Origin of the sequence: Sphingobium sp. ZW T5_29, from assembly GCF_044987515.1 — a bacterium.
Lineage (GTDB): Bacteria > Pseudomonadota > Alphaproteobacteria > Sphingomonadales > Sphingomonadaceae > Sphingobium.
The window spans coordinates 54,308-107,934 of sequence record NZ_JBJDRM010000004.1 but is presented as its reverse complement, the minus strand read 5'-3'; the positions used below and the strand labels follow the sequence as shown (position 1 = coordinate 107,934).

Sequence of the window (53,627 nt, the reverse complement as noted above, 5' to 3'; positions counted from 1 at the left end):
TTCGAAGCGCAGGTCGGCTATTCCCGCGCCGTCGTCCAGGGCGACTGGTGCTTCGTGGCTGGCACGACCGGCACCGACCCGGAAACCAAGGCGATGCCCGAAAGCGTCGTCGATCAGACCGCCAACGCGCTGAAGGTCATTGGCAAGGCGCTGGACGAAGCGGGCTTTTCCTTCGCCGATGTGGTGCGCGTGACCTATTATATCACCGACCCTGCTTATTGGGACGATCTGGGCCAGGCGACCGCTCCGGTCTTTGGCGACATCCGCCCCGCGGCCAGTTGCATCGTCACCGGCCTTATCAAGCCGGAGATGAAGGTCGAAGTCGAAGTCACCGCGTTCAAAGGCTGACCCCATGATCACCATGTACGGCATCAAAAATTGCGACACGATCAAGAAAGCGCGCAATTTCCTGGATAATGAGCGCGTCGCCTACAGCTTCCATGACTATAAGGTGTCCGGCGTCGACAAGGGCAAGCTGGAAGAATGGGTGATGGAACATGGGTGGGAAACCATCCTCAACCGTTCCGGCACCACCTTCAAGGCGCTGGACGCAGGCGATAAGGCGCATATCGACGCGGAAAAGGCGATCCTGCTGATGACGACCAATCCGTCGATGATCAAACGGCCCATATTGGATGTCGGCGGCAGCACCGTGGTGGGCTTCAAGGCGACGACCTATGAAACCGCACTGGCGGGTGTAAAGGCCTGATCGGCGGCGCGGCGGCTTGTAAAATGAGGCCGGGGAGCGAATAACGGGGCCATGCTTTCGCAGAAGACCCGTTATGCCATCCGCGCGCTCCAGCATCTTGCCGACCGCTACCGCCAGGGACCTGTGCCCCTGAACGAAATCGCCACGCGACAGAATATTCCGGCAAAATTCCTGACGGTGATCCTGTCGGAACTGTCCCGCGAAGGGCTGGTAGCGACGCAGCGGGGAAGGGACGGCGGCTATTGGCTGGCGCTGGCGCCCATCGACATCAGCTATGGCGACATCGTCCGGCTGACGCGCGGATCGCTGGCCCTGACGCCCTGCGCCAGCCGTTTCGCGCATGAAAGCTGCACCAACTGCCTGCCCGAATCGGAATGCCGCTTGCACCGTGTCATGTTGCGGGTGCGGGACGAAACCGCAAAGGTGCTGGACGGGATCAGCCTGGCCGAACCGCTCGGCCTTGAGCAGGTAGAGTAGCGCGATTGACGGTGGCTTGTGCAGCCGGGCTCTTGCGCACGCCGCGCAGCTTCGCCACATCGGCGCGATGACCACGCCTTCGCAGACCCCGCCGCTTCAGGCCGCGCTGATCCCGGTGACGCCGCTCCAGCAGAATTGCACCCTGTTCTGGTGCACCGCCACCCGGCGCGGCGCGTTCGTCGATCCCGGCGGCGACCTGCCGCGTTTGAAGGCGGCAGCCGATCAGCAGAGCGTCACCATCGAAAAGATATTGGTGACCCACGGTCATATCGACCATTGCGGAGAGGCGGGCATCCTCGCCAAGGAGCTGGGCGTACCCATCGAAGGCCCCCATGAAGCCGACCGCTTCTGGATCGACCGGTTGGAGGAGGATGGCCGCAGCTATGGCGTGAATGGCCAGATATTCGAACCGGATCGCTGGCTGGCTGACGGCGACCAGGTCACGGTCGGCAATCTGACGCTGGACGTCTACCACTGCCCCGGACACACGCCTGGCCATGTCGTCTTTCACCATGCGCCCAGCAAGCTGGCCATTGTCGGCGATGTGTTGTTCCAGGGGTCAATCGGGCGAACCGACTTCCCGATGGGTAATCATCAGCATCTGATCGACGCGATCACCGGGAAGCTGTGGCCGCTGGGCGGTGACACGGCGTTTGTGCCGGGGCACGGCCCCATGAGCAATTTCGCCCATGAACGCCGCACCAACCCCTTTGTCAGCGACGCTGTGCTGGCCTGAATTGATCAGACCTGGGCGGCGAGCGCAGGCGGCGCGGGGACTTCACGTGTCGCGCTATAGGCTATGTACAGCGCTGCAACGGCCAGGACGACCATGACGGCCCAGGTCAGCATTGCGCCTGTGGCGCGCCAGGGCGTTGGATGATCGGCATCCATGCCCAGCGGGTGAGCGATCCGCGCGATGACATAGGCACATGCGATGATCCACAGCCACAGCGGCGAACCGATCGCCAGTTCCACCAGCACGAAAAGAATGAGGACCAGCGGGGTATATTCGACAAAGTTCGCTTGCGCGCGCATGCGCCGCGCCAGCAACGGGTCGCCACCATCGCCATGCAACGTCTTGTTGGCCATCCGAATCTTCACGCAGCGGATCGCCAGCCACAGGTTCAGAAATGCGCAGGCGGCGGCCAGCGTCAGTGTGATCGGCAGCAGCATGATGTCTTCCTCCCTCATCTTTTTACCGGACGGCAAGGTAGAGGGGTCGGTGCCAACGGCAAGGAAGGACTTGCGCCCCGATTAAAAAAGGCTATAGGCGCATGGCTTCGCGATCACCCGGGCCGCATGGGTCTGCGGCGCCCTGTGGCGTCGCTTCCCGTCGGATACTGGCCGGTTGCACAACCAGATAATTACGGAATAAGGTGCCGACATGGCTGTCCCCAAGAGGAAAACTACCCCGTCCCGTCGTGGCATGCGCCGCAGCCATGATGCGCTGCGCGTCGAAGCGTTCCAGGAATGCTCGAACTGCGGTGAACTCAAGCGGCCGCACAATCTGTGCGACAGCTGCGGCCACTATAATGGCCGTGAAGTCGTTGCTGTCGGGGCGTAACGACACTCTCTCTCCTGTAAAGGTGTCCTGAAGTGTCCAGCCAGCCGCGAATCGCAATCGACGCGATGGGCGGGGATGAAGGCGTGCGCGTGATGATCGCTGGCGTGGCGCTTGCCCGTCATCGTCACGAAGGGCTGCGCTTCACGCTGTTCGGCGATGAGTCGCGGATCAAGTCCGCGCTCGACAATCACCCGAACCTGCGCGCCGCCTCGGAAGTCGTTCATGCCAAGGACGTGGTTGATGCCGGGGACAAGCCCAGCGTCGCCATCCGCAAGAAGGCCAGCTCCATGAGCATGGCCATCGCTGCGGTGAAGGCAGGCGAAGCGGGCGCGGCCGTGTCTGCGGGCAATACCGGCGCGCTGATGGCGATGGCGAAGGTGGCGCTGCGCACCATGCCGGGGATCGATCGCCCGGCGCTGGCGGCGCTGCTGCCCACGCTTGGCGACAATGACGTGGTCATGCTCGACCTGGGCGCCAATACGGAATGCGATGCCCGCAACCTGGTGCAATTCGCTGTGATGGGGGCCGCCTATGCCCGCATCGCGTTCGACCTGGACCGTCCCCGTGTCCGGCTGATGAATATCGGGACGGAGGAGATGAAGGGCACGGAGGAAATCCGCGACGCCGCCGCCATGCTGCGCGCCGCCGCCAGCCTGCCATTATCCTTTGAAGGCTTCACCGAAGGCGACAAGATCGGTCGGGGCGACGCGGACGTCATCGTCAGTGACGGCTTTTCCGGCAATGTCGCGCTCAAGACTGCGGAAGGCACGGCCCGGTTCGTCACGGACCTGCTGCGCACCGCCTTCACCAGTTCTATCCGGTCCAAGATCGGCTTCCTGATTTCCAAGCCTGCGATGCATTTGCTCAAGCACCATCTGGACCCCAACAACCATAATGGCGCGGTCTTTCTGGGCCTCAACGGCGTGGTGGTGAAAAGCCATGGCAGCGCCAATGACAAGGGGGTCGCCAACGCGGTTCACGTCGCGGCGCGCTTGCTGGAAGAAGACATCACCCGGCGCATCGCCGCCGACATGGCAGGCATTGCGTCGCTGTCTGCGGTTGCGTCGAAACAGGAGCTGACCGCAAAGTGATTCGCAGATCCGTTCTTCTGGGCACTGGTTCCGCGCTGCCAGTTCGTGCGGTCAGCAACGCCGAACTGGCGCAGACCGTCGATACGAGCGACGAATGGATTGTCGAACGCACCGGCATCCGCAACCGGCACATAGCTGGCGAAGGTGAAACGACCGCCAGCCTGGCGACCGCAGCTGCCCGCGCTGCCCTGGATATGGCGGGCCTTTCGCCGCAGGACATCGACCTTATCATCCTGGCGACCGCGACGCCGGACCAGACCTTTCCCGCGAGCGCCACGCTGGTGCAGGCGGCGCTGGGCATTGACGATTGCGTCGCCTTCGACGTGGCCGCCGTATGTTCCGGCTTCCTCTATGCCGTGACCGTCGCCGACAGCATGATCCGGTCGGGCGCAGCGCAGCGCGCTCTGGTCATCGGCTCTGAAACATTCAGCCGCATCCTGGACTGGGAAGACCGCACCACCTGCGTCCTGTTCGGCGATGGCGCGGGCGCGATCGTGCTGGGCGCGGAAGAAAGCGTTGATGGCAAGCGCGGCATTTTGTCGTCGAAACTTCATGCCGACGGACGCCACAACCAGCTGCTCTATGTCGATGGTGGCCCTTCGACCACGCAGACGGTCGGCAAGCTGCGGATGAAGGGGCAGGAGGTGTTCCGCCACGCTGTCGTCAACCTGGCCTCGGTGCTGACGGAAGTCATGGAACTGGCGGGCCTTGCCCCCACGGAAATTGACTGGCTGATCCCGCATCAGGCCAATGCACGCATTCTGGACGCGACCGCGCGCAAACTGAAGCTTTCGCCTGAAAAGGTGGTCATGACCGTGGACCGCCACGCCAATACATCGGCCGCTTCGGTGCCTTTGGCGCTTGACCTGGCCACCCGCGACGGGCGCATAAAGCCGGGCGATTTGCTCGTCCTCGAAGCCATGGGTGGCGGCTTTACCTGGGGTGCATGCGTTCTTCGGGTCTGATCGTCCCTATTTGCGGCAATTTCATGGACTTTTCCCCGCAAGTTACCTTGCAGAATCGCTCGGTTTGTCGCAAAATCCATCATTGAAGTCCGCGAATATCAAGCGGATGCAGGTGGGGACGAATCATGACTGTTTCCGGCACATTGACGCGTGCGGATCTCGCTGAAAGCGTGAACCGTCATATCGGCCTGTCGCGCGCGGAGTCCGCCGCCATTATCGAATCCATATTGGACCATATGTCCGCAGCGCTGGAGCGCGGGGAAAATGTGAAAATCTCCAGTTTCGGCACCTTTGTCCTGCGTGACAAAACCCAGCGCATGGGCCGCAATCCCAAGACAGGGGTTGAAGTGCCGATCGAACCGCGCCGGGTGCTGACCTTCCGCGCCAGCCAGACCATGCGGGACCGCGTCGCCGCCTCCTGAGCGGCGGGCTGGGTCAATCTCTGGAATGCGCCCATGGTTGCCTTTAGGCGGCTAACGGTGCAACATCATTGGCATGAACAAGGCAGACGGCGCATTCCTGACCATCAGCGAACTGTCGGCGGAATTGGGCCTTCCCCAGCATATATTGCGTTATTGGGAAACGCGTTTTCCTCAACTCAGGCCGCTGCAGCGATCCGGTAACCGGCGTTACTACCGCCCCGCAGACGTCGCCCTCGTTCGACGTATCAACCAGCTGCTGAATGTCGAAGGGTTCACCGTCCGCGGCGCTCAAAAGGCGCTTGCGCAAGGGGGTGGCGCTGCTGTGCCGACCAACGTTGCTCCTGCGCCGGAAACGTCAATACAGGACTCGCAGCCGCAGGATATTCTTGAACGGCTTCAATCCATTCGCGCTACGTTGGCCCGCGCGGTCAACGGGCGGGACACCCTCTGACGCGGAAAGAGCGGCGGACGATCTCCCATGTTCGGTGAGGTTAATGAGGGCGCGCCCGACTATGCCCCCGCTGCCTGGATTCAGCGTGATCCCGGACCGAGCGCAGGATCGATGTCGCGGGGGCGGATGAAGCTCGCCAGTGTCGCAACCCCCTTGTGCGCGTCGACCCAGCGGTCAATCGCCAGGTCCATCGTCGCCAGGCTGGCGGTCGGAAACTTGACTTCGACTTCTTCCCGCAACCGGCTTGTCCCGTCATCAGGCACAAGCTCCAATATCAATTCCTCCAGCCCCGGATTATGGCCCGCCATCAACACATTGTGAGCGGTTTCGGGCAGGTCGCGGATCACGTCGAACAATGTGGCCGCCGACGCCAGATAAATGCGACGGTCCCAATGCGGCTCTAGCGCATCGCCATAGCCGACCAGGAAAGTGTCCAATGTCTGGGTTACGCGGACGGCGGGTGATGCGACCAACAGGTCGAACGCCATTTTGCGTGACCGTGCGAACTGGCCAACGATCATCGCCGCCTTTTCCCCCCGCCGATTGAGCGGTCGATCGAAATCGCGTGCTACCGGATCGTCCCAGTCGGATTTGGCATGGCGCAAAAGGGTCAGCCGCTTCATCTTTGCTCCAGGTCGTGCATGCCGGATTCGTCGTCCTGATGCCCTAGCGCCGCGCCGCCACCAACGCCAGCGCGGGAATGCGTGTTGACCGCAATGATCGCTTCATCCAGCGTCACGCGCCGGATGGGCGTGCCAGGGGGAAAGGCGCTGAGCAGGCGGCTGGGCATGGCGGCGGACAGGATGACGAAGCTGCCGCTATCCTCCGCCCGGCGGATCAGCCGACCGAAAGCCTGCGCCAGTCGTGCGCGGATCAGCCGGTCGTCATAGGCCGCGCCGCCGCCAGCAAGACGCCGCGCGGCGTGCAATACGGTGGGCTTGGACCAGGGAACCCCCTCCATCACCACCAGCCGCAGCGACTGGCCCGGCACGTCGACGCCATCGCGCAGGGCGTCGGTTCCCAGCAGCGACGCGCGCGGATCGTCACGGAAAATGTCGATCAGCGTGCCCGTGTCCATGGGATCGACATGCTGGGCGTAAAGCGGCAGCCCAGCCCGCGCCAGCCGGTCCGCGATCCGTGCGTGCACCGCCCGCAACCGCCTTATGGCGGTGAACAGGCCCAGCGTGCCACCGCCCGCTGCTTCGATCAGCCGGGCATAGGCGCCGGACAGGGCCGCGATGTCGCCGCGCTTGATATCGGTGACGATCAACACTTCGGCGCGGCTGGGATAGTCGAAGGGGCTGGCCGCTTCGAACCTCTGCGCTCCGCGCGCCAGATGCGTGGCCCCGCTGCGGCTTTCCGCATTGCCCCAGTCGCCGCCACCCTTCAGCGTCGCCGAAGTGACCAGAACGCCATGCGCAGGCTTCAAAACTGTTTCGGCCAGGGGGCGGGTCGGGTCCAGCCAATGGCGGTGGACGCCTATGTCATATTCGCGCCCCTCCACCCGATCGACGGTCAGCCAGTCGACATAGTCCGGGTCGGCGGGGCCACCGATCCGCGCCAGCAAAGCCAGCCACGCCGTGATCAGGTCGCGCCGCCAGCCCAGGGACGCGATCGCGCCTTCGATCCGCGCTCGTGCGGCGCCGTCCAGCCAGTCCGGCGCATCCTCCACCACCGCTTCCAGCCGCTTGGCGAGCCGGGCGAGCGGCCTCAGCAGCGCGTCCAGCGCCAGCGCGGCGTCCTGTGCAGCCTCCACCAATGCGCCGTCGGGTTCGGCAAGCTCCGTTTCCAGCCCATAGCCCGCATCTGCTTCGCCCGTATCCGCGGCGCGCGCATAGACTGTCCCGCGCACGGCGGACAGCAGTTGTTCGACCGGGCCAAAGGGTTCGCCCGCGACAATGCGTTTCAGCCATTCGTCGGCTGGCAAGGCACGCGCCGCGTCCGCCGCTGCGCGGATCGCATCGCCCCCTTCCTCATCATAGCTGGCAAGGTCGGACAGGCGCGCCGCCAGTCCGCGCCGCCGCCCGCGCGAAGACCCTTCCGGTCCCATGATCCAGCGGCGCAATTCGATCGCTTCATGCCCCGACAGCGCCACGGAAAAGGTCGCGTCGGCGGCGTCGAACAGATGATGGCCTTCGTCGAAGACTATGCGTTGTGGCCGCTGTCCGCTTTCCCGTCCGCGTGCGGCGTTGATCATCACCAGCGCATGGTTGGCGATGACGATATCCGCTTCGGCGGACGCGCGCGCCGACCGTTCGATGAAGCATTTGCGATAATGCGGGCAGCCGGCATAGATGCACTCGCCCCGCCGGTCTGTCAGCGCGGTCGATCCATTGCGCCGGAACAGGGTAGGCAGCCAGCCCGGCAGGTCCCCGCCGACCATGTCGCCATCCTTGCTATAAGCCGCCCATCGGGCGACCAGCTGCGCCAATATGGCGGCGCGTCCGGCAAAGCCGCCCTGCAACGCATCCTCCAGATTGAGCAGGCACAGATAATTTTCCCGGCCCTTGCGCACCACGACCCGCCGCGCGGCGGTCGCCGGATCGGGGAAGAGGCGCAGGCTTTCGCGGTCAAGCTGTCGTTGCAAAGCCTTGGTATAGGTGGAAATCCAGACCGTGCCCTGCGCCTGCGTCGCCCATAGGGATGCGGGGGCCAGATAGCCCAGCGTCTTGCCGATGCCTGTCCCTGCTTCGGCGAGCAGCATGTTGGGCTGATCGCGATGCGCGCGCGGCAGGAAAGCCTCCACCGCCGCCGCCGCATAGGCGCGCTGGCCCGGCCGCGCTTCGGCCTGGGCGCCGGTAAGGTCGGACAGGCGTGACAGCACCGCTTCCTCTTGCAGAGCGACGGGTCGGGTCGCAGGCCTGGGTGGCGCTTCGTCCCATTCGGGCAACCGCGAAAACAGCCAGCGTTCTGCTTCGGCTGGGCGGCGGATACGCGGCGCGACCAGGGGGCTCCAGGGCCAGCGAAGCCGATGCAGCGACTGGGCGCTGGTCCAGCCGCCTTCGCGTTCGGTCCAGCCGGACCCCTCCAATATGTTCAGCAAGGCAGCTGTTGCCGCCTGTAGCAGCGCGGGAATATCGGCTTCGGCTGTGGGCCGCTCCAGTCCCAGCGCCTCTGCCAGCCCCTTGGCCGTCGGGACCAGAAAACGGGCAGGATGGACGAACGCCCACAGTTCCAGCAGGTCCAGCCCGTTAAGTTCGGGGTAGCCCAGCCTTTGCCCGGTCAGGGGCGCATTGAGCAGCAGGACCGGCGTTTCCGCCGCGCGCCCGATCGCGCTTCCCTTGGCGACGGCCTGTGTTCTATCCCCTTCGCGCAACCAGATGCCGCCATGGCTGGCATGAAGAGCGGGCAGGGTGGTGGGGTCGATCACATCTTTTCGATTAGGCGAGCCAGAACAAAAGGGAAACCTGAAATTGCCCCAATCACGGCGAACCGACGTTGGTTTTCCTTTAGCCGTTCCCTTTCATTCGCGCCGGGGCTAGGGGCATTTCATCATGACTGTGTCCGAAACCATCCGTACCGCCGCGCAAGCGTCCAAGGCCTGGCCCTATGAGGAAGCCCGCAAGCTTCTGAAGCGTTATCCGCAGGGCGCGCCTGATAAAGGCTATATCCTTTTCGAAACCGGCTATGGTCCGTCTGGCCTGCCGCATATCGGCACGTTCAACGAAGTGCTGCGCACGACGATGGTGCGTAATGCCTATCACGCGCTGTCGGATATTCCGACCCGCCTCATCGCGTTCAGCGACGACATGGACGGGCTGCGCAAGGTGCCGGACAATGTCCCCAACCAGGCGATGCTGACGGAGCATCTGGGCAAGCCGCTGACGCAGGTGCCCGATCCGTTCGAAAAGTTCGAGAGTTTCGCCCACCATAATAACGCGATGCTGCGGGACTTTCTCGACCGCTTCGGGTTCGACTATGAATTTGTTTCGGCGACCGACCGCTACAGGTCCGGGGCGTTCGACGACGCGCTGAAAAATGTCCTGCGCCATTATCAGGACATCATGGACATCATGTTGCCGACGCTGCGCAAGGAACGGCAGGCGACCTATTCCCCGGTCCTGCCGATCAGCGCCAAGAGCGGCATCGTGCTGCAGGTCCCGGTCGAGGTGATCGACGCGGATGCGGGCCTTGTCCGTTTCGAGGATGAAGGCGAAGTCATCGAACAGTCGATCCTGTCGGGCGGGGCCAAACTGCAATGGAAGGTCGACTGGGCCATGCGCTGGGTCGCGCTGGGCGTCGACTATGAAATGGCGGGCAAGGACCTGATCGATTCGGTCACGCAAAGCTCCAGGATTTGCCGTGCGCTCGGCGCCCGCCCGCCCGAAGGTTTCAATTACGAAATGTTCCTGGATGAAAAGGGGGAGAAGATCTCCAAGTCCAAGGGCAATGGCCTCAGCCTGGAACAATGGTTGACCTATGGACCGCAGGAAAGTCTGGCCTTCTACGCCTATCGTGAGCCGAAAAAGGCAAAGCAGCTGCACATGGGCGTCATCCCGCGCGCCGTGGACGAATATTGGCAGTTCCGCGGCAATTACCCCAAGCAGGCGGTCGAACAGCAGCTGGGCAACCCGGTCCATCATATCCATGATGGGCGGCTGCCTGAAGGCGAACTGCCGGTGACCTTCGGCCTGTTGCTGAACCTTGTCGGCGTGATGAGCGATGCAAAGCGCGATCAGGTCTGGGGTTATCTGCAAAATTATGTGCCGGGCGCCAGCGCGGACGCTTATCCCGAACTGGATGCGCTGATCGGTCATGCGCTAGCCTATCACCGGGATTTCGTTGCGCCGACGCTTCAGCGCCGCGCGCCAGAGCCGAACGAAGCCGCCGCGCTTCGCAGGCTGGACGCGGAACTGTCCGCGCTTCCCGCCGACGCCAGCGCGGAAGATGTGCAAAACATCGTCTATGCGATCGGCAAGGATGAAGCGTTCGGATTTGCCGAGCTGAGGGACTGGTTCAAGGCGCTGTATCAGACGCTGCTGGGGGCCGATCAGGGGCCACGGATGGGCAGCTTCATTGCCCTGTACGGCATCCCCAACAGCCGTAAGCTGATTGCCGAGGCGCTGGGGGAATAGGGCGACCCGAACGGAACTTTCCGCGCCTCCGAACGTTGCATTCGGTGGTCCACCCCCCTTTCGGACTGATGGCGCGCCTCGCGCGTGTCATCGGCCGCGCCCGCCCGGAGACGGGCGGCGCGGCCAAGGGGTTCCAGGACCTTCTAAATATCCCCGATACCAAAACGGCCCCGGATCGTAAGGACCCGGAGCCGTTGTTGTTCAAATCCTCGCGATTACCAGAAGAAACCGCGATGGACCTGCATCACCCGTCCGCTACGAACATTGACCAGCAGCACGTCATTATAGTGCCTCACCCAGCGCAGATTGTTGCCGGGACGGGGCAGGCGATAGCGATAGGGATCGCTGATATAATAGCGTGAGCTGTAATAAACGGGGCGGATTCGCGCACCCTCGTTCCAACGTGTGTAGCGGAAAGGCGCGCGCCAGCTTCCGGCGCGATAGACATTGCGGTTTGATCGGCGGTAATCGCGCCAATCCTCCCGCACCTCGCGCCGGGCCTCACGGACGTCGCGGCGCTCTTCGCGCACATCTCGACGGTCGCCATAGCGGCGGGCGTCGCGCAGTTCACGCTGTTCCTGCCGCAATTCCCGCGCGCTGTCGCGGACCTCGCCGCGCGACTGGGCCATGGCGGCGCCCGGCATCGCCGTTGCTGCGATCAGGCCCAGGATGATCAACTTACGCATATCATTTCTCCCATCATCTTTGGCGGTTGACCCTTTGGCAGGGTCCGCCGCCAACATGATGGTTATGCCGGGCGTCCGCTGAACCGGCCGCGAACAGGCCAGTCAGCTACCGGTCATTTATGTCGCAATGTGTATCAGGGATGATGAAGGCGCAGGGCGCTCAGGCTGTCCAGCGCCGTTCGCGAAACCATTTCGTCACCACATATTTCATCCCGCTTGCCACCGGTCGGGCAGCGTGCAGGCTGTTGGGATTGGGCGCTCCGTCGGGGTTCATATTGTTCCAGATCAGGATCATTCCTTCCACCGGCGGCACCATGAATTCGCAATGCGGAAAATGGGTTTCGCCACCGGCGTCGACGGGCGACAGATAGATCATCGCGGTCCAGCTCCTTTGCCCGCCGGTTTTGCGCATGGCGGGCCAGTAACTGGCGCTGACCGGGAAATAGTCGCAATGCGCCTTATATTCCTGGCCTGGGGCATAGCGCTGGCCTTGCAGCGTTTCGCCATGGTCGGCGGTCAGCCCGGTCAGTGCGCAGATACGATCGCTGATCGCCATGACCAGCGGGTTGGCCGGGTCCAGATTGCAGCTGTGGCTGGTCCGGTAGTCGGCATTGGCGCTACCGGAAAACAGGGTGGAAGGCTGTGCATCGGCGTCGATCAGGCCGCGCAGGTCCGCGCACTCGACCTCGCTCAAAAAATCGCGGCGTCCGTAGATTTCCAGTTTAGGGGCGTCGATCCGGCTGACCAGCGGATTTCGGTCCAGCCGGGCACGCACAGCCTGTCCGATCCGCGCACGGACATCGGATGCTGCGCCTCCATCATCGATCTCTACGGCCATGACAGCCTCCTGCCACCGTTGATCCCATGGCTGCAAATGAAAAGGGTCCGAAGCCTGTGACTTCGGACCCCATCTTTCTAAAGGCGATTCAGGAACCGCGATCCCCGCTTATGTTCACCAGAAGAAGTCGTGGATTACATCGACGACATAGCCATCGCGAATGTCGACCAGCAGGGCGTCGTCATAATAGCGGACCCAGCGCAGCGTTCCATAGGCGGGCGGCAGGCGATAGGACCAGGGGTCGTTGATCCAATAGCTGTTGGAAAATAACAGGCTGTTGAGGACGATACCTATCGAATAGCGGCTATAGCCGTAATTCCATCCGCGCGGGGCGTGATAGCGACCGACGCGGTAGCGGTCGCTATAATGTGAGCGATAGCTGCGCCAGTCATAGCGGCGGTCCTGCCGCCAGCCATTGTCCCAGCGCCGCTGGCTGCTCCAGCGGGTGCGATCATCGTACCGCCGACCCACAGCGGCATTGCCGCCCCAGCGCCGATCGCCGTCATTCCAACGGTCATTGCCACGGCGATCGTCTCGGCGATTGTCGCCACGGCGATCATCGCGACGGTCGTCCCGGCGATTTTCACGCCGATCGTCCCGCACTTCACGCCGATTTTCCTGTGATGTCTGCAACACGCGCCAGCCTTCGCGGCGTTCAGGTCGTGCGTCATTGGACCTGCGCCCGTCACCCTGCCACTGCGCCTGGGGCCGCGACTGCACCACTCTGGCGGCAGGCCGATCGTCACGGCGCTGCTGTTGTACCCGCTGGGCCTGGCCCTGTTGACGGGCTTCACCCCCTGATCGACCGCCATCGGCGCGGGCGGCAGGTCGGTCGCTTCTTACGCGCCATCCCCCATCGTCTCCGCGCTGGGCGTAAGCAGGAGCAGTTCCGCCCAATATCGTCGCCGACATCAATCCCATCAGCATGATTTTCTTCAACATGATCTTCGCTTTCCCTTAGGGCATCGCGCCCTCATGCTGCCTTGTTACTTTAGATACCATGTCGAGAGGCTGAACTTGTTTGTCAGCTATTTGAAAGGGTCCTATTGCTAGCGCACGGTCGTGGTAAAACGGATTCGGCATCTTCGTGTGGAAAGAAAAAGCCCACGAACCGAACGGTTAAGCCGAATAAGCTGATTTGCATCAAGGCACGACCAAATAACTGCCATTAGGAACGTCTAGTGAAAAGAACGCCCATTGCTGGCCGTGTGCGACAGGCCCTGCGCGAAGCGACGATGGCTGGGCATCAGCGCGTCGATGATCTGTTTTCCCGATTCGCGCTGGATACGCCGGAAAGCTATGGCGCATTTTTAAAGGCTCATGCCCGTGCCCTTGCCCCGTTGGAGGCCATGGCCCGGCCCGGCGCGGCGCGATTGCCAAAGCTGGCGCAGGATCTAGCGGCGCTGGGTGAACCCATGCCCGAAGGCCTGAGCATCCATGAAACTGACAGTGACGCATTCCGCTGGGGCGCGCTTTATGCGCTGGAAGGGTCCCGGCTGGGCGGATCGGTGCTCGTGCGCCGGGTGCCTGACGGTCTTCCTCGCGCCTATCTCTCGGCGGTGCATGGAAAGGGCGAGTGGCAAGCGTTTCAGCGGTCGCTCGACGCTGCGGCTGAAGGGGAAGGCGATGACTGGATCGGCGAAGCAGTGCAGGGGGCCGAAGCAGCCTTCGCGCTGTTCGCCGCTGCTGCATCCGGTGAGCAGGCAATGACGCATGGCTGATGGCCGGGAACCAGAGGGCGCTGACTTCGCCGTCGACATCAGCAATTGCGACCGCGAACCGATCCACGTTCCAGGCATCATCCAGCCTTTCGGATTTCTGATCGCGCTGACCTCGGACTGGCTCGTGTCGCGCGTATCGGCAAATATCGGCCAGTTCATCCGGCTGACCCCGCAGGACCTGTTGGGCTACGCGATCAGCGACATCTTCTGTCCCGATGCGATCCACACCTTGCGCAACCGCATCACGCTGCTGCGGGGCGGTGATGCGGTCGAACGGATTTTCTCCCTCGTCCTGATCGATGGCTGCCCACCCTTCGACGTGGCCGTGCATTTTTCCGGTTCGCTCGTCGTCATTGAGGCAGAGCCTGCCCGCGCCGATGAGATGGAGGCAACCGGGCTGGTCCGATCGATGGTGGCGCGCCTGGCGCAGACCGACGGCATGTCGGCGTTCCTGCGTGATGGCGCGCGTCAGGTGCGGGCGCTGACAGGCTTTGACCGGGTCATGGTCTACCGCTTTGCGGAAGGTGGAGACGGCGAAGTCGTAGCCGAAGCCTTGCGACCGGGCATCGACAGCTTTTTCGGGCTTCATTATCCTGCGTCGGACATCCCGCAGCAGGCACGGGCGCTGTATCTGCGTAACATCTTCCGCGTCATCGCGGATGTTCAGGCGCAGCCGGTGCCGGTCGTCCCCGTGCTGGACCCGTCCGGTGCGGCGCTCGACATGTCGCTCAGCCTTTTGCGGGCCGTCTCCCCGATCCATATCGAATATCTCGGCAATATGGGCGTTGGCGCGTCGCTTTCCATTTCCATCATCGTAGGGGGCAGGCTGTGGGGCCTGTTCGCCTGCCACCATTATGGCCCGCGCCTGCCCAGTTTCGCGCAACGCAGCGCCGCCGAACTGTTCGGCCAGATATTCTCCATGATGTTGGAAAGCCGCGAGCGTGCCGAGACCGCGGATTATGAGGGCAAGGCACGGCAGGTGGCTGACAGGCTGATGTCGGCGGTCGCGCAGGATAATGATCTTCTGTCCAATGCGCGGTGGCTGGGCGATGTCATTTTCGATACTATCCCGGCCGAAGGCGTGGGGGTCTATATCGATGGCCAGATAACGCTGTCAGGATTGACGCCTGACGAAACATCCTTCGCGGTGCTGATCAACCTGCTCAACCGCACTGCGGCCAGCCAGGTCTACACCACCGACAACCTGTCCGGCATCATGCCCGAAGCGGCCGCCTTCGCCGATCGCGCCGCCGGGCTGCTCGCCATCCCGCTGTCGCGCCGCCCGCGTGATTATGTGGTCCTGTTCAGGCCCGAACAGCTGCGGTCGGTGCGCTGGGCGGGCAGTCAGGAAAAGCACATCGAATATGGGCCGAACGGTCCCCGGCTGACGCCGCGCAAAAGTTTCGAGGAATGGTCGCAACTTGTGAAGGGCACCGCCGTGTCGTTCACGCCGCCCGAATTGCGCGTCGCCGAAGCATTGCGCACCGCCTTGCTGGAGGTCGTGCTGCGCCTGTCGGATTCAGCCAATGAGGAACGGCACCGGGCACATGAGAAGCAGGAACTTCTCATCGCCGAACTCAATCACCGCGTTCGCAACATCCTTTCGGTCATCCGGGGACTGCTGTCGCAGACGCGCGGCAGCGCCGGATCGGTGGAAGAATTTATCGGCACATTGGAAAGCCGCGTCCACGCCCTGGCGCGGGCGCATGACCAGATCACGGCCGATCGCTGGTCGCCCGCGCGATTATACGACCTGATCGAGGTGGAGGCAGGCGCCTATCTTGGCGAAAGGCGGGATCGGGTGAAACTGACCGGCCCCAACGTCCTGCTGACGCCTTCCGCCTTCACCGTCATGGCGCTTGTCATTCATGAGCTTCTGACCAACGCGGCCAAATATGGCGCATTGTCGGATGGCGGCGTGGTCTCCATCGACTGGCATGTGGATGACGATGGCAGCTTGCTGGTCCACTGGATAGAAAATGGCGGTCCCGCAGTGGTCGCGCCCACCCGCCGGGGTTTCGGATCGACGGTCATAGAACGGTCCATTCCCTATGATCTGGGTGGCAAGGCGGAAGTGGCCTATCGGCTCGCGGGGGTCGAAGCCCATTTCTGCATCCCCTCCACCTATGTGGCGTCGGTGCTGCCTGATATCGTGCATAAGGAACGCGCCCAGGCGCTGCCGGACGCTACGCCTGAATTGCTCAAGGGCCGCACCGTGCTGTTGGTCGAAGATAATATGATCATCGCCATGGATGGAGAGGATGCGCTGCGCGATCTTGGCGCAGAGGTCATGACCGCAGCCAGCATCAACCGCGCGCGCGAAGCGATCGCGCGGCATAAGGTCGATCTCGCCGTGCTCGATTTCAACCTGGGGAATGAGACCAGCCTGCCCATCGCGGACCTGCTGACGGAGCGGGGCATCAGCTTCATTTTCGCGACCGGCTATGGCGACGGGCTGGAACTGCCCGCGCGTTACAGCCACGTCACTCTGCTCAAGAAACCATATTCCGGGGCAACGCTGGCCCAGGTTATCGCTCCGTTGATCGGGGAAAGCCAAGTCGGACACTGAAACGCAAAGTTTCCGCGCGGGCCGTTGCGCATGGCGGCCAGGTGCATGATCTAGGCATCATGAAACAGCCCAGCCTCTTTATCCCGCATGGCGGCGGTCCGTGCTTCTTCATGGACCCTTCAGATGGCGACCGGCTGCACAGCGATCCCATGTGGCATCCGATGCAGGCCTATCTGACCGGATTGATGTCCGACCTGCCCGAACGGCCCAAGGCGATGCTGATCGTATCGGCGCATTGGGAAGAACCGTCATTCACGGTCCATGGCGGCAGCCAGCCTTCGCTGCTGTTCGACTATAGCGGCTTCCCGCCGCACACTTACGCCTTGCGGTGGGACGCGCCGGGCGACCCCGCGCTGGCAGGCCGGGTGGTGTCGCTACTGAGTGACGCTGGTTTCCCGGTGGGGCAAGAAACGGATCGCGGCTGGGACCATGGCGTCTTCATCCCGATGAAGGTGGCACTGCCTGACGCGGGCATTCCCGTCATGCAATTGTCCTTGAGGCGCGATCTTGACCCGGCTGCTCACATCGCGGCGGGACGTGCGCTCGCGGGATTGCGGGACGAAGGTGTCCTGATCATCGGATCGGGGATGAGCTTCCACAACATGCGCGTGCGTGGCCCGGAAGGGACCGATCGAGCGGTCGAATGGGATGACGCGCTGAACAGCGCCGTGACCGATCCCGATCCGCAGCGACGGGCAGCACGCGTCAGCGCCTGGGACCAATTGCCCGAAGCGCGGTTCGCCCATCCGCGTGAAGAACATCTGTTGCCGCTGATGGTGGCGCTGGGCGCGGGCGCGGATGACCCCGCACGGCTGGACCATCGCAGCACCGTGCTGGGCTGGACCGTCTCGGCCTACCGATTCGGCTGAATGTCAGGGCCTGCGCAGCGCCGGGACGGTGCGTGCAGCATCTTCGGGCGTAATGCCGGGGGGAGGCGCTGCGGCGACCTGTTCCTCACCGCGCATGATGCGGCCCGCGCGGCGAATGGCGGCGCGCAGGCGTGGATAGATCCCGCAGCGGCAGATGTTGGTGATGGCCGCGTCCATCTCGTCGTCGCTGGGGTCGTTATTCCGTTTCAGCAGGACGGCGGCGGTCATGATCATGCCGGGGATGCAGTAGCCGCATTGCGACACATTGTCGGCGGCGAACACCTGTTGCAACGGATGGCCGCGGTCAGGCGATAGCCCCTCGATCGTCGTGACGAAGCGCCCTTCCGCATTGCGGATGGTGACCTGGCACGACCGGACTGCTTCGCCGTCAATGTCGACTGTGCACGCGCCGCAATCCCCCGTGCCGCAGCCATATTTGGTTCCGGTAAGGTTGGATGCATCGCGCAGCGCCCATAGCAGAGGCGTGTCGGGATCCATCCGATATTGGACCGGGCGGTCGTTGACGGTGAATTTCGTCATGACGCTTCGTCTACCTCCGCTTCATGATACAGCACTTCGTTGCGGATATGGATGATGCGGGAACCCAGCCGGATTTCCAGGATGAATGTGCCAAAGGCGGCGGCCTGCAACAGCATCGCCAGGCTGAACAATATCGCTATCAGCGTCCCGACATGCGCCCCGAACAGATTGCCCGCGAACAACAGGATGACGACCAGGCAGATCGCGCAGGCCGATACCACGGTCAGGAAAATCGCGCTGTTGACCACGCTCATCCGGCGATCGAGCACCCGGATTTCCGCGACCATGCGGTCATGTTCCTTGCCCCGGCTGGTAAGGATGCGTTCTTCCACCCGTCGCGCGCGGTCGATGATGCGCGCAAGTCGTCCTACGCAGACGTTCAGGAACGCGCCGATCCCCGCCAGCAGGAACACCGGAGCCAGCGCCAGTTGGATCGTCTGCGCGACCTGTGAAACCTGGGACATTTCGGCAAAGTGAGGAAAAGGGTTCATCGCACGCCTGCTTTCAGCTTTTCGGCAAAGCAGCGCATCGCGAAGAAAATGACAAGGGCTGAAGGCGGCGCGATCCAAAGGATTTGACTGGCGTCATTCCGTCGCGCGCAATCCGCCTCGATTGCGCAATCGCCAAACACCGATCCGACAAAAACGACAGCCGATACCATCAGGAATAACGTTGCGGCGATGCAGCCGCACGCGCTCCCCAGCATGTGCGGCTGATAGCCTTGTCCGTCAACCTCGTTCAGGCGGCACCCTTGGCAGGCGTGTTGATGCCCATGGATTTCAGATATTGTTTGATGTTGCGCGCCGCCTGCCGCAGCCGCTGCTCATTTTCGACCATGGCAATGCGGACATAGCCTTCCCCGTCCTCGCCATAACCAACGCCGGGAGCGACGGCGACTTTGGCGTGGGTCAGCAGCTGCTTGGAAAATTCCAGGCTGCCCATGCCCTTCAGTGCGGGCGGCAGGGGGGCCCAGGCGAACATCGACGCCTTGGGGGCGGGGATTTCCCAACCTGCGCGCCCAAAGGCTTCGACCATGACGTCGCGCCGCCGGTGATAAAGTTCGCGATTCTTCTGCACTATGTCCTGCGGCCCGTTGAGCGCAGCGCAGGCCGCCGCCTGGATCGGCGTGAACGCGCCATAGTCCAGGTAGGATTTCACCCGCTTGAGCGCAGCGATCAGTTGCCGGTTGCCCACGGCAAAGCCAATGCGCCAGCCAGCCATGGAATAGGTCTTGCTGAGCGACGTAAATTCGACCGCAACATCCTTTGCCCCCGGCACCTGAAGGATGGAAGGCGTGGGATTGCCGTCATAATAAAGTTCGGAATAGGCAAGGTCGGACAGAATCCAGACGTTGTTCTCCTTCGCCCACGCCACCAGCCGCTCGTAAAAGGCCAGATCGACCGTTTCGGCTGTCGGGTTGCTTGGATAACCCACCACCAGGATGGAGGGCCGCGGCACGGTGAACGCCATCGCCCGTTCCAGCGATTCCCAATAATGTTCGTCCGGCGTTGTTGGCACCGACCGGATCGTCGCACCCGCGATGATGAAGCCGAACATGTGGATGGGGTAGCTGGGGTTCGGGGCAAGCACGACGTCGCCCGGCGCGGTGATCGCGTTGGCCAGGCTGGCCAGCCCCTCCTTCGACCCCATCGTCACGACGACTTCGGTTTCAGGGTCAATGTCGACGCCAAAGCGGCGACCGTAATAATTTGCCTGTGCCTTGCGCAGTCCGGGAATGCCCATCGACTGGGAATAGCCATGCGCGCTGGGCTTCTGCGCCACTTCGCACAGCTTGGCGATGACATGGTCCGGCGGCGGCAGATCGGGATTGCCCATCCCCAGGTCGATAATGTCTTCGCCCGCCGCCCGCGCGGCCGCTCGCATCGCATTGACTTCGGCGATGACATAGGGCGGCAGGCGTTTCATGCGGTAAAATTCTTCGGACATTATAGGCTTTCCTGAAAGGTCTCCGTGGGGAATAATAGTCTGCGCACGCAGGACGTGGCAGGCTTTGGCTATAACGCGCCCGGCAGCCACGCGCTAGCGAAAGCGGCGGACCGGGCGATGCCAGGAAAAGGGATGGTGGCCATGAAAGTGAACGATCTGGGCGAACCCCATCTGCCGACACTCGAACAAATGCAGCAATGGACCCATGTGCTGGGGCGGGCGCAGCAGCTTATGCTCGAACAGGCGGCGGGCGCGGTCGGGCGCACGCTGCCGTTCGACGCCGATGCCGTCGCCCGGATACAGACGAGCTTCGCCGATGAAGGGCTGGCGCTATGGCAACGTTTCCTGGATTCCGGCGGCATGTTGCGCGACCGGCCCGAACCGCCGCCACCGGGCAGCCCGGCCGCTGCCAAGGATCGTCGGTTCGCCGATCCGGCCTGGTCCAATCACCCCTTTTACGATCTGATCCGGCAAAGCTATCTGCTGCTGTCGGACTATCTGCTGAAGCTGACGGATACGGTGGATGGCGACGACCCCAAGCAGAAGGCGAAGCTGCGTTTCGCCACCAATGGCATGATCGACGCCCTGGCCCCCAGCAATTTTGCCTTCACCAATCCGGCAGTGGTGGAAAGAACGCTGCAAAGCGGCGGCGAAAATCTGGTCAAGGGCCTGCAGAACATGCTCGCCGATCTGGAAAAGGGGCAACTGACCCATACCGATGGCAGCAGCTTTGAAGTCGGACGCAATGTCGCCGCGACGCCTGGCAAGGTGATCAAGGAAACGCCGCTCTACCAGCTTATCCATTATACGCCGACGACCGATCGGGTGCTGGAAACGCCGCTGCTCATCTTCCCGCCCTGGATCAATCGCTTTTATATTCTCGACCTGTCGCCCGAAAAAAGCTTCGTCAAATGGGCGCTGGACCAGGGGATCAGTGTTTTCCTGCTGTCGTGGAAATCCGCCGATGCGTCGATGAAGGACCTGCAATGGGACGATTATATCCTGCGCGGGCAGGTGGATGCGATCGACGCCGTCCGGGATTTGCTCAAAGTCCCGGCGGTTCACACCATCGGCTATTGCGTCGCCGGAACGACGCTCGCCGCGACGCTCGCGCTGTTGGCTGCGCGCGGACAGGCGGACAAGGTCGCGAGCGCAACCTTCTTCACGGCGCAGGTGGATTTCAGCGAGGCGGGCGACCTGGGCCTGTTCATCGACGATGATCAGATGAAGCTGTTGGACCAGCTGTCGTCGGGCGGTTTCCTAGACGGTCGGTACATGGCCGCGACCTTCAACCTGCTGCGTGGCCGTGACCTTATCTGGAACTATGTGGTCAACAATTACCTGCTGGGGCAGGATTATCCGCCATTCGACCTGCTATATTGGAACGGCGACACGACAAATCTGCCCGCCCGTTGGCACAAGGATTATCTGACGCAACTTTACCGCGACAATTTGCTGGTCGCGCCAGACGCCCTTAGCATCGACGGCACGCCGTTGGACCTGCGCAAGATTGAGACCCCCGCCTATATTCAGGCGGGACGCGAAGACCATATTGCACCGCCGCAGAGTGTGTGGAAACTGACCCAGCATCTTTCAGGACCGGTCCGGTTCGTCCTGGCGGGGTCGGGACATATTGCGGGGGTCATCAATCCGCCCTCTGCTGGCAAATATCAGTTCTGGACGTCGGAAGAGCCTCAGGCGACGCTGGACGATTTCATGGATCATTCCAGGGAGACCAAGGGCAGCTGGTGGCCCGATTGGCGGGACTGGATCGCCGCCTTGGGTGATTCGACTGTCCCCGTAAAAGGGGCGCGTCAGCCGGGCAAGGGGGCGCTCAAAGCTATAGAGGATGCGCCAGGACGCTACGTCAAGACACGCTGACCCACTGAATAGATTAGTAATTTCCCCGCCATAGCCCCTTCCAAGCGCGGCTTTGCTGCACTGCACAAAATATGCTTGAAACCGTGATGGGTTTCGCTTATTGTGCAATGCAGCAAAGGAGGGTGACTATGGCAATGAAACCCAAGCCAGTTCCTCGGAAACGGACTGCGACGAACAAGGCTTCGTCCACTCTGTCGGCCAGCGAGGCATTGAAGGCTGCGGAAGCGGCGGTGGGTTCTGGCCCGGCGTCCCCGCCAGCGAAGCCCGCACGGCCCGCAAAGGCGCCGCCGACGGCCACGAAACCGGCTCCGACGGCAAAGGCCGATCCCGTGGCAATTGCTGCGGCGACGACTGCGCTGGATGCCGCACCCGAACCAGCAGGCGCTGGCGCAGTTGTAACACCTGCACCCGCCGACCCGATCGTGATCGCCGATGAGGCGCCGGTCGAACTGAAAGAGATTAAGAGCCTGTCATCCCAGGCCGGGCCGGTAAAGCCCGCATTGCTGCCCGCCACAGAAGGAACCAAGATGATGAACGACGTAATGGAAACCGGAAAGAAGTTCGCCCAGGACACCAAGGCCAAGCTGGAATCGGCCTATGCCGACCTGAACGAAAAGGCGAAGGTTGGCGTGGAAAAGTCGACCAAGGCGATTGAAGAAATCAGCGACATCGCCAAGGGCAATGTCGAAGCGCTGGTCGAATCCGGCAAGATCGCTGCGAAGGGCATGGAAAGCCTGGGCCAGGAAGCCGTCGACTACAGCCGCAAGAATTTTGAAAAGGCGACCGCGTCGATCAAGAGCTTTTCGACCGTGAAGACGCCGACCGAATTCTTCCAGCTGCAAAGCCAGCTTTTCTCGGCCAGCTTCGATGAACTGACCAAGGAAGCAGCGAAGAGCAGCGAAGCGCTGATCAAGCTGGCGGGCGACGTTGCCCAGCCGCTGACCGCTCGCGTGACGGTCGTGACGGACAAGGTCAAGTCCTTCGCCGCCTGATCGGCCGAAGCACTTACCGAATGGAATGAAGGACGGCTCTCACCCACGGGTGGGGGCCGTCTCTCTTTTTGGTCACTGCGCGATCACGCTCGCGATCCAGCCTGCCCTTGCCATGAGGGACCGAATCGCCATATTCTGGCTCGACATGAGCAGCATCAGCAAATCGACATATCCCGCTATGATGGCGGGCAAGGATCAGGACGACCAGGGCGAAGGGACGGGCGGTCCCAATGTCGGCGTGGCGACCCGCACGCGCGCACGAACGAAAAAGCCTTCCCTCTACAAGGTGCTGATGCTGAACGACGATTACACGCCGATGGAGTTCGTCGTGCATGTCCTGCAGCAGTTTTTCCGCATGGACATGGAGGAAGCGACCCGCGTGATGCTGCATGTTCATCAGCGCGGCGTGGGTATCTGTGGCGTCTTCAGCTATGAAGTGGCGGAAACCAAGGTCAATCAGGTGATGGATTTTGCCCGGCAGAACCAGCACCCGCTTCAGTGCACGCTCGAAAAGGCCTGAGCATCCATCGCCAATCTTCGGCCCCTGGCGCAGCCTGACACTGTTTATTCAGACCTCATCAGTGGTTAGCAAATGTTAACCACGCAAGGCTAACTATGGCCCGGCATGAGCGTCTCGATACCATCTTCCTCTTTCCGTTTTGCGCCTCTTGTCGCGGGTGTGGCCTACTTCCTCCTGGCCACCATAGCGTTGCTCATTTCCCGTTTCGAAGGCGGCCTGGCCTATGTCTGGCTGGCGAACGCGTTGTTGATGGCAGAGCTTCAGCGGTCTCATACCCGGCAATGGCCCGCTATCATCCTGTGCTGCGGAACCGCCAGCATGATATCGACCTCGCTATTCGGCATGGGGGTGGTCGCGGCCGTGCCCATGGCCCTGATCAACATTGCCGAAGCATTGATCGTCGTCCTGCTGTGCCGCCGCTTCGAACCGAACCGTAATCTGACTGACGCGTCGAAACGCCCTCTGCTGGTCTTTGTTCTGGCGCTCAGCATCCCGGCCAATATGATCGCCGCGCTTGCCGCCGCGTTCGTCGCCTCTTCGCTCACGCCCGTGGCCTTCGGCGCGTCATGGCTGCAATGGTATAGCGGCCATGTGCTTGGCGGCCTTACTTTCGCGCCGATCCTGATGATGTTCTTCCAGGGGGAAGCCCGGCGCTGGAGCCTGGAAACGCCGCGCAGGGACAAATGGGAAGCATTGGCGCTTCTGGCCTTTTTCGCTGTTGTGACGGGCCATGTCTTTTATCTTGCGCGCTATCCCATGCTGTTCGTGCTTCTGCTGCCGATGGTGGGAATCGCATTCCGCACCGGTTATCTGGGCGCTGCCGCCTCGGTCGTCATTCTCGCGATCATCGGTGGGATGGCCACGATTACGGGGCATGGGCCTTTTCACATGGTGCCCGGCACCATGGGCGAACGAATCCAGTTTCTGCAGCTCTTCCTCTCCTTCAGCTTTCTGCTGACCATCCCCGTGGCCGCCGAACTCAACCGCCGCCGCCGTTTGTTCCAGATGCTGCAGGAAAGCGAGGCACGCTATCGCACCATTGCCGAACATAGCGGCGACGTTGTGCTGGAACTGGGTGTCGACGGCGTCGTCCAATATGCGTCGCCGTCCGCGATCGACCAATTGGGATGCGAGCCGGATCGGCTGATCGGACGCGACGCCGCTGAATTCGTCGATCCCCAGGACCGGGCGGAAGTGATCCGCTCGCACCGGCGCGCGCTCGCGCATCCAGGTGAGGTCCAGACCGTGGAGTTCCGTCCCGCTTCGCCCGTCATGGCCCTGGACTGGTGCGAGATGGTGACGCGCGCCGTAGTCGATGAGCGCGGCACGCCGACTGGCGTCATCAGCACGATCCGCGACATGTCACGACACAAGGCGCGGCAAACGGCGCTGCAAAGGGCGGCGGCAACCGATTCGCTGACCGGCGCCGACAGCCGACCGGCTTTCCTGGAAAAGCTGGAGGGCGAAATAAGGCGGACCGCCAATGGCGAACGTTCCTGCCTGCTGCTGATCGATATCGACCATTTCAAATCGGTCAACGACCGTTACGGCCACATCATCGGTGACAAAATCTTGACCGGCTTTGTCGCCCGCCTGCGCCCTGGGCTGCGCGGAATGGACAGCATTGGACGTCTGGGCGGCGAGGAGTTTGCGATCCTGCTCGTCGGGGTAGATGTCCATCGCGCCAGCATGATCTGCGAACGGCTGCGCGCTGCGGTTTCCACCCATCCCATGCGGACAGATACGGGGGAGGCGATTTCCGTTACGTTCAGCGCCGGCCTTGTCGAACTGAAGGGGGCTGTCGGAGCAACAGAGCTGCTGGAAGCTGCCGACAAGGCGCTCTACCGGGCGAAACATGGCGGACGAAACTGCCTGCGCCTGGCTGCCTGACGCAGCGGCTTACGGGGCGAAATTCCATGGCGCATCGTTCCGGCAGCAGCCGACAAAGTTACCAATGATATGTTGTAACTTCATCTCATCTGTCCTATGTATCGGCCACCATGGCCACCAGCTTCCGATCCAGCCTGTCGACGGCACGTCTTGACCGCATTGCGATTGCAATTTCGGGCATGTGCGTGGCGCATTGCTTGGGGACTGCCATATTACTGGGCGTACTTGCTTCGGCGGGCGGTATTTTTGACAATCCGCTTTTTCATGAGGTCGGACTGGTGCTGGCGATCCTGCTCGGCGCGGTAGCGCTCGGCCATGGTGCCATCGCGCACGGGTTCATGATGCCCGCGGCGGTCGGCGCTCTGGGTCTGGGGATCATGGCAGGGGCGATGACCCTGGACCATGGTTGGCAGGAAAGCGCCTATACACTGCTAGGTGTGGCGATCCTGGCGCTAGGCCACGATCTCAATCATCGCGCGGGCCGTTGATCGGTTCCAGGTTGTAAAAAAAAAGGGGACCTGTGCGGTCCCCTTTTCACTGGTGATGTTGCCTGTCGGATCAGCCGTTCTTGCGATCCAGATGATGCTCACCCTTGACCCAGCGCACGGTGCCGGTGCTGGCGCGCATCACGACGCTGTCGGTGGTCAGCTTGCCGCCGGGCAAGCGCTTGACGCCCGCCAGCAGTGATCCATCAGTCACGCCGGTCGCCGCAAAGATGCAATCGCCCTTCGCCAGTTCCTTGAGGTCATAGACCTTGTCGAGGTCGGTGATGCCCCATTTGTGGGCGCGGCCACGCTCGTCATCATTGCGGAACAGCAGCTTGCCCTTGAACTGGCCACCCACACAGCGCAGCGCCGCGCAGGCGAGCACGCCCTCAGGTGCGCCGCCCGATCCCATATAGATGTCGATGTTCGTTTCCGGGTCGGTCGTCGCGATCACGCCGGCCACGTCGCCATCGGGAATCAGCATGATGCCGCAGCCAATAGCGCGCAGTTCCGCGATCAGCTTTTCATGGCGGGGACGGTCCAGAACGCAGACGATGATTTCGCCGGGCTCAACGCCTTTCGCCTTGGCCACCGCCTCGACATTTTCCTTGGCCGACCGGTTAAGGTCGATCACGTCGTCGGGATAGCCCGGACCGACCGCCAGCTTTTCCATATAGACGTCGGGCGCGTTCAACAGACCGCCTTCTTCGGAAATCGCGAGCACCGCCAGCGCGTTGGGACCGGCCTTGGCCGTGATGGTGGTGCCTTCCAGCGGGTCGAGCGCGATATCGATCTTTGGTCCGGTGCCGATCGCATTGCCGACCTTTTCGCCGATGTAGAGCATCGGTGCTTCGTCGCGTTCGCCCTCGCCAATGACGACGGTGCCGTCCATGTACAGGTCGTTGAAGGCCAGGCGCATCGCCTCGACCGCGGCGGCGTCCGCGGCCTTTTCATCCCCACGCCCGATCAGCTTGGAAGCGGCAATGGCGGCGGCTTCGGTGACGCGCACCATTTCCAGCACCAGGACGCGGTCGAGAATTGAACTAGCCTGCACCATAGTTATTCCTTCGCTGTCTCTATTTGCAGCAGGCGATAGGAGGTCGTTCCTGCCTTGTCGACCCATGCGGCGTTACGGCTGGGCATTTCATATTGAAGATGCAACATCTTGTCGAATGGCGCATTTATAGCGGGTAGGACTTTCAAAGGCTGTGAAGATGATCGTTGCCATCGTGGCCATGGGCCTCGCCAGTCCAGCGGCCCTTCTTCCGGGCAGGGCGGTCGGGGCCGCACCCTGTCACGCCGTTCCCTCACTATGCCTGACGACCAAGGTCGATGTTGCGCGCCCGGTGCTAGATCGTCCGGGCAAGTCCAGTGATACCAAGATGGCCGCATACCGCTTCGATGCCCGTCCTTGCCGTATCATCGGGAATATGGGCTGTCCCAAGCAGGCGCGGATCAAGCTGTTCCGCCTGGGCGAACCGTTGCACGAAACATTGTGGCGAAGCTTCGGTCCGCGTTGAAAGCGGGGCGGCAGCGATCAATCCAATATATGTATCACCATCGGCGCCTGTAGCAGGCTGTCGGACCCGGCCAGCCGTTCCAGCGTGTCCAGGACGCAGCGTTCTTCGCCCGCATGGGTGACGATCGCGATCAGCACGCCGTCTTCCTGATGCGTGCCGCGCTGGATCATGCTTTCAATCGACACCCCCGCGTCGCGCATCGCGGCGGCGATTTCCGCCAGCACGCCGGGGCGATCCTTTACCCGGAAACGCAAGTAGGCGCGGCCGATCCGCGCCCCCGCATCCGCAGGCCGCTGCTGCGCAAGGGCGGACACGGGCATCGCCAACGCATCGCCATATTCGTCACGCGCCACGTCGATCAGGTCGGCGACCACTGCCGAAGCGGTAGGACCGTCGCCTGCGCCGCGTCCCTGGAAAAACAGCCGCCCGACGAAATTGCCCTCCACGACAACGGCGTTCAACGATCCATCGACATGGGCAAGGGGGTGATCGAGCGGCACCAGCATCGGGTGGACGCGCTGGAACAGACCCTCCGGGCCATTCTGCGCCATGCCGACCAGACGGATGCGGAAGCCCAGGGCAGCGGCTTCGGCGATGTCCTCGGCGATGACATGCCGGATACCGGTCGTCGCCACATTGTCGAAATCCAGTTCAGTGCCAAAGGCGAGGCTGGCGAGAATGGTCAGCTTGTGCGCGGCGTCGACCCCGTCAATGTCGAAGCTGGGATCGGCCTCGGCAAAGCCCAGTTCCTGCGCTTCCTTCAGCACATCATCGAAACTGCGCTTGTCCTTTTCCATGGTGGTCAGGATGTAGTTGCAGGTGCCGTTCAGGATGCCGTAGACGCGCGCGATTTCGTTGGCGGCGGCGCCTTCGCGCATGCCCTTGATCACCGGGATGCCGCCTGCGACAGCCGCTTCATATTTCAACGCGATCCCGGCTTTCTCAGCCAGCGCCGCCAGATCCAGGCCGTGATGGGCCAGCATCGCCTTGTTGGCGGTGACGAATGGCTTGCCCGCCGTCAGGCACTGGCGCGCCAGGGTGAGGGCAGGGCCGTCCGCCCCGCCGATCAACTCCACCACCACATCGATATCGTCGCGGCCCGGCAGGGTCGTCATGTCGTCGACCCATTCAAATGACGACAGGTCGACGCCACGGTCCTTGTTCCTGTCGCGCGCAGATATGGCCACGATCTGGATCGGGCAACCGGCTCGGCGGGCGATCAGTTCGGCATTGGTCTGCAACAGCCTGATGACGCCGCCGCCCACCGTGCCGAGTCCGACAAGCGCGACGCGCAGCGGTGCATGGCGGTGAAGATTGGTCATGGCTTTGCTTTGTCCTCAGGCTGGCATGAAGCCGCGCTGATAGCCTCCAATACGCCGCTGTCCAAGGAAAAGACGGTCAAAGTGCCGGATCAGGCGCATCAGGAAAGCGCCCGGCTGCGCTCGCATGGGCCCAAGGCCTGCATCACCAGTGCATAATCGGACCGCGCCGCATCGGCGTCGACGACAGGAAGTGATCGGATCGACCGGACGGGCAGGCTTTGCGGCAGTCCGCAGGCCAGCCGATACCAAAGCAGGCTGCCGGGCGCGGGGGGCTGGGCCGCCTCGTCCACAATTTCTCCCAATGCGACGGCCCAGCGCGGCTGCTGGCCGGGGCGGCGAAGGATCGACAGCGACACCGGATCGCCATTTTGCGTGCGCAGGAAGATTTGGGTCTCGCTCTCTCCGGCGACGGTGCCCTTGACGTGGAAAGCGTCGCCGACCCCTATGATGCGGGGAGGAGCGCCGTTCGCGACCAGCTCGGACAGGATCGCCTTCACCTGCTGGATCGCGGCGGGGTCGGCCGGAATCTGGGCGTCGCGCGCAACCAGCTGGATTTCGCCCGGTCGCTCTGCCCGCCTGGCGAACAGAATCATCTGCGCCTTCTTCAGCTTGGGCAGCTTGCCCCTGGGATTCAGGCGGGCGTCATACAGATATCGAACCGTCGGGCTGATTCCGCCGTCCCCCCGAATCAGCGTGTCCACATCCGCCTCAATATAGAGCCGCTGATAGCCTGCGGGCACGTCAACTACCCGCTTTGGGTCCAGTTTTATGATGCTGCGTATCCGTACCACCGCGACCAGCGCCGACGCGTCGGCAAGGTCCGCCATGTCGGCATAGGACAACCCATTCATCGCCGCAGCCCCTGCGCTGTTCGCACCTGTCTGAGCTGCGGAAACGCTAGGGTATGCGGCGGAAATGAGGCATGCGAGAAAAAAAGATGCGGGGCGGATGGGGGATTTGATTTTCATATTCGTCCTAGGGATCATCGGCGTGACAATGTTGTCACATGCAAGTCATTCTGGTGCAAAATATTAATGACAATTGACCGTATCGATAAAGCGTTTGCGTGCCACGATGCGCCGCGATAGGAGTTCGCAAGGTAGCAAATGAGAGGATAGGGGCCAAAGGTGACCGGGAACAGCCCGGCCAGCTAGGGTCGCTTTTCGCTTATTAGCTTATAATCAACTAGTAAGCTGAGTTAAGGAGTGTCGTTGCCGAATGGCCTATGCTGACCACTCGCAAGGATCGAGTCGGACGATCTCGATCATCATCGTCGCCCTTGTTCACGCTGTTCTCGGTTATGCTTTTGTCACCGGCCTTGGCATGAAATATGTCAAGAAGGCGGCAGAACAGCTTAACGTGATCGACGTGAAAGAGGAACCGCCGCCACCTGATGAGGAGCCGCCACCACCGCCGCCAGACCAGCCGGTCGAACCGCCGCCGGTAGTTGCTCCCCCGCCGATCGTCCAGACGCCGGCCCCCGCGCCGCCGATTCAGACCGTTCGCACGCCTCCGCCGGTGTTCAATCCGGTGCCGGTTGCAACGCCGCCTCCTCCGCCGCCTCCACCGGCGACGCCTGCTACGCGTGCAACGCCGCGCAGCTCGCCTGGTGGCTGGCTCACCGATGCCGACTATCCCAGCCGCGCGCAGCGTGAAGAACGCTCGGGCACCGCTGGTTTCCGGCTTCAGATCGGACCTGACGGTCGTGTCACCGACTGCACCATCACCTCATCTACGGGCCATTCGGACCTTGACGAGGCGACCTGCCGCCTGCTGCCGCGCCGCGCGCGGTTCAAGGCAGCGACTGCCGCAGGCGGGGGGCCAATGTCCGACACCTATAATGGTCGCATCACGTGGCGACTGCCGGAATGATATTGACGGGAAGGCTGGCGCTGCCGCCTTCCCCTGTTATTGATCCTTTGAGAGGGAAGTCTTGAAAATGTTGATGTATCTCGCAGCCGCAGCCGCGCCTAAGCCCGAGAATCCTTACGGGCTGATGGAAGCTCTGGAACAGGGCGGCACCATTGCCTGGGCAACGTTCATCATCCTGGTCGGCATGTCCGTCGGCACATTCTATATCCTGTTCACCAAGCTGATCGAACAGCAGAAGGTCATCAATCAGGGCAAGAAGGTCCGCGCGACCTTCTGGCGCTCCCCTTCGCTGAAGGAAGGCACTGCCAAGCTCGAAAAGAACTCGGCCTACAAGCAGATCGTCGATGACGGCATCAAGGCTCAGGAAGAACATACCAAGCTGACCGATCCGGTCGAAGCTCATGACTGGCTGCACGGTTCGCTCGCCCGTTCGGAAGCATCGATCAACTCGAAGCTGGGCGGTGGTCTGGCGTTCCTCGCGACCGTCGGTGCGACTTCGCCGTTCATCGGCCTGTTCGGTACGGTTATCGGTATTTACCGCGCCCTCATCAAGATCGGCGCTGCCGGTCAGGCTTCGATCGACGCCGTTGCCGGTCCGGTCGGTGAAGCTCTGATCATGACCGCCCTGGGTCTGGCCGTCGCCGTTCCCGCGGTGCTTGCATATAACTTCCTGCAGCGCCGCAACAAGTCGATCGCGGAACAGCTCAACGGCTTCACCGTCGATCTGCTGGCGCACCTCGTATCGAACGGCGCGGTACGGCCCTCGCTCGCCGCGGCTCCGGTGGCGCCTGCCGCCAAGCCAGCCACGGCTGCGACCAAGGCCTGATTGGGTCAAGCGTCGGTGGGAAACCGGCGGGCGGGCTGCGACCGCCAGGGTTTCCCACCGACCATGGGCCCCCGATGACGGGGCGCCATCGACACGCATGTTAGGAAATTATCAATGGCAATGAGTGTTGGCTCCGACGGCGGTGAAGACAAGCCGATGTCCGACATCAACACGACGCCGCTCGTCGACGTCATGCTGGTGTTGCTCATCATCTTCCTTATCGCGGTCCCGGTCGTCGTCCAGACGGTCCAGCTGCAACTCCCCAAGGTCGCGTTCGAGCCGACGACGACGAAGCCGGAAAATGTCTCCCTGTCCATCACGACAGGCGCCGACGGCAGCTGTGCGGTCTATTGGAATCTGACCAAAGTGTCTTCTGACGATCTGCTCAACCGCGCCGTCGCGAAGCTCGAAGCAGACATCAAGAAGGCGGGCGGCGTTGAAAATATGACGCCTGAGGATCTGCCCGAAGTGCATATTCGCGGTGACATCAATACCCCCTATCGGTGTATTGGCGGCACGATCTACACGATGCAGCGCGCCGGTTTCCCCAGGGTCGGCTTCATCTCCGAACCCGAACCGGGTACGTCGGTACGGCGACTGTAAGTTTTTAGGAGTATCGCCTGATGGCAATGAGTGCCGGAAAAGACGACGGCGAACCGATGATGGAAATGAACACGACGCCGCTTATCGACGTCATGCTCGTTCTCCTCATCATGTTCATCATCACGATCCCGATCCAGACCCACGCGGTCAAGATCGACCTGCCGCAGAACGCGCCGCCGACTGACAGTGTCATCGACCCTGTCAAGAACAAGGTCGCGATCGACGCCGGTGGTCTGATCACCTGGAACGGTTCGGCCATCGATCTGCTGACCCTGCGTCAGTATCTGCAGCAATCGCTGCGGTTGCCGGTCGAACCCGAACTGCAGTTCCAGCCGAACGCGGCGACGCGCTATGTGGTCGTTGACCAGGTGCTCGCCGAAATCAAACGCGCGGGCGTGACGAAGCTGGGCTTCGTCGGCAACGAGCAATATGGCCAGTTCTGACGACTGAGTGCGTTGCCCCTATTTTGCCTAGGATACGACTTCCCGTCGCCGGGCATGAACATAGGCAAGCATTCAGTCCATGTCGGACGTGATCCAGGGGGCCGCTCATGCGGCCCCTTTTTTTGTCTGTCGCGCCGCTATTCACGCATTTTTTACCTTGCTGAGCGATTATCCTGACGAGGATTGCGATGGGCATCATGGGCGCTGAATTTCAAATAGACGTCTCCTTGAAAGACAGCCGCAGGGCTGAACGCCGCACGGCCACTGTGCCCGTCAGGGTCCGGCGGCCCGGTGAAACCTGGTTCAGAAGCAAGGTCGCCGACCTTTCCGTCACTGGCTTCCGCTTGCAAAGCTTCATGAAATTGTCGGGTGGAGACAGCCTTTGGGTCATGCTGCCAGGCTTTGAAGGACGCCGCGCCCTTGTCCTGTGGACCAGCGGTCATGAAGCGGGATGCCGTTTCGAACGCGCCTTGCATCCGGCCATTCTGGATCACATCGCCCGAATCAGCCAATAGGCTCGCATCCATTTCCGCCAGAGTTGACGTCGGATCTGGACCATGATCCGAGCTTAGCGGCTCGGACCACCTCCATTGCCCTCGCGCTTTCGGCACCAGCAGACGAAAAAATCCGCCCTAAAAATGCACTCAGCTGACCGGCGCATCCTGAAACTGGAGGCTGGCCAGCCGGGCATATAACCCGCCTTCGGCCATCAGTGACGCGTGATCGCCCTGCTCGACGATGCGGCCCTCATCCAGAACGACGATCCGGTCCGCCGCGCGCACGGTCGCCAGCCGATGGGCGATGACGATCGTCGTGCGGCCCTTCATCAACCGCGAAAGCGCTTCCTGCACTAGCCGTTCGGATTCGGCGTCCAGCGCCGACGTCGCTTCGTCCAGCAACAGGATCTGCGCATCCCTTAACAGCGCGCGCGCGATCGACAGCCGCTGCCTCTGCCCCCCCGACAAACGCGCGCCGCCTTCACCCAGATAGGTGTCCAGCCCCTGCGGCAGCGCCCTCAGGAAAGCTTCCGCATTGGCCGCCCGCGCCGCGTCCCATATATCTGCATCGCTCGCATCCCATCGACCGAACCGCAGATTGTCCCGTGCCGACGCGGCAAAGATCACGCTGTCCTGCGGCACCATCGCCATCATGTCGCGCACCTGAGCCGGATCGCTCTGGGGCAGGGGAACATCATTGAGGCGGATCACGCCTGAATCCGGGTCATAGAAACGCAGCGCCAACTGGATCAGCGTCGATTTGCCCGCGCCGGACGGACCCACCACGGCAACGGTTTCGCCCGGCGCGATGTCCAATGTCACGCCATGCAGCGCGGCCTGGTCGGGCCGCGTCGGATAGCTGAAATGCACGTCATCGAACTGCAGCCGCGCGCCATGGGCCAGCCGGGGCAGGGGAACAGGGTCGACAGGCGCGACGATTTGCGGGGTCGCGGTCATCAACTCATGGAGCCGGCTCGCCGCTCCCGCCCCACGCAGCAAATCGCCCCATGTTTCGGAAAGCGCCCCAAATGCGCCCGCGACCAGGCCCCCGGTCAGGACGAAGGCGGCAATACTGCCGCCCGACAGTCGTCCGGCGGCAACGTCCAGCGCGCCCTGCCACATGACCGCCGTGATCGACCCGAATATGATCGCGATGACCACCGCCGTCATCGCCGCCCGCAATATGATGCGGCGGCGCGCAGTGGTGAATCCGTCGTCCACCGCCGCGTCGAACCGGGCCGCTTCGCGCGCCTGCTGTCCGAAAGCCTGGACGATCTTCATCGCCCCCAGCACTTCCGCGGTGATGCTGCCAACTGCGGCCAGCCTGTCCTGACTGGCGCGGGACAGCTTTCGCACGCGCCGCCCCAGGCTGATCATCACCAACAGCACGATCGGAATGCCCAGCAGCAGCATCGCCGCCAGTTTGGGCGCCAGCGCGAACAGATAGATCAGGCCGCCAGTGCCCGTCACGATATTGCGCAGCGCCACCGATACGGTGGAACCGACGATCTGGTCGATGATCGCCGTGTCGGCGGTCATGCGCGACGCAATTTCGGAAGGTCTGTTTTCCTCGAAAAATCGAGGCTCCAGCCGCAGCAGATTGGCCTGCGTCGCCGATCGAATATCGGCGACGACCCGCTCGCCCAGCCACGATACGAAGTAAAAGCGCGCTGCCGTCGCGAACGCCAATATGACCACGATCAGGAAGAGATATTGAAACCAGCGGTCGATGTTGCCGCCGCCCATGAAGCCGCGGTCGATGACCAGCTTGAACCCGCTCGGTATCGCCAGCGTCGCGGCGGACGAAACGATCAACGCGCCCAATGCCCCTGCAATTCGGCCCGGATAGCGCGCTGCGAAGCCCCACACCATCCGCAGACTGCCAAGAGCGGACTGCTCGTCCGTGCGCGCCATGGTCTTTTCCGCATCTTCCATGCGGCGGCGCTTAGCAGCCCCCGAACCAACCCTCAACGATGATTGGGAATCCGGTCATTTCGCGATGTCGCAGGGGCACTGATCCTCGCCAAAAATAGCCGCCGTGACTATGCGACGGCTTGCGCGTTTTTCGCATAGAGCCGATGCATGATCCATTAATCCTCCTGATCAGGGACCCCCGATGACCCGCATAATTTCCGCGACTGTCGAACGCTGGCCGGTGGCGGGCGCCTTCATCATCAGCCGTGGCGCGAAAACGTCGGTCGATGTCGTGACCTGCCTTGTCAGGGACGGCGATCTGACCGGTCGAGGCGAAGGAACGGCCATCTATTATGAAGGGGAAACGGCGGAAAGCTGTGCGGCGGCGATCAATGCTTATGACGGGCCGCTGGAACGGCACGCGCTTCTGGAAACCATGCCGCGCGGCGCGGCCCGCAATGCGCTCGACTGCGCGCTGTGGGATCTGGAGGCCAAGAAGGCCGCAATTCCGGTGTGGCAGCTCGCCGGGCTGGCGCCGCCCGCACCCCTGCCCACCGCCTTCACCATCAGCCTCAACGATCCTGCGCGGATGGAAATAGACGCGCGGGCGGCTGCGGATCGGGGCTTTGCCCTGCTCAAATGCAAGCTGACGGGGGAGGGCGATCTGGCCCGGATCGCTGCCGTCCGCGCGGGCGCTCCGAATGCGCGCCTGATCGTCGACGCGAATGAAAGCTGGCACGACCTCGACATCGTTGCGCAGGCACGGGCCTTGTCGGAGCTGGGCGTCGAAATGGTGGAACAGCCGATCCTCCATGGCCGCGAGGATCGACTGGCGGGCATCCGGGCGCCCTTGCCCCTGTGCGCTGACGAAAGCTGCCATACCCGCGCCGACCTCGACCGGTTGGGACACTTCGATGCTGTGAATATCAAACTGGACAAGGCGGGCGGCCTGACCGAAGCGCTCGCGCTCGCTCAGGAAGCGCGCAGCCGGGGCTTCCGCATCATGGTCGGGTGCATGCTCGGCACGTCGCTGGGCATCGCTCCGGCCGCGCTGGTCGCGCAGGGGGCGGACTGGATCGATCTGGACGGCGCGCTGCTACTGGCAAGCGACCGGGATGACGGCCTCGCCCTGCGCGATGGCCTGCTTCAACCCGGCGCCCTGTGGGGAACGGGTCAGTAGCCCAGCGTCATACCGACCGCATAATATTTGGGGCCGACATTGCCCTTCACCCGCAGCTTGGGCAGCAGCGGCATGGCGATGGTGGCATAAGGACGCGGGTCGTCGCCGCTGAAGCGAACGCCCGCGCCAATGGTCGCGGCGGCGGGCAGCGTGTAGGTCGCCTCGACCCTGCCATAGATCGATGTGTCACCATCCTTCAGATAGACGCCAGCGCTGGGCGTCAGGCTGAAACCTGCCAGGTCGAACGCATAGCCCGCCCCCAGCTCCGCGCCCCAATCACCTTGCGCCCGGCCATAATTGACCTCCGCTCCCAACCCTTCCGCATGGGCTGCGGGGGCGATCGCCAACATCGCTATGGCCGCGCCGATTGCGCATTTTTCCCGATAAGACATTATCAAACCTTCCCAGCCAGACTTTCGGGCGTCTCTGAATCCCCGCTCTGGTCGGAGCAAGCGAAGGAAGGACCAGCCGAATCGAAAATGGGTTCAGATGAGGCGACCGGCAGCGCCGTCGACATTGAGATGTTCGGGATAGGGCATGATGATGCTGCCGTCGGGCGCGGCGGTAAAGCTGGTCTGGGTGGGGTAGGCGAACTCTATCCCCTCAGCCTTGAACCGCTTCCATATCGCCAGTCCCACGCGGTGACGCGACAGGAAATAATCGTGCACGTCTGGATCGGGCACGTCGAAATTCAGCTCATAGTCCAGCGAACTGGCGCCAAAGCGCACCAGCCCGGCATTGACGAACAGGAATCCTTCCGCCTCGACAATCTGCTGCAACATCGCGGGTATGGCGTCGGCCTTTTCATCGGAAGTCTGGTAGATGATGCCCAGGGCAAAGGTCACGCGCCGCTGCGTCAGGGTCTGCAGGCTGGTGATTTCCTTTTGCAGCAGGTTGGCGTTGGAAATGACCTTCTTTTCCCCCGACATCGCGCGCAGGCGCGTGGATTTAAGGCCGATGCGCTCCACCCGCGCGGTGGTCTGGTCATAGGTGATGATCTCGCCCCGGCGGAACGGCTTGTCGAAAATGATCGACAGGGCGGCGAACAGGTCGGAAAAAATGCCCTGCGCGGCCAGGCCGATGGCGATGCCGCCGATGCCCAGACCAGCGACCAGCCCGGTGACGTTGACGCCCAGATTGTCCAGCACGACGACGGTCGCGATGGCGAACAGGGCGAAGGTCACCAGCACGCGGATCAGCCCCATCGCATTGGCCAGGGTTTCGCCATGACCATCTTCGGCCGACGTTCGGCGTTCGACCAGCCCCAGGATGATCTCCCGCGCCCAGATCGCCGCCTGGAATACCGCAGCGATGGTGAACAGGAAGCCGATCGTCTTGAACAGAAGGTCCGGCGGACTGGCGTAGCTGACAACCAGTCGCGCCGCGACCATGACCATGAAGAAATGATTGGTCCGCGCGATGGCCCGCCCGGCTACATGGGACAGCCCCAGCGTGTCGCCGGGCCTGCCGATCATGCGCCCGCCAAATCCCCGCAAGGCTGCAAGCGCCAGATAGATCAGGACCGCCGCCCCGACCGCGAACAGGATTTGCAGCGAATGGATGCTCAGCCAATCGGACGTTGAACGCCACATCTCCGCCAGGTTCGGCGGGCGCACGGCGATTTCGGGGAGGGCGGGTTCTTTAATGGCAGTCATCGGCATCCCTGAAATGGAGCAGCGGTCACGCCGCCATGGCAAGCGCGGATGTTTGGTCGCACTCGTCCAGAAAGGCGATCAATCCGCGTTCGTACCGGGTCAGATAGCGCGTGCTGCGCGGCAAGCGAAGCCCCTCGCGCCATTCATCCTGTCCCGACTTGCAAAGTTCGATCAACGCGGGGTGGACATAGCTTTTGCGACTGATCGCAGGCGTGTTGCCCAGCGCCTCGGCAACGGGGGCGATCATCTGGTTCAACGACACCGATCCCGACGCCAGCGTTTCGAACGCGACGGTCGACGCGCCCCAGGTGCGGAAATGCTTGGCCGTGAAATCGCCGCCCATAGCGTCCGCGATATAGGCGTTGACGTCGCCTGAACTGATGGGTCGCGCAACGCCATCTTCGTCCAGATATTGGAACAGATGCTGCCCCGGCAGGTCCTGCATCGCCCGCACGAACCGCAACAGCCGCCGGTCGCTGATGGTGATGTCATGTTCACGGCCGGACTTCGCGCGATAGCGCAGCCGCATGCGCTGGCCTTTCAAATCCAGGTGACGGCGGCGCAGCGTGGTCGCGCCAAAGCTCTTGTTCGCGGCGGCATATTGCTCATTGCCTACCCTGACCTTCGCCAGGTCGAGCAGGCGGACCACGGCGGCCAGGGTGCGCTCCTTGCGCAAGCCTCGGATCGACAGGTCCGCTTCGATCCGGGCGCGCAGCTTGGGCAGGGCGCGCCCAAAGGCGGCGCAACCGCCATATTTTTCCGCTTCCCGCGCGGCGCGAAATTCAGGATGATAACGATATTGCTTGCGCCCACGGTCGTCATAGCCGGTGGCCTGGATATGGCCGTTGGGCTTGAGGCAGAACCAGCAGTCGCGATAAGCGGGGGGCATGCCGACCGCATTCAGCCGGTCGATTTCCTCGCGGTCGGTGATCCGGGTGCCATCGGGCAGATAATAGGCCCAGCCACGCTTCAGCGCCCGGCGCGAAATTCCTGGCAGACTGTCATTGGCGTGGACGATACGGCTATGGGGCATGGGCTCCTTCTCAGGCGAAGGAAACCCGTCGTTTCGCGCTTCGTTCCGTTTTGCCCGGAACTTGGCCGACCAGGCCTTTTCACCCCACGGTCAGGGCCGCGATAGCAGCGACCGAAACCCGCGCGCACCGCCAGCGATACGCCAATGCTGCGGCTGGCGGCGAATGACCGACAGATGCGCCAGGGCGATGGTGGTCGCCAGCGCACCCGCCGGGATGACCCAGGGCGCGCTTTGCGGATGGAGCAGCGCGGCCAGGAATGCCGCTATGGCCGCCGCCGCTGCCAGCATGGTCGATCGCATTTCGCCATCGGGACCGCGCATCCAGAAAACGCAGCCGGTCATGCCGATGGCAAAGGCGATGGCAAGGCGGCTTGCCTGTCCAGGTTCGCTCAGCCCACAACCGATCATCAGCAGCGCAATCAGCCCCGCCAGTCCCGGACGCGGCAGACGGCTCAGCAGGTTTGCGCCCACCGGATAGATCAACAACTCGCCCAATATGATCGCGGTCAGGATCGATCCTGCCAGCGCCGCTTGTTCGGGCCCAGCGATGACCGCGACGACAGCCGTTCCAGCCCATGGCGCCAGCCGCGCGGGCGCCATGCGGATATGGCTCGCCCAGCCGCGAAGCCCGGCGCGCGCGTCCCACCGCCGGTCCGCCAGCCGCAATTGAAAGGCGGCGATGATGAACAGCGCCTCGACACCCCATGGCAGGGCGCTTGGCCCGATCATCGGCGAAGCCAGCACCAGCCCCAGCAGCAGGCCGTGGGCCATGCCCAGGATGCGCAATTCTCCTCTCATCACACTCCCCCTCGTGCCGGTCGCAATGGACCGATTGGCGATAATATCTGGCGCGCCGCTTCCCGGCGCTTGCGGGTCAGATAGGTATCCAGCCCGATCTGCAGCGCCAGCATCATGAAAATGAATGGCTGATAGGCGATGCCCACGAACAGCGACCCGACCATGTAAATGATGTGCCCCTGTTGCAGTGCCAACGCGAAAGGCGCGACCCACGCATCTGCCGGGCCATCCCGATTGCGGTAGAGCCGCCGGATCGATTCGGTCCTGATGAAGCAGATAAGGTGCAGCAACACCCAAATGCCAAAGCCGAAATAGCCCTGCTCGCCCAGCATTTCGAAATAAGCGCTGTGATAGGCGCGGCCCTTGTCGGTGACCAGGCGGCGTTCCATGCGCGACCCGCCGCTGTCGATCACCCGTATCTGCGTGAAATAGGTAAAGCTGTTCTGCAGATAATTGTCGAAACCGCCGCCGCCCGGATGCTCCTTCACATAATCGATCGTCCACTTCCACACGGCCAGGCGCGTGGAAGCGCTCTCATCGCCCTGATGGTTTTCAATCGTCGACATGCGCTCGGTAAAGCTGGCGGGCAGGAAGGGGATGGCGGCCAGCGCGGCGACAGCCAGCAACGGGCCGTAGACAAAGCGCCGCTTCGACCGCATCAAAACCATGCCCGCCAGGATCACGATGCAGACCAGGCCGGTGCGCGCTTCGGTGCCGATCGGCATCAGCAGGCACGCCAGGCACAGCGCATAGGCAAAGCCGCGCACGCGCCAGTCGGGCGGAAAGATCGTCCCATGCTTCGCCAGCCACAGAATGATCGGGATCAGCGATATGGCCACGCAGGAAATGATGCTGCCTTCATACAGGCCGCTATTATTGTCGACCATCAGGTTCAACACGCCATAGCCGCCGCCGGACAACGCGGTCTTCATGCCGCCGTTGATGATGATCGTGCTGGCGCATAGCACCATGAACAGCGCCAGCGCCTCCAGCCGCAAACGGGTTCGCAGGGTCAGCGGCAGGAAAATCGCAAAGATCATCGCCTTCCACACCCATTCCCATTTGGTCTGGGCGTTCAGCGGGAAATCGGCGGTCGCGGTCGTATAGCCGCACCAGGCGAGCAGGATCAGCAACAGCACTTGCCGCATGGAAAAGCGGCAGTCCGCTTTCTTGTCCACCAGCAGCCACGCGCCAACCGCCAACGCAAAGGCGATGGCGGAAATCGGAATGCTGTTCAGCAGGAAATAGGAAAGCCGCTGCGGCGACACGATGTCGATATAGGCATAGACCGCGACCAGCAGGAACGGGCGGCGCAGGCCCAGTAGAAAGAACGCGCCCAGAAAGGCGACGAAGAACAGGTCACGCATCGGGGGCCTGCTCCTGCGCCGATTCGTCGTCCAGGTCCGCGCGCGATATCAACCGCCACGCGGCCAACATGATCACGCCATGGCTGACCAGCAGGGAAAGGGCGTCGATCATCGCGTGCGGTGTTGGTCCATGGCCATGTCCTTTCCCTACAGCGGCAGAGTTGACGGGCCGTTAAACCTTTTCCGGCACAAGATTACCCATGACTCGGATACTCCACGTGCTCGATCACAGCCTGCCGATGCACAGCGGCTATACCTTTCGCACCCGCGCGATCCTGCGCGCCCAGGCGGCGAAGGGATGGGACGTGCGCGGCATCACCGGTCGCCGCCACGGCGCTGCGGGACCGATGGAGGAGGTCGTCGATGGCCTGCGCTTCCATCGCACGCCGGGCGACGCCGCAACCGGCAACCCGCTGCTGCGCGAATGGCGCGACATCGCGGCCCATGCCGACGCTATCGAATCGCTGATCGCCCAGTGGCGGCCGGACATCATCCACGCCCATAGCCCCGTGCTGAACGCCATCGCCGCGCAGCGTGTGGCCAGACGCCACGACATCCCCATGCTCTACGAAATCCGCGCCTTTTGGGAAGATGCGGCGGTCGGCAACGGCACCGGGACAGAAGGAAGCCCCCGCTACTGGCTGACGCGGCAACTTGAAACTCATGCGGTGCGTGCCGCCGACGCGGTTGCGGTCATTTGCGAAGGGTTGCGCGGCGACCTGCTCGCGCGCGGCGTCGATGCGAACAAGATCGTCGTGTCGCCAAACGGCGTCGACATGGACCAGTTTGGCGATCCGCTGCCGCGCGACCCGGCCCTGACCGCTCAATTGGGGCTGGAAGGCGCTGACGTCGTCGGCTTCATCGGCAGCTTCTACGATTATGAAGGGCTGGACCACCTGATCGCCGCGATGCCGCGACTCGTGCGGCTACGGCCCAGGATCAAACTGTTGCTGGTCGGTGGCGGCCCGTGCGAACAGGCCTTGCGCGACCAGGCCATGGCGTCGCCCTTTGCCGACCATATCCTGTTCGTCGGTCGGGTGCCGCACGATCAGGTCGACCAATATTATGCGCAGGTCGATATTCTGGCCTATCCGCGCAAGGCAATGCGCCTGACCGATCTGGTGACCCCGCTCAAGCCATTGGAGGCGATGGCGCAGGGTCGCCTTGTCGCTGCGTCGGACGTGGGCGGGCATCGTGAATTGATCGAAGACGGCGTCACTGGCGCCTTGTTCACGCCGGGCGACCCCGCTTCCATCGCCACGACATTGGGTGGCATGTTCGCCGATCGCGGCTTCTGGGACGAACGGCGCGCCGTCGCCCGCGCCTTTGTCGAGCGGGAGCGGAACTGGGCCTCCAACATTTTGCGGTACGAACCGGTTTATCAGCGGTTGCTCGCCGTGCCGCAGCGCGTGCGCGCGGCCGCGTGAAGGACCATGCCAATGGCGATTCGACCCAGCCGCATGATCCTGCCCGCCGCGCTTGGCGGGGTGGTGGCGGCGCTCGTGTTGCTGGCCATGCCGGTCGGCCTGGTGGAAACGGTCGTTGCGTCCAGCGGCCTCAGCGAAGCCTGGCCTGCCGCCGCGCCACCCCTGGGGTTGAAGGCGCGGCTGCTGATAGCCGGATTCGGCGCGTTGATGGTGATGGGATTTGCCTGGGTGGGGCGCGGCAGCGTCTCGACGCCTCTTTTACAATATCATGGACGCCGGGATGGCGTTCAGGGAGTGAGTGACATGGGTTTTGCACTGTCGAAACTGGGCTGGCTTTCGCGAGGCCGGAATATGAGGACGAACGGTGGACGTCCCGCCCTGCGCCGCGCCGACGCGCACCCGGACGCACCGGCACGCACACCGATTTTCGCGAGCCGCGACTTTGACGGGCTCGACATCTTTCCCCGCATCGCGCCCGCACGCGTGGAACCGGGCGAACAGGATAAGACGGCTGACCAGCCTGTCGTCGTGACACTGCCCCTTCCGGCGTCTCAGACTATCTTGGCGCCGGAGCTGCCGGACGTGTCGGACGCCGACTTTGAAGAGGTTGTTGAAGTCGCCCAGTCGGCGACGCCGGTCGAAACCTGCGCCCAGCCTGTACCCCCGCCATCGCCCCCACAGGCGGAACCGATGACGCTTGCCGACCTGACCGCCCGGCTGGAACGCGGCCTTGCCCAGCGCGAACGGCATGCGCCCGGCGGACGCGGTGTGATCGCGGACATGCCGGTCGAACAGGCCGTCCCCGTGCGTGAGCGCGTGGAGGACGAAGTCGACCAGGCACTCCGCGCCGCCCTGGGGACGTTGCGCGCCATGGCAGGGCGCACCCGCTAAACTGCCGGGTGGCACATCCGTTCGCGCTCACCATTCTTCTATGGTGAGGGCGGACAGCTCTATCCATTCCTCCTGTGGGGCGGATCGCTGCTCATCGATGCTGATGTCGGCGACGAAATGACCCGGCAGCACCCATTCGGCTTCCTCGATCCCCGTGGCAAAGCGCACGCGCCGGTCCCGCGCATCCGCTCCGCTAAACCGCAGAGCCACGATATGGCGCCGTCCCTCGAACAGCGCGCTGGCCCAGGGGCGGCTGGTCGCGCGTTCGACGATCACCGGCTCTCCGGCGCGCTCCGTCAGTTGCGCCAGCAGCCGGGGCAGGGGGTCACGTGGACCCGCCCGCTTCGCTTCATTTGGGACCAAATTGTCCGACCGGCGAACGATATCCATGCTTGTCATTGACCGACGCTCCTGCGATATGTGTTCATGAAATGTTCTATTCGTCTCTTTACCCGTTCGCTGGGTTCGCGGCCCTGACGAAGATCGTGGACCAATCGGGGATCGCGTACGCTTTCGCGGCCGAATCGCGTGGGTGGAACGCCAAACTCCCGCATGAATTTTTCGACGGTGCGGATCAGCATGGCCTTCATTCTCCTTCTTCGGTTCGATTCGCCCGCTGCGATTCGGTGCGTTCATTCCTATCTGAAAACCTATTTCCTACTTGTCTAGGAAAAATCCTATCATTATGGATGAGATATGGTCGGTAATGGACTAGATCCCCGCATCGTGCTGGAACGGCTCATCGCTGAGCGGGGGGAGAATTATGCCGACCTCTCCCGACTGCTGAAGCGCAATCCCGCTTACATCCAGCAATTCATCAAACGCGGCACCCCCCGCAAACTGGATGAAGAGGACAGGCGCATCCTGGCCCGCTATTTCGGCGTGTCCGAACAGGTGCTGGGCGGCGGATCGGTGGCGGAACCGGTGCGCCGATCCCGTATCCTGCCCGCCGTGGTCACTATCCCGCGGCTGTCGCTGGGGGCTTCGGCTGGCCCTGGTACATTGGACGAAGATGAACGGGCGACCGGCGCGATGGCCTTTGACGCCAACTGGCTGCGGCATCTGGGCGTCAGGCCGCAACGCGTATCGATCATCCGCGTGGACGGCGAATCGATGGCCCCGACGCTCAACGATGGCGACGAAATCATGGTCGATCATGACGATGATGGCGCCCGGCTGCGCGACGGCGTCTATGTGCTGCGCTTGGACGGCGTCCTGATGGTAAAGCGCATCGCCCTGGGGCCGCGCAGGGGCGTCTTCAGTGTCTTGAGCGACAATGCCCATTATCCCGACTGGATCGACATCGACCCCGCGCTCGTCGCCATTGTCGGTCGGGTGGTGTGGACCGGTCGTCGGCTCATCTAGCTTGGCGCTGCCGCTGCCCGTCCCTATGTACAGGCGGCAGGAGACGTGCGGGTGAATGACAATGATGCGGTGATCCGCAAGGCGATTGAATGGCGCGGCGCTCCCATGGCGCTGGCCACGGTGATTTTCACCTGGGGTTCAGCGCCGCGCCCGCGTGGCAGCCATATGATCATCCATCAGGACGGGCGGTTCGAAGGCAGTATTTCAGGCGGCTGCGTCGAATCCGACATCCTCCAGCGCGCGGAGGAAGTGATCGCCGGACGCCCCGGCCATCTCGCTTGCTATGGCGTGGCCGATGGCGACGCATGGGCCGTCGGCCTGCCCTGCGGCGGAGAGATTCGCGTGCTCGTGCAAAAAGTCGGGGACGAGGAATTCGCCCCGACACTTTTCGACAACATCATCGCGGCGAGCGAGGCGGGCAGGGCGCTCACCCTGTCCACCGACCTCGATTCCGCCATCACCCGCGAAGGCGTGATCGATGGCCAGTTCCACAACCGCTACGACCCACCCCGCCGCCTGCTGATCGTCGGCGCGGTCCAGATCGCCCAGTCATTGAGCGCGCTCGCCCAGGCCATCGGCGTCACCCCGGTCGTCATCGATCCACGCGGCCGTTTCCTGACCGAAGAGCGCTTTCCCGGCATTGCACTGGACGACCGCTGGCCTGACGAAGCGGTCGCCGCCTACCGCCCCGGCGAGTCTACCGCCGTGGTGACGCTCAGCCACGACATCAAGATCGACGACCCCGCGCTCGCCGCCGCGCTACGGGCGCCTACCGGCTATGTGGCGGCGTTGGGATCGCGCAAAAGCCATGCCGCGCGGCTGGAGCGACTACAGGCCATGGGCTTTTCGTCCGGCGACCTGTCCCGGATTGACGGGCCTGCCGGGCTGGACATCGGCGCAGTCGGACCCGCGGAAATCGCCCTGTCGATTGCGGCGGGCATGGTCGCGGGGTTCAACGCCAAGGGCTGACCGTCAACAGCATTTCCCGCCATTCCGCCCGCCATAGCGCGCTTCCTGCCGCTCGCGGAAAAACTGCCTGCGGTCCATGGCCGCCTGGCCGGGATGGTGATCGCGCATATGGGCCAGATAGGCGTCATAATCGGGCATGCCGACCATCATCGCCGCGATTTGCCGGATGCGGGGCAGCCAGCCGCTCATTCCGCTGCAACCAGTTGCGCCGGAATTTCCCTGGCGGTGGGCTGGGCGATCCGCCGTGCGGCGAGGCAGGTGCGGATGGTGAAGAACAGCACTGACAGCACCACCGCCAGGAACAACGCGACCAGGCCAGCGTCCACCCGGTCGTTGAAGATGATCTGCCGCATTTCCGCCATCGACTTGGCCGGGGCCAGCACATCGCCCTGGTTCGCCGCCGCGCTGAACCTGTCGGCATGGGCCAGGAACCCGACCTTGGGATCGGCGGAAAACAGCTTCAACAGCCCCGCTGACAGGGTGCAGATCAGCAACCAGACCGTCGGGACAATCGTGACCCAGGCATAACGTTCCCGCTTCATGCGGAACAGGACCGCCGTCGCCAGCATCAGCGCGATGGCCGCCAGCATCTGGTTGGAAATGCCGAACACCGGCCACAGCGTGTTAACCCCGCCCAGCGGATCGGTAACGCCCTGATACAGGAAAAATCCCCAGGCCGCGACCGTCAGCGCCGTCGCGACCAGGCCCGGCAACAGGGAACTCGTTTCCTTGAACGTCGGCACCGCCAGCCCGATCAGGTCCTGCAGCATGAACCGCCCGGCGCGCGTGCCCGCATCCACGGCGGTCAGGATGAACAGCGCTTCGAACAGGATCGCGAAATGATACCAGAATGCCTTCATCGCCGGGCCGCCCACCACGTGGGAGAATATCTCCGCCATCGCCACGGCCAGCGTCGGCGCGCCGCCGGTGCGTGAAATGATGGTATGTTCGCCAACATCCTTCGCCGTCTGCGCGATGACATCGGGCGCGATCGGGAATCCCATCGCCGTCACCGCCGCCGCCGCGCTGCTGGCGTCCGTGCCGATGACTGCCGCCGGACTGTTCATCGTGAAATAGATGCCGGGGTCGAGGATCGAAGCACCGACCAGCGCCATGATCGCGACAAATGCTTCCATCAGCATCGCGCCATAGCCGATGATCGGGGCGTCGCTTTCCCGCGCGATCAGCTTGGGCGTGGTCCCGCTCGCGATCAGCGCGTGAAAACCGGACACCGCCCCGCAGGCGATGGTGATGAACAGGAACGGGAACAGGCCGCCCGACCATACCGGGCCATTGCCGTTCACGAACTGAGTCACCGCATGCATTTTCAGCGGCGGGGCCATGATGACGATGCCGATCGCCAGCGCGGCGATCGCGCCGATCTTCAGGAAGGTCGACAGATAATCGCGCGGCGCCAGCAACAGCCACACCGGCAGCACCGACGCCACCGCGCCATAGCCGATCAATATCCAGCAAAGCTGCAACGGCGTGAAGGTAAAGACCGGCCCCCAGAAAGACGACGCCGCGATGGATTGGCCATAAACGATCGCCGCCAGCAGGCCGACCAGCCCGATCAGCGACACTTCCCCGATCCGCCCCGGCCTGATCCATCGGGTATAGGCGCCCATGAACATCGCCAGCGGCACGGTCGCCGCGACGGTGAACATGCCCCACGGACTTTCGGCCAGCGCCTTCACCACGATCAGCGCCAGCACCGCCAGAATGATGACCATGATCATGAATGCGCCGAACAGCGCGATCGTGCCCGCCACCTGACCCATTTCCATGCGGATGAGCTCGCCCAGCGACTTGCCGTCCCGGCGCATGGATATGAACAGGATCATGAAATCCTGCACCGCGCCTGCCAGCACTACGCCCGCGATGATCCAGATCGTGCCGGGCAGATAGCCCATCTGCGCGGCCAGGACCGGGCCGACCAAAGGACCTGCGCCTGCGATGGCCGCGAAATGATGGCCGAACAGCACGACCCTGTCCGTGGTCACATAATCCAGCCCGTCGGCGCGCCGCACGGCGGGGGTAGGGCGGCCATCGTCCAGCCGCATCACGACCCGCCCGATGTAGAGCGCATAATAGCGGTAGGCGACCAGGAAACTGCTGGTCGCGGCCACCACGATCCACAGCGCGTTGACCGCCTCGCCACGGGACAGGGCGACCACCGACAAAGCAGCCGCGCCGACAATCGCTATCAATATCCAGGGGATGTGCCGGGTCATCGCTCTCTCTGCCTGCCCGCGTCGGGCTACCTGTGTCGGATTGGCCCGGCACAGTAAGGCTCTGGCTTGCAAACACAATCGCCCGGAGTCAGCCCCGCCGGAAAAAGGGCCAGCCGGTCACTCCGCTGGCCCATAGCGCCCACCAGATGATGACAGGCTGCAGCGCAAGGCGCGGCCCATGATACCACCAGCCCGGATGCACGCCGCCCAGTGGGATATCGTTGATCGCGTGATGAAAATTGGCAGGCCAGACGCACAGGGCATAGAGCGCCAGGCCCAACCCGGCTGCCCGGCGCAGCCGTGGAATGTGCAGGGCCACCGCACCCGCGATTTCAGCCACGCCCGTCAGCGCGACAATGTCAGAAGGGTAAGGCGCCCAAGGCGGCATGATGGCCAGAAAACCCGTGGGCCGCATCAGGTGCGCGATCCCCGCCGCCATATAGAAAGCAGACAGCAGCCACCGCGCGCTGCATCGCGCCTTGCCTTCGCGCGTCGATTGCCGGGGCGGCTCCACCTCTTCTCCGGGATATGCCATCGCCGTTATGGCATCATCTGCTGACTCGGAAAATGCTCTAGTGCCAAAATCGAACCATCCAGCTCCACCTTACAGGACGATTTCGCCTTCATCCTTCCCGTCCCAATAATGGGCGCGCTCGGCATGCACCTTGATCATCACGATGCCGGGCGTGTCGATGCCATCGTCGAACCAGCGGTCCAGGTCGGGATTCCAATGCTGTTCGAACCGGGCCTTGTCGCGGATCAACTCCGCCCGGCCTTCGATGGCGACGAACAGCGGACGCAGGCCCAGCAGCCCGCCCTTGCCCTGGAACGACAGGCCGACCTGCGAATCGCGTGCAATATCCTGCACCATCAACGTGTCGGCGGTGGTGAAATAATAGCTGTCGCCATCATAATCGACGTCGCGATTGTTGCTCATCGGGCGGGACCCGATGCAGCCACCCTCGCTGTGGGTCGACAACATCGCGAAATCGATGTCCTTCATCTTCTCGGCAAGTTGCGCGATCGTGCGTTGCGTCATGTGGCTCTCCTTCATGTCGCTGCCCGAACGCGCCAGCGGCGCAGTGGTTCACGTTGCTCTCTGATCGCTGCTGCGCCCGGCGGAGGCGGTTCGGTCAGGCCTGCCGCGCGTGCTCCTGCGCAGGCAGGAGCCCAGTCCGGCCTTGGATACGCCCCTGCGCAGGCGTCCTCAGCCCTGCGTCACGCTCTCCAGCACGGCAGCGCGCAATTCGGCGATGCCCATGCCCTTTTCGCTCGACGTCTGGATGATGTCGGGATGGGCGGCGGGCCGCTTGCGGATCGCGTCGGCGGTCGCCTGCGTCACTTCGGCCAGCTCGCTGGCCTTCACCTTGTCCGCCTTCGTCAATATGATGCGATAGCTGACGGCGGCGCCGTCCAGCATGTCGAAAATGTCGGTGTCGACATCCTTGATGCCATGGCGGCTGTCGATCAGGACCAGCGTCCGCTTCAGCGCCGCCCGGCCGCGCAGATAATCATTCACCAGGAACCGCCATTTGCGCACAATGTCCTTGGGCGCCTTGGCATAGCCATAGCCCGGCATGTCCACCAGCCGGAACCGCAGCGGATCGCCAACGTCGAAGAAGTTCAGTTCCTGCGTGCGGCCCGGCGTGTTCGACGTGCGGGCCAGGCCGTTGCGGCCGGTAAGCGCGTTCAGAAGCGACGACTTGCCGACATTGGACCGGCCCGCGAAAGCGACTTCGTTGACCGACATGTCCGGCAGGAATTTCAGGTCCGGCGCTGATCTCAGGAACGCGATCGGCCCGGCGAAGACCTTGCGCGCTTCCTCGATCAGGTCGGGATTATCTTGTTCGGTCACCGCAAACTCCGTTCGCCCTGAGCCTTGTCGAAGGGCTCTTCTTCTCTGCAGGTTAAAAGCAGCGCTTCGACAAGCTCAGCCCGGACGGGTCCCTGTTACTTCACAGCCGCCGCGCTCAGCACGGGATGGCGCTTGTACAGCCACCATTGCTGCAGCATCGACAGGCAGTTGTTGGTGATCCAGTAGACCAGCAGGCCCGCCGCGAACGGCGCCATGATGAACATCATCATCCATGGCATGATCGAAAATATCTGTTGCTGCATCGGGTCCATCTGGGCCGGGTTCAGCTTGAACTGCAACCACATGGAAATGCCCAGCAGCAGCGCCAGCACGCCGATCGCCAGGAAGGACGGCGGGGTGAAGGGCAGCAGGCCAAACAGGTTCAGGATGTGCAGCGGATCGGGCGCGGACAGATCCTGGATCCACAGCACGAAGGGCTGATGGCGCATTTCGATCGTCAGCTGCAACACCTTGTATAGTGCAAAGAAGATCGGGATTTGGATGAAGATGGGCAGGCATCCGGCAAGCGGGTTCACCTTTTCCCGCTTGTACAGCGCCATCATCTCCTGCTGCAACTTGGGCTTGTCGTCCTTATATTGCTCCTGCAGCGCCTTCATCTTGGGCTGCACCGCGCGCATCGCCGCCATGCTGGCGAACTGGCGCTGGGCGACCGGGAACATCAGCGCCCGGACGACGAAGGTCAGGCAGATGATGGCGACGCCGAAATTGCCGATATGTTCGAACAGCCAGTGCAGCAGGGCGAAGATCGGCTTTTCAAACCAGTAGAACCAGCCCCAGTCGATCGCGCGGTCGAACAGCGGCACGCCTGCGTCCTGATAGGCTTCCAGCGTCTTCACTTCCTTCGCGCCGACGAACAGGCGAGCGGTCTGGGTAATCGCCTTGCCGGACGCCAGCACCGTGGGCTGCAGGCTGTAATCCGCCTGATATTGGGTGCCCCCGCCTTTACGGAATTGCCCGCTAAACGCGGCGTTCTGATCGGGGACCAGCGCGGACAGCCAATATTTGTCCGTAAAGCCCAGCCAGCCGCCGGTCGACTGGAAGCTTTGGGTCGACGGGCCTTCGTCCAGGTCCTGGTAATTGACGTCATAATTGGCCGCGCCGTTGAACACGCCCATCGGTCCGATATGGATCGTCCATGTGTCGGGGTCATGGGGAATGCCCATCCGGCTGACATAGCCATAGGGTTTCACGCTCACCACGCCCGCGCCGCTGTTCGACACCTTCTGCTGCGCGGTGATCATGTAATTCTGGTCGACGGTGAAGCGGATTTCAAAGCTCTGGCCCGCGCCATTGTTCCAGCGCAGCGTGACCGGGCTGGTGGGCGTCAGTTCGCTGCCCTCCGCCGTCCACACGCTGTTGGCGTCGGGCAGTTTCAACCCTTCGCCCTGCCAGCCGAAACCGGCAAATGCGGCGTCCTTCGTTCCCGACGGGCTGTACAGCCGCACAGCAGGTGCATTTTTCGCAATGGTTTCGCCATAGGTCGGCAGCACGATATCATCGATGCGCGCGCCCTTCAGGTTGATGGACCCGGTCAGCTTGGGCGTGCGGATCGGCACGCGCGGGCTTTCCTGCAGCACCAGATTGCGGTCGCGGATGGCGGACGGGCTGTCCGCGGTCGGATCGGCGCCGGGCTTGGGCAGCGGCTGGGCGTTGCCGCCTTCGATCTTCGTGGCGGGCGGGTTGGCCGCCGGAAAGAAATGATCTGCGATATAGGGCCAGCCGAACAGGATCGCCGCGGTCAGCAGCACCGCCAGAATGATATTCTTCTTGTCGTCCACGATTGTCGGCTCCGCCGTATTGAATTCGATATTATGGGACCGGGTCGTAACCCGAACCGCCCCATGGGTGGCATCGCATTAGCCGCTTAGTCGCCAGCCAGCTACCCTTGACCGCACCATATTTGCGCAGCGCCTGAATGGCATATTCCGAACAGGATGGGGCATAGCGGCACGTCGGCGGCAATATGCGCGAAGGGCCAAGCTGCCAGACGCGCGCGACCAGGATGAGGATGCGGCTGATCATGACGCGCCACGGTCCCGTTCATCCGTCTCGTCCCCGCGCTTCGGCTGGACCTGCGAAGGCTTCGACTCAGCCCCACGCTCCGACTGGGCGTGCGAAGGCGTAGACCCAGCTCCATGCTCCGATCGGGCCTGTGAAGGCGTCGACCCAGCACTATGCTCCGGTCGGGTCTGTGAAGGCTTCGGCCCAGCCCCACGCTCCGGTCGGGCCTGCGAAGGTGTCGACCCAGCACCCTGCTCCGACTGGAGGTGCGGAGGCTTCGACCCAGATCCGCGCTCCGATCGGGCCTGTGAAGGCGTAGACCCAGCTCCATGCTCCGGTCGGGCTTGTGAAGGCTTCGACCCGGCCCCATGCTCCGACCAGACCTGCGAAGGCTTCGGCCCAGCCCCACGCTCCGGTCGGGCCTGCGAAAGTGTCGACCCGGCCCCGCCGCTGCGGTCATCGGCATCTTCTGAACCCGACTTCTGCCGGTCACTGCTTCCGCCCGATTGCCTCTGCACGGGCACTTCGCCCTTGCCGGTCGCGGAAGCCGTCTTTTTGCGGGCGGGTCCACGATATTCACCGGCGGGTCTGCTCATCACCTTGCGCAGCGCCTTTTCCAGCTCCGACCGAAGCAGCGAGAAATCGCGCTCCACGCCGTCGTTGCGCCCGATCAGCACATGATCCGCGCCAGCCACGCCATGGGTGGGGAGGAGTTCCCGCGCCAGAACGCGAAAACGGCGCTTCATCCGGTTACGAACGACAGCGCCGCCAATCTTTTTCGTGACCGTGATGCCGATACGCATCGCCGGGTCGCCATCGCCACGTTCGCGCACCAGCAGGACAAAGCCCGGCATCGGCGCGCGCCGTCCACGATTCGCCGCCAGGAAATCAGCGCGCCGACCAAGAACAGCAGGCGCGCGTGTCGGCGGCGCGTCGTTCAGGCGCTCAGGCTCTTGCGGCCACGGGCGCGACGGGCGCGCAGCACGTTGCGGCCACCGGGGGTCGCCATGCGAGCGCGGAAACCGTGACGGCGCTTCCGAACCAGATTGCTCGGCTGATAGGTGCGCTTCATCGTTCATTCCTCAAAGCAAACGTAAAAATCGGGCGTGACAAAAAAGGGCCGCAACGGGGCGGCCGCATGTCAGGGGGCGTCCGATAGGCAAAAGGCGTCCTTGAGTCAATGGCGCTGGCGGGGGCGACAGTCGCTTTTCGCAAGGCTCCCAGGGACAGCCATTTGCCGCCCTCTTATTCCTTCCGCGCCACCTCGATCGCCTTTTTCAGCGCGTCATATCCGACCGCGCCGTTCAGCACCTGGTTCCCGACGACGAAGGTCGGCGTGCCGCTGGCCTGCAGCCTTTGCGCCAGCGCGATGTTCGACTGGATTTCGGCGTCATATTTGTTGCTGGCCATGGCCGCTTCCGCCTCCGCCCGGCCGATGCCGACGCTGACCGCCGCCTTCAGGATGGATTCGCGCGTCACCTTGCCTTCTTCATAAAGGGCGCGATGGAACGGCATATATCGCCCCTTGTCCGCCGCCAGCAGCGAAACCTTGGCCGCGTCGCCACTGTCGTCGGACAGGATCGGCAGTTCGCGATAGACGATTTTCAGCCCCTTATCCTCGTTCACCAGCCGCGTGAGGTGGGGGAGGGACGCACGGCAATAACCGCAGGCATAGTCGAAAAATTCGACCAGCGTGACATCGCCCTGGGCCGCGCCTTCCCACGCCCCGGCATAGGGGGTTTCGATTGCCTGGCGGCTGGCGTCGATATTGTTCGCCATCCGCTTGGCTTGCAGCCTGTCCACCGCTTCGGGAATGATTTCGGGATGTTCCAGAATATAGTTGCGCACAATCTGTTCGATCGCGGCCTTGTCGGCTGAGCTGACACCCTGGCCATTCTGCATGGCCAGCGACGTGCCCGCAGCAGCGGCAAGGAAAGCCAGGGCGCCAAGGGTCATCTGCATCGTCCTGTTGGAAAGGGCGGCACGGAATCCCGGCCGGGCTGTTTGCGTCATCTTTTCTTTCGCTTTTGTTCGACGGCCGCGCGTGAAACCATGGCGATATCCTGTGCGCGCAGATAGTCAACCGTGCCGGGCTTCAACCCCTGCATGGCCGCATCCGCACTGCGCAGCGCCATCTGGTGC

Annotated in this window: 59 protein-coding genes and 1 pseudogene (2 of these 60 running past the window's edge); 29 read left to right on the top strand and 31 right to left on the bottom strand. The window is 63.0% G+C overall.

What is annotated here, in order from left to right; genetic code table 11:
- The 4 genes from ACI3KQ_RS04425 to ACI3KQ_RS04410 form a co-directional block, all read left to right on the top strand.
- Positions 1-348: the 3' portion of a RidA family protein gene (locus tag ACI3KQ_RS04425; protein ID WP_404955464.1), read on the top strand. The gene continues 33 nt to the left of window position 1, outside the view; the window shows 348 of its 381 coding nt (coding positions 34-381); its start codon lies off the left edge, out of view; the stop codon is at positions 346-348.
- Between the two features lie 4 nt (positions 349-352).
- Positions 353-709: an ArsC family reductase gene (locus ACI3KQ_RS04420; RefSeq protein ID WP_404955181.1), complete on the top strand. Its 357-nt coding sequence runs from the start codon at positions 353-355 to the stop codon at positions 707-709.
- A 51-nt stretch (positions 710-760) separates the two neighbouring features.
- The gene (locus tag ACI3KQ_RS04415; RefSeq protein ID WP_404955179.1) at positions 761-1,186 is read left to right on the top strand and encodes an RrF2 family transcriptional regulator; all 426 of its coding nucleotides are present in this window, start codon (positions 761-763) and stop codon (positions 1,184-1,186) included.
- 67 nt (positions 1,187-1,253) lie between these two features.
- Positions 1,254-1,922 carry an MBL fold metallo-hydrolase gene (locus ACI3KQ_RS04410; RefSeq protein ID WP_404955177.1) on the top strand — a complete coding sequence of 223 codons (669 nt, stop codon included), beginning with the start codon at positions 1,254-1,256 and terminating at the stop codon, positions 1,920-1,922.
- Between the two features lie 5 nt (positions 1,923-1,927).
- On the opposite strand, the gene ACI3KQ_RS04405 is transcribed toward ACI3KQ_RS04410, so the two are convergent.
- Positions 1,928-2,359: an MAPEG family protein gene (locus tag ACI3KQ_RS04405; protein ID WP_404955175.1), complete on the bottom strand. Its 432-nt coding sequence runs from the start codon at positions 2,357-2,359 to the stop codon at positions 1,928-1,930.
- 211 nt (positions 2,360-2,570) lie between these two features.
- Here ACI3KQ_RS04405 and rpmF point away from each other — a divergent pair, with 211 nt between their 5' ends.
- The 5 genes from rpmF (at position 2,571) to ACI3KQ_RS04380 (ending at position 5,679) form a co-directional block, all read left to right on the top strand.
- On the top strand, positions 2,571-2,750 hold the full coding sequence (gene rpmF, locus ACI3KQ_RS04400; RefSeq protein ID WP_404955173.1) for a 50S ribosomal protein L32: 180 nt from the start codon (positions 2,571-2,573) through the stop codon (positions 2,748-2,750).
- 65 nt (positions 2,751-2,815) lie between these two features.
- Positions 2,816-3,841: a phosphate acyltransferase PlsX gene (plsX, locus tag ACI3KQ_RS04395; protein WP_404955462.1), complete on the top strand. Its 1,026-nt coding sequence runs from the start codon at positions 2,816-2,818 to the stop codon at positions 3,839-3,841.
- Positions 3,838-4,806 (top strand): beta-ketoacyl-ACP synthase III, encoded by a 969-nt coding sequence (locus tag ACI3KQ_RS04390; protein ID WP_404955170.1) that lies wholly within the window; start codon positions 3,838-3,840, stop codon positions 4,804-4,806. The genes plsX and ACI3KQ_RS04390 overlap by 4 nt, the downstream gene beginning before the upstream one ends.
- Before the next feature lie 125 nt (positions 4,807-4,931).
- Entirely contained in the window at positions 4,932-5,228 is a 297-nt protein-coding gene (locus tag ACI3KQ_RS04385; protein WP_404955168.1) for an integration host factor subunit alpha, read from the top strand.
- Positions 5,229-5,301: 73 nt separating this feature from the next.
- Complete coding sequence (locus tag ACI3KQ_RS04380; protein WP_404955166.1) at positions 5,302-5,679, top strand: MerR family transcriptional regulator; 378 nt, start codon at positions 5,302-5,304, stop codon at positions 5,677-5,679.
- Between the two features lie 80 nt (positions 5,680-5,759).
- On the opposite strand, the gene ACI3KQ_RS04375 is transcribed toward ACI3KQ_RS04380, so the two are convergent.
- The gene (locus ACI3KQ_RS04375) at positions 5,760-6,302 is read right to left on the bottom strand and encodes a SixA phosphatase family protein (protein ID WP_404955165.1); all 543 of its coding nucleotides are present in this window, start codon (positions 6,300-6,302) and stop codon (positions 5,760-5,762) included.
- Positions 6,299-9,049 (bottom strand): ATP-dependent DNA helicase, encoded by a 2,751-nt coding sequence (locus tag ACI3KQ_RS04370; RefSeq protein ID WP_404955163.1) that lies wholly within the window; start codon positions 9,047-9,049, stop codon positions 6,299-6,301. The genes ACI3KQ_RS04375 and ACI3KQ_RS04370 overlap by 4 nt, the downstream gene beginning before the upstream one ends.
- Before the next feature lie 124 nt (positions 9,050-9,173).
- On the opposite strand from ACI3KQ_RS04370, the gene ACI3KQ_RS04365 reads away from it, so the two are divergent.
- Positions 9,174-10,754, top strand: coding sequence for a lysine--tRNA ligase (locus ACI3KQ_RS04365; RefSeq protein ID WP_404955161.1), 1,581 nt, complete (start codon positions 9,174-9,176; stop codon positions 10,752-10,754).
- A gap of 215 nt (positions 10,755-10,969) precedes the next feature.
- On the opposite strand, the gene ACI3KQ_RS04360 is transcribed toward ACI3KQ_RS04365, so the two are convergent.
- The 3 genes from ACI3KQ_RS04360 to ACI3KQ_RS04350 all read right to left on the bottom strand — a co-directional run bounded on the left by ACI3KQ_RS04360 (position 10,970) and on the right by ACI3KQ_RS04350 (position 13,220).
- The gene (locus ACI3KQ_RS04360; protein WP_404955160.1) at positions 10,970-11,440 is read right to left on the bottom strand and encodes an RcnB family protein; all 471 of its coding nucleotides are present in this window, start codon (positions 11,438-11,440) and stop codon (positions 10,970-10,972) included.
- A 160-nt stretch (positions 11,441-11,600) separates the two neighbouring features.
- Complete coding sequence (locus tag ACI3KQ_RS04355) at positions 11,601-12,278, bottom strand: prolyl hydroxylase family protein (protein ID WP_404955159.1); 678 nt, start codon at positions 12,276-12,278, stop codon at positions 11,601-11,603.
- Positions 12,279-12,392: 114 nt separating this feature from the next.
- On the bottom strand, positions 12,393-13,220 hold the full coding sequence (locus ACI3KQ_RS04350; protein ID WP_404955157.1) for an RcnB family protein: 828 nt from the start codon (positions 13,218-13,220) through the stop codon (positions 12,393-12,395).
- A gap of 239 nt (positions 13,221-13,459) precedes the next feature.
- On the opposite strand from ACI3KQ_RS04350, the gene ACI3KQ_RS04345 reads away from it, so the two are divergent.
- From ACI3KQ_RS04345 to ACI3KQ_RS04335, 3 genes are read left to right on the top strand one after another with little or no spacing between them, the layout of a single operon-like run.
- Positions 13,460-13,999 (top strand): biliverdin-producing heme oxygenase, encoded by a 540-nt coding sequence (locus ACI3KQ_RS04345; RefSeq protein ID WP_404955155.1) that lies wholly within the window; start codon positions 13,460-13,462, stop codon positions 13,997-13,999.
- Complete coding sequence (locus tag ACI3KQ_RS04340) at positions 13,992-16,568, top strand: HWE histidine kinase domain-containing protein (protein WP_404955153.1); 2,577 nt, start codon at positions 13,992-13,994, stop codon at positions 16,566-16,568. The genes ACI3KQ_RS04345 and ACI3KQ_RS04340 overlap by 8 nt, the downstream gene beginning before the upstream one ends.
- Before the next feature lie 59 nt (positions 16,569-16,627).
- Positions 16,628-17,437: a DODA-type extradiol aromatic ring-opening family dioxygenase gene (locus ACI3KQ_RS04335; RefSeq protein ID WP_404955151.1), complete on the top strand. Its 810-nt coding sequence runs from the start codon at positions 16,628-16,630 to the stop codon at positions 17,435-17,437.
- A 3-nt stretch (positions 17,438-17,440) separates the two neighbouring features.
- Here ACI3KQ_RS04335 and ACI3KQ_RS04330 read toward each other — a convergent pair whose 3' ends face one another.
- The 3 genes from ACI3KQ_RS04330 to ACI3KQ_RS04320 form a co-directional block, all read right to left on the bottom strand.
- Positions 17,441-17,977, bottom strand: coding sequence for a (2Fe-2S)-binding protein (locus ACI3KQ_RS04330; RefSeq protein ID WP_404955149.1), 537 nt, complete (start codon positions 17,975-17,977; stop codon positions 17,441-17,443).
- Positions 17,974-18,468: a DUF2721 domain-containing protein gene (locus ACI3KQ_RS04325; protein ID WP_404955147.1), complete on the bottom strand. Its 495-nt coding sequence runs from the start codon at positions 18,466-18,468 to the stop codon at positions 17,974-17,976. The genes ACI3KQ_RS04330 and ACI3KQ_RS04325 overlap by 4 nt, the downstream gene beginning before the upstream one ends.
- Positions 18,469-18,715: 247 nt before the next feature.
- Positions 18,716-19,924 (bottom strand): LL-diaminopimelate aminotransferase, encoded by a 1,209-nt coding sequence (locus ACI3KQ_RS04320; protein WP_404955145.1) that lies wholly within the window; start codon positions 19,922-19,924, stop codon positions 18,716-18,718.
- 141 nt (positions 19,925-20,065) lie between these two features.
- On the opposite strand from ACI3KQ_RS04320, the gene ACI3KQ_RS04315 reads away from it, so the two are divergent.
- The 5 genes from ACI3KQ_RS04315 to ACI3KQ_RS04295 all read left to right on the top strand — a co-directional run bounded on the left by ACI3KQ_RS04315 (position 20,066) and on the right by ACI3KQ_RS04295 (position 25,695).
- Positions 20,066-21,805, top strand: coding sequence for a PHA/PHB synthase family protein (locus tag ACI3KQ_RS04315; protein ID WP_404955460.1), 1,740 nt, complete (start codon positions 20,066-20,068; stop codon positions 21,803-21,805).
- A gap of 128 nt (positions 21,806-21,933) precedes the next feature.
- Positions 21,934-22,797: a phasin family protein gene (locus ACI3KQ_RS04310; protein ID WP_404955144.1), complete on the top strand. Its 864-nt coding sequence runs from the start codon at positions 21,934-21,936 to the stop codon at positions 22,795-22,797.
- Positions 22,798-22,909: 112 nt separating this feature from the next.
- Positions 22,910-23,317 carry an ATP-dependent Clp protease adapter ClpS gene (gene clpS, locus ACI3KQ_RS04305; protein ID WP_404955141.1) on the top strand — a complete coding sequence of 136 codons (408 nt, stop codon included), beginning with the start codon at positions 22,910-22,912 and terminating at the stop codon, positions 23,315-23,317.
- Between the two features lie 105 nt (positions 23,318-23,422).
- On the top strand, positions 23,423-25,207 hold the full coding sequence (locus ACI3KQ_RS04300; protein ID WP_404955139.1) for a diguanylate cyclase: 1,785 nt from the start codon (positions 23,423-23,425) through the stop codon (positions 25,205-25,207).
- A 110-nt stretch (positions 25,208-25,317) separates the two neighbouring features.
- On the top strand, positions 25,318-25,695 hold the full coding sequence (locus tag ACI3KQ_RS04295) for a MerC domain-containing protein (RefSeq protein ID WP_404955137.1): 378 nt from the start codon (positions 25,318-25,320) through the stop codon (positions 25,693-25,695).
- Positions 25,696-25,765: 70 nt separating this feature from the next.
- Here the strand turns inward: ACI3KQ_RS04295 and glpX are convergent, their stop codons facing one another.
- Positions 25,766-26,749 (bottom strand): class II fructose-bisphosphatase, encoded by a 984-nt coding sequence (gene glpX / locus ACI3KQ_RS04290; protein WP_404955135.1) that lies wholly within the window; start codon positions 26,747-26,749, stop codon positions 25,766-25,768.
- Positions 26,750-26,906: 157 nt separating this feature from the next.
- On the opposite strand from glpX, the gene ACI3KQ_RS04285 reads away from it, so the two are divergent.
- Positions 26,907-27,212, top strand: a complete 306-nt coding sequence (locus ACI3KQ_RS04285) for a hypothetical protein (protein ID WP_404955133.1) — start codon at positions 26,907-26,909, stop codon at positions 27,210-27,212.
- Between the two features lie 17 nt (positions 27,213-27,229).
- On the opposite strand, the gene ACI3KQ_RS04280 is transcribed toward ACI3KQ_RS04285, so the two are convergent.
- Together ACI3KQ_RS04280 and ACI3KQ_RS04275 are read right to left on the bottom strand one after the other, a co-directional pair.
- Positions 27,230-28,534: a homoserine dehydrogenase gene (locus ACI3KQ_RS04280; RefSeq protein WP_404955131.1), complete on the bottom strand. Its 1,305-nt coding sequence runs from the start codon at positions 28,532-28,534 to the stop codon at positions 27,230-27,232.
- A 98-nt stretch (positions 28,535-28,632) separates the two neighbouring features.
- On the bottom strand, positions 28,633-29,502 hold the full coding sequence (locus ACI3KQ_RS04275; protein WP_404955129.1) for a hypothetical protein: 870 nt from the start codon (positions 29,500-29,502) through the stop codon (positions 28,633-28,635).
- Between the two features lie 250 nt (positions 29,503-29,752).
- Between ACI3KQ_RS04275 and ACI3KQ_RS04270 the strand changes: the two genes are divergently transcribed.
- From ACI3KQ_RS04270 to ACI3KQ_RS04250, 5 genes are all read left to right on the top strand, one after another.
- Positions 29,753-30,406, top strand: coding sequence for an energy transducer TonB (locus tag ACI3KQ_RS04270; protein WP_404955127.1), 654 nt, complete (start codon positions 29,753-29,755; stop codon positions 30,404-30,406).
- Between the two features lie 67 nt (positions 30,407-30,473).
- Positions 30,474-31,232: a MotA/TolQ/ExbB proton channel family protein gene (locus tag ACI3KQ_RS04265; protein ID WP_404955125.1), complete on the top strand. Its 759-nt coding sequence runs from the start codon at positions 30,474-30,476 to the stop codon at positions 31,230-31,232.
- A gap of 114 nt (positions 31,233-31,346) precedes the next feature.
- On the top strand, positions 31,347-31,835 hold the full coding sequence (locus ACI3KQ_RS04260) for an ExbD/TolR family protein (protein WP_404955123.1): 489 nt from the start codon (positions 31,347-31,349) through the stop codon (positions 31,833-31,835).
- Positions 31,836-31,855: 20 nt separating this feature from the next.
- Positions 31,856-32,278 carry an ExbD/TolR family protein gene (locus ACI3KQ_RS04255; protein WP_404955121.1) on the top strand — a complete coding sequence of 141 codons (423 nt, stop codon included), beginning with the start codon at positions 31,856-31,858 and terminating at the stop codon, positions 32,276-32,278.
- Between the two features lie 197 nt (positions 32,279-32,475).
- Positions 32,476-32,793, top strand: coding sequence for a PilZ domain-containing protein (locus ACI3KQ_RS04250; protein ID WP_404955119.1), 318 nt, complete (start codon positions 32,476-32,478; stop codon positions 32,791-32,793).
- 129 nt (positions 32,794-32,922) lie between these two features.
- Here ACI3KQ_RS04250 and ACI3KQ_RS04245 read toward each other — a convergent pair whose 3' ends face one another.
- Positions 32,923-34,710, bottom strand: a complete 1,788-nt coding sequence (locus ACI3KQ_RS04245) for an ABC transporter transmembrane domain-containing protein (protein ID WP_404955117.1) — start codon at positions 34,708-34,710, stop codon at positions 32,923-32,925.
- Positions 34,711-34,891: 181 nt separating this feature from the next.
- Here ACI3KQ_RS04245 and dgcA point away from each other — a divergent pair, with 181 nt between their 5' ends.
- Positions 34,892-35,869 (top strand): N-acetyl-D-Glu racemase DgcA, encoded by a 978-nt coding sequence (gene dgcA / locus ACI3KQ_RS04240; protein WP_404955115.1) that lies wholly within the window; start codon positions 34,892-34,894, stop codon positions 35,867-35,869.
- Here the strand turns inward: dgcA and ACI3KQ_RS04235 are convergent.
- The 5 genes from ACI3KQ_RS04235 to ACI3KQ_RS04215 all read right to left on the bottom strand — a co-directional run bounded on the left by ACI3KQ_RS04235 (position 35,863) and on the right by ACI3KQ_RS04215 (position 40,722).
- Positions 35,863-36,261, bottom strand: coding sequence for a hypothetical protein (locus ACI3KQ_RS04235; protein ID WP_404955113.1), 399 nt, complete (start codon positions 36,259-36,261; stop codon positions 35,863-35,865). The two genes, dgcA and ACI3KQ_RS04235, sit on opposite strands and share 7 nt — an antisense overlap.
- Positions 36,262-36,354: 93 nt before the next feature.
- Positions 36,355-37,524 carry a mechanosensitive ion channel family protein gene (locus ACI3KQ_RS04230; RefSeq protein WP_404955111.1) on the bottom strand — a complete coding sequence of 390 codons (1,170 nt, stop codon included), beginning with the start codon at positions 37,522-37,524 and terminating at the stop codon, positions 36,355-36,357.
- Between the two features lie 25 nt (positions 37,525-37,549).
- Positions 37,550-38,557 carry a DNA topoisomerase IB gene (locus ACI3KQ_RS04225; protein ID WP_404955109.1) on the bottom strand — a complete coding sequence of 336 codons (1,008 nt, stop codon included), beginning with the start codon at positions 38,555-38,557 and terminating at the stop codon, positions 37,550-37,552.
- A gap of 90 nt (positions 38,558-38,647) precedes the next feature.
- Positions 38,648-39,355 (bottom strand): hypothetical protein, encoded by a 708-nt coding sequence (locus ACI3KQ_RS04220; protein ID WP_404955107.1) that lies wholly within the window; start codon positions 39,353-39,355, stop codon positions 38,648-38,650.
- On the bottom strand, positions 39,355-40,722 hold the full coding sequence (locus ACI3KQ_RS04215; RefSeq protein ID WP_404955105.1) for a putative O-glycosylation ligase, exosortase A system-associated: 1,368 nt from the start codon (positions 40,720-40,722) through the stop codon (positions 39,355-39,357). Before ACI3KQ_RS04215 ends, ACI3KQ_RS04220 begins: the two co-directional genes overlap by 1 nt.
- A gap of 200 nt (positions 40,723-40,922) precedes the next feature.
- On the opposite strand from ACI3KQ_RS04215, the gene ACI3KQ_RS04210 reads away from it, so the two are divergent.
- Together ACI3KQ_RS04210 and ACI3KQ_RS04205 are read left to right on the top strand one after the other, a co-directional pair.
- Positions 40,923-42,149: a TIGR04063 family PEP-CTERM/XrtA system glycosyltransferase gene (locus ACI3KQ_RS04210; protein ID WP_404955103.1), complete on the top strand. Its 1,227-nt coding sequence runs from the start codon at positions 40,923-40,925 to the stop codon at positions 42,147-42,149.
- A 12-nt stretch (positions 42,150-42,161) separates the two neighbouring features.
- Positions 42,162-43,040, top strand: coding sequence for a hypothetical protein (locus ACI3KQ_RS04205; protein ID WP_404955100.1), 879 nt, complete (start codon positions 42,162-42,164; stop codon positions 43,038-43,040).
- 27 nt (positions 43,041-43,067) lie between these two features.
- On the opposite strand, the gene ACI3KQ_RS04200 is transcribed toward ACI3KQ_RS04205, so the two are convergent.
- Positions 43,068-43,439: a hypothetical protein gene (locus tag ACI3KQ_RS04200; protein ID WP_404955099.1), complete on the bottom strand. Its 372-nt coding sequence runs from the start codon at positions 43,437-43,439 to the stop codon at positions 43,068-43,070.
- Positions 43,436-43,621, bottom strand: coding sequence for a hypothetical protein (locus ACI3KQ_RS04195; RefSeq protein ID WP_404955097.1), 186 nt, complete (start codon positions 43,619-43,621; stop codon positions 43,436-43,438). Before ACI3KQ_RS04195 ends, ACI3KQ_RS04200 begins: the two co-directional genes overlap by 4 nt.
- A 115-nt stretch (positions 43,622-43,736) precedes the next feature.
- On the opposite strand from ACI3KQ_RS04195, the gene ACI3KQ_RS04190 reads away from it, so the two are divergent.
- Both ACI3KQ_RS04190 and ACI3KQ_RS04185 read left to right on the top strand, forming a co-directional pair.
- Positions 43,737-44,405, top strand: coding sequence for a helix-turn-helix transcriptional regulator (locus ACI3KQ_RS04190; RefSeq protein ID WP_404955095.1), 669 nt, complete (start codon positions 43,737-43,739; stop codon positions 44,403-44,405).
- A gap of 51 nt (positions 44,406-44,456) precedes the next feature.
- Positions 44,457-45,374 (top strand): XdhC family protein, encoded by a 918-nt coding sequence (locus ACI3KQ_RS04185; RefSeq protein WP_404955094.1) that lies wholly within the window; start codon positions 44,457-44,459, stop codon positions 45,372-45,374.
- A gap of 3 nt (positions 45,375-45,377) precedes the next feature.
- On the opposite strand, the gene ACI3KQ_RS04180 is transcribed toward ACI3KQ_RS04185, so the two are convergent.
- The 11 genes and pseudogenes from ACI3KQ_RS04180 to ACI3KQ_RS04130 all read right to left on the bottom strand — a co-directional run.
- Positions 45,378-45,563, bottom strand: a complete 186-nt coding sequence (locus ACI3KQ_RS04180; RefSeq protein WP_404955092.1) for a YbdD/YjiX family protein — start codon at positions 45,561-45,563, stop codon at positions 45,378-45,380.
- Positions 45,560-47,608 (bottom strand): carbon starvation CstA family protein, encoded by a 2,049-nt coding sequence (locus ACI3KQ_RS04175; protein WP_404955090.1) that lies wholly within the window; start codon positions 47,606-47,608, stop codon positions 45,560-45,562. The genes ACI3KQ_RS04180 and ACI3KQ_RS04175 overlap by 4 nt, the downstream gene beginning before the upstream one ends.
- A gap of 88 nt (positions 47,609-47,696) precedes the next feature.
- Positions 47,697-48,143, bottom strand: coding sequence for a DoxX family protein (locus ACI3KQ_RS04170; protein ID WP_404955088.1), 447 nt, complete (start codon positions 48,141-48,143; stop codon positions 47,697-47,699).
- A gap of 69 nt (positions 48,144-48,212) precedes the next feature.
- Positions 48,213-48,647 (bottom strand): pyridoxamine 5'-phosphate oxidase family protein, encoded by a 435-nt coding sequence (locus ACI3KQ_RS04165; RefSeq protein WP_404955086.1) that lies wholly within the window; start codon positions 48,645-48,647, stop codon positions 48,213-48,215.
- A 168-nt stretch (positions 48,648-48,815) separates the two neighbouring features.
- Entirely contained in the window at positions 48,816-49,463 is a 648-nt protein-coding gene (yihA, locus tag ACI3KQ_RS04160; RefSeq protein ID WP_404955084.1) for a ribosome biogenesis GTP-binding protein YihA/YsxC, read from the bottom strand.
- Between the two features lie 95 nt (positions 49,464-49,558).
- Positions 49,559-51,262: a membrane protein insertase YidC gene (gene yidC, locus ACI3KQ_RS04155; protein ID WP_404955082.1), complete on the bottom strand. Its 1,704-nt coding sequence runs from the start codon at positions 51,260-51,262 to the stop codon at positions 49,559-49,561.
- A gap of 31 nt (positions 51,263-51,293) precedes the next feature.
- Positions 51,294-51,506 (bottom strand): membrane protein insertion efficiency factor YidD, encoded by a 213-nt coding sequence (gene yidD / locus ACI3KQ_RS04150; RefSeq protein ID WP_404955080.1) that lies wholly within the window; start codon positions 51,504-51,506, stop codon positions 51,294-51,296.
- 512 nt (positions 51,507-52,018) lie between these two features.
- A pseudogene (gene rnpA, locus ACI3KQ_RS04145) lies at positions 52,019-52,339 on the bottom strand (ribonuclease P protein component); the annotation flags it as partial.
- 83 nt (positions 52,340-52,422) lie between these two features.
- Entirely contained in the window at positions 52,423-52,557 is a 135-nt protein-coding gene (gene rpmH, locus ACI3KQ_RS04140) for a 50S ribosomal protein L34 (protein ID WP_007683189.1), read from the bottom strand.
- Positions 52,558-52,730: 173 nt separating this feature from the next.
- Positions 52,731-53,498: a DsbA family protein gene (locus ACI3KQ_RS04135; protein WP_404955077.1), complete on the bottom strand. Its 768-nt coding sequence runs from the start codon at positions 53,496-53,498 to the stop codon at positions 52,731-52,733.
- Positions 53,495-53,627, bottom strand: the 3' portion of a protein-coding gene (locus ACI3KQ_RS04130; RefSeq protein WP_404955458.1) for a M48 family metalloprotease. 1,217 nt of this gene lie beyond the right edge of the window; 133 of the gene's 1,350 nt are visible here — the last part of the coding sequence; the start codon falls outside the window, past its right edge — the gene reads right to left on this strand; it ends in the stop codon at positions 53,495-53,497. The genes ACI3KQ_RS04135 and ACI3KQ_RS04130 overlap by 4 nt, the downstream gene beginning before the upstream one ends.

What these genes read in the sequence shown, in the direction of transcription:
- ACI3KQ_RS04420 (WP_404955181.1), top strand. Translation starts at nt 353, where the DNA reads ATGATCACCATGTACGGCATCAAAAATTGCGACACGATCAAGAAAGCG.
- ACI3KQ_RS04415 (WP_404955179.1), top strand. Translation starts at nt 761, where the DNA reads ATGCTTTCGCAGAAGACCCGTTATGCCATCCGCGCGCTCCAGCATCTT.
- ACI3KQ_RS04410 (WP_404955177.1), top strand. Translation starts at nt 1,254, where the DNA reads ATGACCACGCCTTCGCAGACCCCGCCGCTTCAGGCCGCGCTGATCCCG.
- ACI3KQ_RS04405 (WP_404955175.1), bottom strand. Translation starts at nt 2,359, where the DNA reads ATGCTGCTGCCGATCACACTGACGCTGGCCGCCGCCTGCGCATTTCTG.
- rpmF (WP_404955173.1), top strand. Translation starts at nt 2,571, where the DNA reads ATGGCTGTCCCCAAGAGGAAAACTACCCCGTCCCGTCGTGGCATGCGC.
- plsX (WP_404955462.1), top strand. Translation starts at nt 2,816, where the DNA reads ATGGGCGGGGATGAAGGCGTGCGCGTGATGATCGCTGGCGTGGCGCTT.
- ACI3KQ_RS04385 (WP_404955168.1), top strand. Translation starts at nt 4,932, where the DNA reads ATGACTGTTTCCGGCACATTGACGCGTGCGGATCTCGCTGAAAGCGTG.
- ACI3KQ_RS04380 (WP_404955166.1), top strand. Translation starts at nt 5,302, where the DNA reads ATGAACAAGGCAGACGGCGCATTCCTGACCATCAGCGAACTGTCGGCG.
- ACI3KQ_RS04375 (WP_404955165.1), bottom strand. Translation starts at nt 6,302, where the DNA reads ATGAAGCGGCTGACCCTTTTGCGCCATGCCAAATCCGACTGGGACGAT.
- ACI3KQ_RS04365 (WP_404955161.1), top strand. Translation starts at nt 9,174, where the DNA reads ATGACTGTGTCCGAAACCATCCGTACCGCCGCGCAAGCGTCCAAGGCC.
- ACI3KQ_RS04360 (WP_404955160.1), bottom strand. Translation starts at nt 11,440, where the DNA reads ATGCGTAAGTTGATCATCCTGGGCCTGATCGCAGCAACGGCGATGCCG.
- ACI3KQ_RS04355 (WP_404955159.1), bottom strand. Translation starts at nt 12,278, where the DNA reads ATGGCCGTAGAGATCGATGATGGAGGCGCAGCATCCGATGTCCGTGCG.
- ACI3KQ_RS04350 (WP_404955157.1), bottom strand. Translation starts at nt 13,220, where the DNA reads ATGTTGAAGAAAATCATGCTGATGGGATTGATGTCGGCGACGATATTG.
- ACI3KQ_RS04340 (WP_404955153.1), top strand. Translation starts at nt 13,992, where the DNA reads ATGGCTGATGGCCGGGAACCAGAGGGCGCTGACTTCGCCGTCGACATC.
- ACI3KQ_RS04335 (WP_404955151.1), top strand. Translation starts at nt 16,628, where the DNA reads ATGAAACAGCCCAGCCTCTTTATCCCGCATGGCGGCGGTCCGTGCTTC.
- ACI3KQ_RS04330 (WP_404955149.1), bottom strand. Translation starts at nt 17,977, where the DNA reads ATGACGAAATTCACCGTCAACGACCGCCCGGTCCAATATCGGATGGAT.
- ACI3KQ_RS04325 (WP_404955147.1), bottom strand. Translation starts at nt 18,468, where the DNA reads ATGAACCCTTTTCCTCACTTTGCCGAAATGTCCCAGGTTTCACAGGTC.
- ACI3KQ_RS04320 (WP_404955145.1), bottom strand. Translation starts at nt 19,924, where the DNA reads ATGTCCGAAGAATTTTACCGCATGAAACGCCTGCCGCCCTATGTCATC.
- ACI3KQ_RS04315 (WP_404955460.1), top strand. Translation starts at nt 20,066, where the DNA reads ATGAAAGTGAACGATCTGGGCGAACCCCATCTGCCGACACTCGAACAA.
- ACI3KQ_RS04310 (WP_404955144.1), top strand. Translation starts at nt 21,934, where the DNA reads ATGGCAATGAAACCCAAGCCAGTTCCTCGGAAACGGACTGCGACGAAC.
- clpS (WP_404955141.1), top strand. Translation starts at nt 22,910, where the DNA reads ATGAGGGACCGAATCGCCATATTCTGGCTCGACATGAGCAGCATCAGC.
- ACI3KQ_RS04300 (WP_404955139.1), top strand. Translation starts at nt 23,423, where the DNA reads ATGAGCGTCTCGATACCATCTTCCTCTTTCCGTTTTGCGCCTCTTGTC.
- ACI3KQ_RS04295 (WP_404955137.1), top strand. Translation starts at nt 25,318, where the DNA reads ATGGCCACCAGCTTCCGATCCAGCCTGTCGACGGCACGTCTTGACCGC.
- glpX (WP_404955135.1), bottom strand. Translation starts at nt 26,749, where the DNA reads ATGGTGCAGGCTAGTTCAATTCTCGACCGCGTCCTGGTGCTGGAAATG.
- ACI3KQ_RS04285 (WP_404955133.1), top strand. Translation starts at nt 26,907, where the DNA reads ATGATCGTTGCCATCGTGGCCATGGGCCTCGCCAGTCCAGCGGCCCTT.
- ACI3KQ_RS04280 (WP_404955131.1), bottom strand. Translation starts at nt 28,534, where the DNA reads ATGACCAATCTTCACCGCCATGCACCGCTGCGCGTCGCGCTTGTCGGA.
- ACI3KQ_RS04275 (WP_404955129.1), bottom strand. Translation starts at nt 29,502, where the DNA reads ATGAAAATCAAATCCCCCATCCGCCCCGCATCTTTTTTTCTCGCATGC.
- ACI3KQ_RS04270 (WP_404955127.1), top strand. Translation starts at nt 29,753, where the DNA reads ATGGCCTATGCTGACCACTCGCAAGGATCGAGTCGGACGATCTCGATC.
- ACI3KQ_RS04265 (WP_404955125.1), top strand. Translation starts at nt 30,474, where the DNA reads ATGTTGATGTATCTCGCAGCCGCAGCCGCGCCTAAGCCCGAGAATCCT.
- ACI3KQ_RS04260 (WP_404955123.1), top strand. Translation starts at nt 31,347, where the DNA reads ATGGCAATGAGTGTTGGCTCCGACGGCGGTGAAGACAAGCCGATGTCC.
- ACI3KQ_RS04255 (WP_404955121.1), top strand. Translation starts at nt 31,856, where the DNA reads ATGGCAATGAGTGCCGGAAAAGACGACGGCGAACCGATGATGGAAATG.
- ACI3KQ_RS04250 (WP_404955119.1), top strand. Translation starts at nt 32,476, where the DNA reads ATGGGCGCTGAATTTCAAATAGACGTCTCCTTGAAAGACAGCCGCAGG.
- ACI3KQ_RS04245 (WP_404955117.1), bottom strand. Translation starts at nt 34,710, where the DNA reads ATGGAAGATGCGGAAAAGACCATGGCGCGCACGGACGAGCAGTCCGCT.
- dgcA (WP_404955115.1), top strand. Translation starts at nt 34,892, where the DNA reads ATGACCCGCATAATTTCCGCGACTGTCGAACGCTGGCCGGTGGCGGGC.
- ACI3KQ_RS04235 (WP_404955113.1), bottom strand. Translation starts at nt 36,261, where the DNA reads ATGTCTTATCGGGAAAAATGCGCAATCGGCGCGGCCATAGCGATGTTG.
- ACI3KQ_RS04230 (WP_404955111.1), bottom strand. Translation starts at nt 37,524, where the DNA reads ATGACTGCCATTAAAGAACCCGCCCTCCCCGAAATCGCCGTGCGCCCG.
- ACI3KQ_RS04225 (WP_404955109.1), bottom strand. Translation starts at nt 38,557, where the DNA reads ATGCCCCATAGCCGTATCGTCCACGCCAATGACAGTCTGCCAGGAATT.
- ACI3KQ_RS04220 (WP_404955107.1), bottom strand. Translation starts at nt 39,355, where the DNA reads ATGAGAGGAGAATTGCGCATCCTGGGCATGGCCCACGGCCTGCTGCTG.
- ACI3KQ_RS04215 (WP_404955105.1), bottom strand. Translation starts at nt 40,722, where the DNA reads ATGCGTGACCTGTTCTTCGTCGCCTTTCTGGGCGCGTTCTTTCTACTG.
- ACI3KQ_RS04210 (WP_404955103.1), top strand. Translation starts at nt 40,923, where the DNA reads ATGACTCGGATACTCCACGTGCTCGATCACAGCCTGCCGATGCACAGC.
- ACI3KQ_RS04205 (WP_404955100.1), top strand. Translation starts at nt 42,162, where the DNA reads ATGGCGATTCGACCCAGCCGCATGATCCTGCCCGCCGCGCTTGGCGGG.
- ACI3KQ_RS04200 (WP_404955099.1), bottom strand. Translation starts at nt 43,439, where the DNA reads ATGACAAGCATGGATATCGTTCGCCGGTCGGACAATTTGGTCCCAAAT.
- ACI3KQ_RS04195 (WP_404955097.1), bottom strand. Translation starts at nt 43,621, where the DNA reads ATGCTGATCCGCACCGTCGAAAAATTCATGCGGGAGTTTGGCGTTCCA.
- ACI3KQ_RS04190 (WP_404955095.1), top strand. Translation starts at nt 43,737, where the DNA reads ATGGTCGGTAATGGACTAGATCCCCGCATCGTGCTGGAACGGCTCATC.
- ACI3KQ_RS04180 (WP_404955092.1), bottom strand. Translation starts at nt 45,563, where the DNA reads ATGAGCGGCTGGCTGCCCCGCATCCGGCAAATCGCGGCGATGATGGTC.
- ACI3KQ_RS04175 (WP_404955090.1), bottom strand. Translation starts at nt 47,608, where the DNA reads ATGACCCGGCACATCCCCTGGATATTGATAGCGATTGTCGGCGCGGCT.
- ACI3KQ_RS04170 (WP_404955088.1), bottom strand. Translation starts at nt 48,143, where the DNA reads ATGGCATATCCCGGAGAAGAGGTGGAGCCGCCCCGGCAATCGACGCGC.
- ACI3KQ_RS04165 (WP_404955086.1), bottom strand. Translation starts at nt 48,647, where the DNA reads ATGACGCAACGCACGATCGCGCAACTTGCCGAGAAGATGAAGGACATC.
- yidD (WP_404955080.1), bottom strand. Translation starts at nt 51,506, where the DNA reads ATGATCAGCCGCATCCTCATCCTGGTCGCGCGCGTCTGGCAGCTTGGC.
- rpmH (WP_007683189.1), bottom strand. Translation starts at nt 52,557, where the DNA reads ATGAAGCGCACCTATCAGCCGAGCAATCTGGTTCGGAAGCGCCGTCAC.
- ACI3KQ_RS04135 (WP_404955077.1), bottom strand. Translation starts at nt 53,498, where the DNA reads ATGACGCAAACAGCCCGGCCGGGATTCCGTGCCGCCCTTTCCAACAGG.